The sequence below is a fragment of the Micromonospora sp. CMU55-4 genome, assembly GCF_011602315.1.
Classification (GTDB): domain Bacteria; phylum Actinomycetota; class Actinomycetes; order Mycobacteriales; family Micromonosporaceae; genus Micromonospora; species Micromonospora chalcea.
Genome location: NZ_JAAOLH010000005.1, coordinates 283,160 through 340,662 on the forward strand (window position 1 = coordinate 283,160; position 57,503 = coordinate 340,662).

The window sequence follows — 57,503 nt, forward strand, 5'->3', positions numbered from 1 at the left end:
GCTGGATCGCCGGTGACGACGTCGCCAACAACGCGGTGTCGTTCATCCGGATCGCGCCGGACGGGCAGACGCTGGTGTGCGTGGCGAACTTCTCCGCGCTGCCGCTGGACGACTACCGGATCGGCCTGCCGGCAGCAGGTACGTGGGCCGAGGCGCTGAACACCGACGCCCACCACTACGGCGGTTCCGGCGTGGGCAACCTGGGCGAGGTGCACGCGGAGAACATCCCCTGGCACGGCCTGCCCGCGTCGGTCTCCCTGCGGGTCCCGCCGCTGGGCGTTCTCTGGCTCCTACCCGCAACTGCCTGAGTGCGAGTACCGCCAGAACAGCCACGGCGGCCGGCACTGAGACAGCGTCTTCGGTTGGGCGGGTTGGTTCAGCGCTCGTTCTGTTCCTGGAAGTCGATGATCGCTTCGCCGTTGTCTCGAGCCCAGTCGGTCAGAACCTTGATCGGCTCGACCAGGGTCTGCCCGAGTGGAGTGAGGCTGTACTCGACGCGTGGGGGTGCCTCGGCGTAGGCGTGGCGTTCGACCAGGCCGTATGCCTGCAGGCGGCGCAGGGTCTGGGTGAGAACCTTGTGGGAGATGCCGCCGATGAGTTGGGCCAGCTCGCCGGGGCGCCGGGGTTGCAGGCTGAGTGCGAACAGCACGATCACCGCCCACTTCTCGGTGATGATCTCGACGGCCAGGCGGGTGGGGCAATCGGCGAGGAAGACCGGGCCCGGGGTGTCGTGCACAAAGTCGAAAGGTACCAGCGGGTTCCTATCGGCTCCGTAGCGTCTTGCGGCGAAGCCCTTCAGGAACGCAAGGAGCCATTCATGCCACGAGTAGTCGTGTTCGACGAGACCGGCGGTCCGGACGTTCTGCGCGTCGTCGACGAGCCGGTCGTCGAGCCCGCGGCCGGCGAGGTACGCGTACGGATCGAGGCCTTCGCGGTCAACCCGCTCGACCAGATGGTCCGGGCCGGGCAGTCCCCGCGGCCCGTGCCGTTGCCGCACGCGCGGCTGGGCGTCGAGGGGACCGGTGTGATCGACGCGCTCGGGTCCGGGGTGACCGGGCTGGCCGTCGGCGACCCGGTCATCCTCGGTGCGATACCCGACTTCGAGACGAGGGGCGCGTACGCCGAGTACACAGTGCTGCCGGCCGACCGGGTCGTGCCACGGCCCGCCGGGCTGGAGCCCGTCGCTGCGGCGGCGCTCTGGGTGTCGTACTTCACCGCCTACGGCGCGCTGGTGGACAGAGCCGGGATGCGGCCCGGGGACCAGGTCCTGATCACCGCGGCGTCGGGCGGTGTCGGGCGGGCCGCGATCCAGATCGCCAACCAGATCGGCGCCGTGCCGATCGCGGTCACCCGGCAGAGCGCCAAAGTGGAGAGCCTGTTGGCCGCCGGAGCCGCCGCGGTGATCGCCACCGACCGGGAGGACATCGGGGAGGCCACCCGGCGGCACACCGGTGGGGTGGGCGCCGACATCATCCTGGACGCTGTCATGGGCCCGGGCCTGGCCGAGCTGTCGCTGGCTGCGAAGCTCGGCGGCACCCTGGCCACGGTGGGCTGGCTGGACCCGCGCCCGGCGTCGTTCCCGGCGAATCCGTCACTGACCATCTATCGCTACATGAGTTTTGCGGACATGGTCGACCCGGTGACTGCCCGGCGCGTCGCCGCGTTCCTGGCCGCTGGTGTCCGCACCGGCGTGCTGCAACCGATGGTGGACCGGGTGTTCACGTTGAACGACATCGTCGAGGCGCACCGGTACCTGGAGAAGGGAACGGCGACGGGCAAGATCGTGGTGACGCCGTGACAGTCGGCCGCCGATCATGAGGTTGACGGCAGTTGTTGATCTCTACAAGGCGGTCAACCTCATGATCGACGCGAAGAGGAGGGGCCGGCGGTCAGACCAGGTCGGCTTCTCGGAGGAGCTTCCAGAGGCCGGCGCCGTCGGGGGCGCTCAGCCACTTCTGGCCGACCGGGCCGGACGACGGCCGTCCGGCGGGGGCGGGCAGGCTGCCGGCCAGCACCGACTGGGTCGGCGACAGCTGCCGGATCGCCACCCCTGCTACGTGGTCCGGGTGCGCGGCGGCGAACTCCCGGTAGATCTCCGGGTCGTGCTGCCCGTCGTCGCCGATCAGCAGCCACCGCACCTCGGGGAACTCCCGGGACAGCCGGGCCAGCGTGGCCCGCTTGTGCTCCCGGCCGCTGCGGAACCACCGGTCGGCGGTCGGCCCCCAGTCGGTGAGCAGCAGCGGCCCGGCCGGGTAGAGGTGGCGGGACAGGAACCGGGTGAGCGTCGGCGCGACGTTCCAGGCGCCGGTGGACAGGTAGAACACCGGCGCGCCCGGGTGGGCGGTGGCCAGCCGCTCGTACAGCACCGCCATGCCCGGCACCGCCGTGCGGGCGTGCTCGTCCAGCACGAACGTGTTCCACGCGGCCAGCAGCGGCCGGGGCAGCGCGGTCACCATGACGGTGTCGTCGATGTCGGAGAGGATGCCGAACCGGACGGCCGGGTCGAGCACGCGGACCAGCGCCTCCACCGGTTCGGCGTCGGCGACGCTGAGGCGTACGCAGCCCCAGCCGGGGGTGAAGTCGGCCTCGATCACGGTGTCGACGAACCCGCTGCGGTCGGCGGTCACCTCCTGGCGCACGCCGTCGGCCTCGATGGTCACCCGGATGTGCTTGGCGGGCAGCGTGGCGAAGCTGCGCCAGCCCCGCACCTTGTCCAGGCGGCCCCGCCGCCGGGTGTCCGGGCGGCCCAGAAGTACCCGGCAAAGCACCCGCGCCCAGCCCGGGGCGCCGTAGCCCGCGTACGCGATGATGTTGGGCTGCCACCCGGTGCGCCGCAACCGGCGCTCGACCAGGCCGTGCACGGCGTCCTCGAAGCGCGCGGCGCGGTGCAGTCGCGGTACGGCAAGCTGGTCCGGTGGTGTGGGTGGCACGCTGCAACACTGCCACACCCGGCCGGGCCCGGCCACGCGAGTGATCCACACCGATCGGCCCTCGGAGCCGCGTTCCGCCGTGACAGACTGCGGTCGGGGCGACGACGGGGGCGTTGGTCGTGTCGACGACGAAGCGGGACCGGGTGCGGCCGCGTCCGGACGCGCCGGCGCTGGTGGCGTTGCTGCTCGGTGTGGCCGGAGTCGGCTACCGCCTGGTGCTGACGCTGCTCACGGTGCCCGCGTCGAACAGCGACGAGGCCACGTTCGGGCTGGCCGCGCTGCACATCGCCGAGCGCGGTGAGCGGCCGGTCTTCCTCTACGGCCAGCGCTACATGGGCGTGCTGGAGTCCTACCTGGCCGCGCCGCTGGTCGGCTGGGCCGGACCGAGCTGGCCGGTGCTGCGGCTGCCGCTGCTCGCGCTCTTCGCGGTGTTCCTGTGGCTGGCGTACCGGCTGACCCGCCGCCTGTTCTCCCCCTGGCTGGCGGTCGTCGTGGTGGGCCTGCTGGCGCTCGGCTCGGAGCGGGTGGTCCGCGACCAGCTCACAGTGGTCGGCGGCCGTCCGGAGGTGAAGCCGGCGGTGCTGGCGATGCTGCTGCTCGCGGTCGCGCTCGGCGAGGAGCGGGTCCGGCACCGCTGGCTGGCCACCGGCGCGTTCGGGCTGCTCGCCGGGCTGGCGCTCTGGTCGGACTGGCTGATCGCGCCGTACCTGCTGGTGGCGGGCGTGGTGCTGGTCCTGGCCATGCCCCGGGAGCTGATCGGCTGGCCGGGCGTGCTGCTGGTGGCGGGCTTCGCCGCCGGGATCGCGCCGGTGGTGAAGGACAACATCGTCGCGCCGGCCGGGCAGGACTCGCTGTCGGTGTTCCGGGAGATCAGCACCAAGGAGGGCGTCGCGCCGTCGCTGGCCGAACGGCTGCGCGGCGGACTGCTGGAGGGGGTGCCGCTGGCGTCCGGCCTGTGCCCGATGGACGGCTGCGCGCGCTGGACGCAGTGGTTCGGCGTGCTCTACCCGGTGCTGCTGCTGGCCGCCGCGGCGCTCGGGCTGGTCGCGTACCGCCGGGCCGCCGACCACGCCGCGCGGGTCCGGGCCGCGGCGATCCTCGCGCTGGTAGTGGGCGCGGCGTTGACCCTGCTGGCGTACGTGCGCAGCCCGCTCGCCGCGACCGACCCGCTCGGCAACTCCCGGTACCTGTCGGTGCTGCAGATCTCGCTGCCGGCCGTGCTGTGGCCGCTCTGGCTGGCCGCCGCGCACGCGCTGCGCAGAACCGCCGGTCCGGCCGCCCGGCTCGGCGGCGCCACGGCGGCCGTGGTGCTGGCCGGGCTGACCGCCGCCACGGTCGCCGGGACCGTGGCGTTCCTGCCCGGCGTGCCGGGCGTACGGGACGAGGAGCGCACGGCCCACCGCCTGGCCGACACGGTGCGGGAGGCCGGTCTGCACGAGGTGTACGGGGACTACTGGACCTGCAACCGGCTGATCTTCAACACCGGGGAGACGGTCGCGTGCGGCGTGCTCGACGGGGCGCTCACGCCGGGGCAGAACCGCTATCCGGCGTACTGGCAGCGGGTGGCGCGCGCGCAACGGCCCGGGTACGTGCTGGACGTCGGCTCCCCCGCCGAGCGCACACTGCGGCGGCTGCTGGGCGCCAGCGCCGACGCGGCGGTGGTGGCCGAGGTGGGCGGCAGTCGCGTGTACCACCCCGACCGTGCCGTGCGGCCGTGGCGCTGAGCCCGGCCCGTACGCTGTGCCGGTGCTCATCCTGCTGCCCCCGTCGGAGGGGAAGGCCGAGGCCGGCACCGGCCGCCGGCTGGACCTGTCCCGGCTGTCCCTGACCGAGCTGAACCCGGCCCGGGAGGCGGTGCTGACCGCGCTCGTCGACCTGTGCGCCGGGCCGGACGAGGCGGCGGCCCGGGCCGCGCTGGGCCTCACCGAGGGGCAGCGCGGCGAGCTGCGCCGCAACGCCCGGCTGCGGGAGGCGGCGACCGCCCCGGCCGGGCGGCTCTACACCGGCGTGCTCTACGAGGCGCTGGGCCTGGACACTCTGCCCCCCGACGCGCAGCGGGCGGCCCGCCGCCAGGTGCTGATCAGCTCCGGGCTGTGGGGCGCGGTACGCCTCGCCGACCGGATCCCGCCGTACCGCTGCCCGATCGGGGCGCGGCTGCCCGGGCTCGGGGCGCTGTCGGCGTACTGGCGTGGCGCGCTCGGGCCGGTGCTGGAGCCCGCCGCCGGACGCGGCCCGGTGCTGGACCTGCGCTCCGGCGCGTACGCGGCCACCTGGACGCCGCGCGGCGCGCTCGCCGAGCGGACGGTGACGGTGCGGGTGCTGCACGAGCGGACCGTGGACGGCACGCCGACCCGGTCGGTGGTGAGCCACTTCAACAAGGCGACGAAGGGCCGGCTGGTACGGGATCTGCTGCTCGCCGACGCCCGGCCGCGTACCGCCGACGCGCTGGTGGGGGCGCTGCGGGAGCTGAAGTACACGGTCGAGGAGGCGCCCCGGGCGGCCGGGCGGCCCCGGCAGGTCGACCTGGTGGTCACCGAACTCTGACCGGCGGGCTTCCCGCAAATTTTGCTCAAGGCTCGGCCGCATCGGTTCCCGACCCGGCCGTTGGCGGCAACGGTAGAGGTACCCCGACTCTGACCGAGGAGCTGCGCCGATGCTCGCCGAGCCCACCTCGCTGCTCGACCGCCCCCGCCCGTCCCCGCCGCTGGACTGGCTGACCCTGACCGACGCCTTCGAGATCGCCTGCATGGTGCGCTGCACGCCGCCGCCGGCCGCCGACGTACGCCGCCTGGACCCCGGACCGCACCGGGGCGGGATCGCCGAGTTCAACCGCGAGGACGCGGCACACCGGATGCGGCAGCTGCTGGGTCGACTCGACGTGCCGGTGCAGCACGAACTGACCACCGGTGGCCTGCGCCGCCGCTACGAGCTGCACCGGCTGGCGGTGCCGCCGCAGCACCGGGCGGCGTACGCGAATCTGCTCACCACGGGCTGGCGGCAGGGCCGCCGGGAGCTGCTCGGCGGGCCGTTCCCGGGCGCCTCGGCGGCGCGGCGGCTCTGGCGGCCCCGGCTGGCGGCGGCGGCCTGGCGGGCGGCGCTGCTCGCCGGCGGCCGGCACGTACGCCGGCACTGCCTCGGCATCCGGCTGGCCGACCGTGACCTGGCCGCGGTGCTGGTCCGCAGCGCGGCGCTGCTGGAGGTGCCGGCGGCGTTGCGGCCGGGGGCGGGCTGCTTCCTGGTGATCGTGCCCAACGGAGAGCACCGGACCCGGATCACCGAGAGCGCGGAGCTGGCCGCCGCCGGCTGACCGGCCCGGCGGCGGGCTTGCGCGGCGGCGGGTGCACGGCGCAGAGTGCAGCCCGTGAGCCGACACTGGCCTGTGCGCGCCGCCGCCCCGCTCGTGCTGGTGCTGCTGCTCGTCTCCGGCCTGGCCGGATGCCGGGACGAGCCGGCCGAGCCGACCCGGATCCGCATCGCCACCGGCAGCCCGACCGCCGTCTACCACGCCTTCGGCCAGTCGCTCGCCGCCGTGCTCAACCGGGAGCTGCCCGGGGTACGGGCCGAGGTGGTGGTCACCGCCGCCTCGGCGCAGAACGTCCGGCTGGTCGGGTCCGGCGCGGCGGAACTGGGCTTCACCCAGGCCGACGTGCTCCCGGCACGTGAACCCGAGCATCCGTCGGTGCTCGCCGTGGCCCGCGTCTACGACGACCTGCTGCACCTGGTCACCCGCGCCGGCGGCCCGATCCGCACGCTCGCCGACCTGCGCGGCCGGCGGGTCTCGGTGGGCGCCGACGGGTCCGGCACCGAGATCACCGCCACCCGCCTGCTGGAGGTGGCCCAGCTCGACGGCGACCGGATCCGCCAGGAGCACCTCGGGCTGGACGACTCGATGACCGCGCTGCGGGAGGACCGGATCGACGCGTTCTTCTTCTCCGGCGGACTGCCCGTACGCGGCGTCGCCGACCTGGCGGAGCGGACCTCGCTGCGGATCGTGGACCTGGGCGAGTGGACCGAGGCGCTGCGCCGCGGGTACGGGCAGGTCTACGTGACCCGGGACATCCCCCGCTCCATGTACCAGGCGGAACCGGTCAGCACGGTGGCGAACCCGAACTACCTGATCGTCCGCGCCGACCTGCCCGCCGCGCTGGTGCGCGACGTGACCCGCCTGCTGATGGAACGCCGGGCGGAACTGGCCGCCGCGCACCCGGCGGCGGGCCGGATGAGCCAGCGGTCGGCGATCGTCACCACCCCGCTGCCGCTGCACCCGGGCGCGGCGCAGTGGTACCGCGCCGCGAAGCCCTGAGCCCGCGCGCGGTCAGCGGGTGGCCGGCTCGCCGTCGTGTCGCGGGCCCACCGGCTCGGCGGTCTCGGCCTCCCCGCCGGCCTCACCCGGATCGTCGGCGGGCGCCGGGAACCACAACTCGGCGACCAGGCCCCGGGGCTCGCCCCGGCGCATGGTGAGCCGGCCGTCCGAGGCGTCCACGAGCACCGCCGCGATGGTCAGTCCGAGGCCCGCGCCGTCCACGTTCTGCACGTCCGGCGCCCGCCAGAACCGTTCGGTGGCCTGGTCGAGCTGGCTGGCCGTCATGCCCGGGCCGGTGTCCCGGACGGTGAGCGTCGTACCGCCCTCGGCGGCGCGGACCGTCACCGTCACCTCTCCCCCGGCCCCGCTGAACTTCACCGCGTTGTCGATCAGGGCGTCCAGCGCCTGGTCGATCGCGGTGGGTACGGTGCGGGCGTACACCGGCTCGCCGTCCGCGTCCAGGCGCAGCGCGACGTCGCAGTGCCGGGCCAGCGGCAGCCAGGCGGACACCCGGGACGCGGCGGTGGCGGCGGCGTCCACGGTGACCCGCTGGTTCTCCTCCCGCTCGGCGCGGGCCAGGGTCAGCAGCGCGTCGAGCACGGTGGCCAGCCGGTCGGTCTCCTCCAGCGCCAGCCGGTGCTCGGCCCGCCCGTCCGCGTCGCTGAGGCTGGGACCCAGTTCCTCGACCCGCAGCCGCAGCGCGGTCAGCGGGTTGCGGAGCTGGTGGCTGGCGTGCGCGACGAAGGCGCGCTGCCGGTCCATCACGTCGGAGACCGCGTCGGCCATGTCGTTGAAGCTCGTCGCGAGCCGGCGCAGCTCGGGTGGGCCGAGCCGGGGGCGCACCCGCGCGGTCCGGCGGCCCTCGGCGATCTCGTGGGTCACCGCGTCCAGCTCGGTGACCGGGCGCAGCACCCAGCCGGCCAGCCCGAACGCGGTCGAGACGCAGGCCAGCACCGCGAGCAGGCCGATGCCGGCCAGCAGCAGCCACCACGCGCTGACGGTGCGGCGCACCCCGTCCGCCGGGCTGGTGGTCACCACCGCGCCGAGCACCTCGCCGCCGTCGTTGATCGGCACGGCCGTCACCACCGGCCCGCCGTCCCACGGCCAGACCGACTCGGGGCCGCTGAACTGCTGCCCGGACAGCGCGGTGTCGAGCGCCGCGCCGGTGCCCGCGCCCGGCTCCCAGGCCGACGAGGCGGCCACGGTACGGCGCTCCCGGTCCACCACCGCGGCACCGATGCCGTAGAGGGCGTCGTAGGCGGCCAGTTCCCCGTCGAGCGGACCGGGGCTGCCGCCGCGCAGCGCCGGGCCGGCGAGCGAGGCGAACCGGGTGGCGTCGGCGAGGCGGTCGGCGCGTACCCGGTCGGTCTCCCGGGAGGCCAGCGTGAACGCCAGCGGCGTCTCCAGGGCGATCAGGACGAGCACCATCAGCAGCAGGTAGCTGATCACCAGTCGGCGCCGCACGGGCCCCTCCTCACGCGCCGCGGAGCCGGTAACCGACCCCGCGCACGGTCTCCACCAGCGTCGCGTCGCCGAGCTTGCCGCGCAGCGACCCGACGTGCACCTCCACGGTGTGCCGGTCGGCCCAGGTGGTGCCCCACACGTCGAGCAGGATCCGCTCGCGCGGCACCGCCACCCCCGGCTGGCGGGCCAGCGAGAGCAGGATGTCGAACTCCTTGCGGGTGAGCGACACGTCCCGGCCGTCCACGCTCACCGTCCGGCCGCCGACGTCGATGCGCACCGGCCCGGCCTCGATGAGGTGACGCTCCGGGACGGTGTGCGCGGCGCGGCGCAGCACCGCCTCGATGCGCGCCTGCAACTCCACCATCGAGAACGGCTTGACCACGTAGTCGTCGGCGCCCAGCCGCAGGCCCAGCACCCGGTCGCGTTCCTCGCCACGGGCGGTCACCGCGATGATGCCGAGCTGGCTGCTGCGGCGGCGCAGCTCGCGGCACACCTCGGTGCCGTCGCCGTCGGGCAGCGTCAGGTCGAGCAGCACCAGGTCGCAGGGGGCGGCGGAGAGCGCCGCGGCGACTGTGGCGGCGTGTTCCACCTGGTAGCCGCGCCGGGTCAGCGCGGACGACAGCGCGGCGGCGACCCGACGGTCGTCCTCGACCAGGAGGATCCGCACCCGTTCCTCCCTCCGCTCGACGTGTGCCCTGCGAATGGTGGCAGACGCGCCGCCGGGACGCGAGGCCGCTCTAGGCTGCTGGCGTGATCTACAAGATTCTCTCCGACGACGAGTGGGCGCGGGCACGGGCGGACGGGCGGTTCGCCGGCACCGCGATGGACCGGCAGGACGGCTACGTCCACCTGTCCGCCGCCGACCAGGTGGTGGAGACCGCGCGGAGGTTCTTCGCCGGGGTCACCGGCCTGACCGTGCTCGCGGTGGACGAGTCCCGGCTCGGCGACGCGCTGCGCTGGGAGGCCTCCCGCGGCGGCGCGCTGTTCCCGCACCTGTACGCCGCGCTGCCGGTGGACGCTGTCGTCGCCGCGCATCCGCTGCCGGCCGACCGGCCCGCCGCCGACGCGGTGGCCGAACTGCTCGGGTGAGCGCTCGTTATGCTGCGTCGAGCCCGCCCGACGGCGCGACGCGCCCTGCCACGATGCGAGTTGAGATGACTGACAGCAACGACCGGTCCGCCTCCGTCTTCGTCCACCCGACGGCCGACGTGGAGGACGGCGCCAAGGTCGGCGACGGCACCAAGGTCTGGCACCTGGCGCACATCCGGTCGAGCGCGCAGGTCGGCGCCGGCTGCGTGATCGGCCGCAACGTCTACGTCGACGCGGGCGTCACGGTGGGCGACCTGGTGAAAATCCAGAACAACGTCTCGGTCTACCAGGGCGTGACCATCGAGGACGAGGTGTTCGTGGGTCCCTGCGCCGTGTTCACCAACGACTTCCGCCCGCGCGCACAGAATCCGGACTGGACGATCACGCCGACGCTGATCCGGCGTGGCGCCTCGATCGGCGCGAACGCCACGCTCGTCTGCGGCATCGAGGTGGGCGAGTACGCGATGATCGCCGCCGGTTCGGTGGTGACCCGCGACGTCAAGCCGTACCAGCTGGTGGCCGGCAACCCGGCCCGGCCGAAGGGCTGGGTCGACGCCAAGGGCGAGGTCGTCTCCCGCGACGTCGACAACCCGCCGCACCAGGGCTGAATCGACGAGAAAGGGGCGACGACCGCGCCGGTCGTCGCCCCTTTCCCGGTACGCCTCAGCCGCAGAGCCGGCCGATCTCGTCCCGGAAACGGTCCATCGGGTTCGACCCGGCCGGACCGAGCAGGTACTCCTTCAGCTCCCGTCGCGCCCCGGTCATCGGGTCGTCGCCGGACCGCGTCACGTCGAGGATCTTCGCCAGCTCGCCGCAGTCCGCCGAGAGCAGGTACGCCGCGCGCGCGGTCGGGAACTGCCGGCGGAACTCGTCCTCGGACAGACCGGCCGGGTTCGCCACCACGTACGGCCGCTCGCTCTGCACGAAGTCGGAGACCACGCTGGACACGTCGCTGACCAGCAGGTCGGTGACGTTGAAGCAGTCGAACAGCCCCGGCGTGCGGCCGGTGACCACCAGGTGCGCGGCCCCGTCCAGCGAGGACGGATCGGTGTCGCCGCCGGCCGCCTTGATCCGGCCCACGATCCGCTCGTGCACAGCCCGCGCCTTCGCCGACCGGCTGCCGGTCAGCGGGTGCGGCTTGTAGATCACCCGCACGTCACCGGCGGCGAGCAGCCCGGAGACGATCCGCTCCCCCATCAGCACCAGCGAGGTGTGGTACGGGTCGTCGTCGAGCCAGCCCTCCCAGGTGGGCGCGTAGAGCACGGTGAAGCGGTGGTCGGCGGCGCCGGAGCCGAACGTGTGCACCCCGGCGAGCTGCGGCCGGCCGACCTCCACGATGTCGCGGTCCAGCACGCCGACGTCGGCGCGCGCGTACCGCTCCCGCCCGGCCGGCCCGGCCACCCAGACCTCGTCGTACACCTTGCTGTACGGATTCACGCTCGCCTGCTTGTCGCTGTCGCCGTGGCCGACGAAGACGTGCTTGACGCCCGGTTCCCGCAGCAGGTGGATGTTGGCGCCGACGTTCGCGGCGTACAGCGCCACGCGCAGCGAGCTGAGGTCGAGGTTCATGAAGTCGACGCCGGCCGGCACGCAGATGACCGGCAGCCGGGTGTCGGCGAGCTGCTCGAACGCGTCAGCGGCGCGCAGCAGCACCACCGCGCGGCGACCGGTCGCCTCCACCGGCGCGAGCCACATGTTGGCCTGGTAGACGTCCTTGGCCGGGCCGGCGAAGTAGAGCGCGACCTCGGGCCGTTCCCGGGCCATCCAGTCGTGCACGGCCGGCAGCACGCCCGGCTGGCTGCCCCGGCCGCGCAGCGCGGTCAGCGCCAGCACCGCGGCGGTGACCAGGCCGGCGGCGAGCGTCACCAGGCCGGTGACCACCACCGGGGCGACCTGGTCGCGCGCGGCGGCCACCACCGCCGCCGGCACCAGAAGCACGTTGAGCAGCGGCATGTTCAGCCCGGCCAGCCACCGCGCCCAGGCCGGCGGCACCGGGACGCGCCGCAGCGCGCCGAGGTCGATGTTGCGGGTGTACGCCGGGGGGTCGACCCGCCCGTCGATCACCTTCGTCACCGCGTTCGTGGCTACCGCAACGGTCCAGAGCGCGGCGGGCAGCAGCAGCACCGCGATCGTGCCGGCCACGCCGGGGCGGGCCGAGACGACCACCAGCAGGACCACCGACAGGTCCCGCACCAGCCGCCGGAAGGTCTCGCCGAGCCCGGCCTTGTCGAGCAGTTCGGCGGTCGGAGTGTGCCGCCCGGCCAGGGCCAGTTCACCGGCGAAGGCGACCACGGCGGCCACCGCGAACGGCACCACCAGGCCGAGTACTCCGGAGAGGACCATGACCGCGTAGCCGAGGAGCGTCGCGCCCACCGCGGCGAGACCCTGCTGGCTGCGAATTCTGCTCAACAACGACACGCTCCCTGTCTGCCCCGACGTCGGCCAGGTTCGATTCGGACCGCTGCGACCCTAAACGGGTCACATGACACAAGTATTGCCGGGGTGTCCGGCAGGTGAACGGCGGACGCCGATCGGCTGGTGGCGACACGCGACGGGCCCCGGCCGTGATCACGGCCGGGGCCCGGTACGCGCGTGTGCGGTCAGCCTCCGATGACCACCCGGCGCACGCCGGTCCAGCGCTCCGGGTCGGTGACCCGCCGGCCGTCCACGAGCACCGTCACGCCGGGCAGGTCGGCCGGGGACAGCGTGCGGTACTCCGCGTGGTCGGCCTGGATCACCGCGGCGCCGAGCGGCTCGCCGTCGTAGCCGGGCAGGCCGTGCGCGGCCAGCTCCTCGTTGCTGTACATCGGGTCCGACACGTACGGCACCGCGCCCCGGCGGCGCAGCGCCTCGACGGTCGGGAAGACGCCGGAGAAGGCGGTCTCCTTGACGCCACCCCGGTAGGCGGCGCCGAGCACCAGCACGCCGACCCCGGTCAGGTCGCCGTACGCGGCGGCGAGCAGGTCGACCGCGTACTCCGGCATGGCCGCGTTGGCCTCGCGGGCCGAGCGCACCACGGTGGCGGCCGGGTCGTTCCACAGGTACATCCGCGGGTAGATCGGGATGCAGTGGCCGCCGACCGCGATGCCCGGCGAGTGGATGTGGCTGTACGGCTGCGTGTTGCACGCCTCGATGACCTTGGTGACGTCCACGCCCACGGTGTCGGCGAAGCGGGCGAACTGGTTCGCCAGGCCGATGTTCACGTCCCGGTAGGTCGTCTCGGCGAGCTTGGCCAGCTCGGACGCCTCGGCCGAGCCGAGGTCCCACACGCCGTTGGGGCGGTCCAGGTCGGGCCGCTCGTCGAAGTCGAGCACCGCCTCGTAGAACCGGACGCCGTGCGCGGCCGACGTCTCGTCGATGCCGCCGACCAGCTTCGGGTAGCGGCGCAGGTCGGCGAAGACCCGGCCGGTGAGCACCCGCTCGGGGCTGAACACGAGGTGGAAGTCGGTGCCGGCGGTGAGGCCGGAACCCTCGGCGAGCATCGGCGCCCAGCGGTCGCGGGTGGTGCCGACCGGCAGCGTGGTCTCGTAGCTGACCAGCGTGCCCGGCTTCAGCCCACGGGCGATGGCCCGGGTGGCGTCGTCCATCCAGCCGAAGTCCGGCACGCCCTCGGCGTCCACGAACAGCGGCACGACCACGACGACCGCCTCCGACTCGGCGACCGCGGCGGCGGTGTCGGTGGTGGCCGACAGCAGGCCGGCGGCGACCGTCTCCTTCAGCTTGACGTCCAGGTCGGCCTCGCCCGGGAAGGGCACCGCACCGTCGTTCACCAGCTGGACGACCCGCTCGGAGACGTCGGCGCCGATCACCCGGTGCCCCTTGGACGCGAACTGCACGGCCAGCGGCAGACCGATCTTGCCGAGCGCGACGACGCAGATGTTCATGAACTACTTTCCTCCTCGGGGGAGCCGGCGCCGAAGACGGGCCGCGACCCGGCGAAGCGTCACCGGCCAGACGGTGAACGCCAAGTGACCTTTGTGGTTGTTGTTGATCGTGACCAGATGCAGTCGGGTGCCGTCGCGGTACACCACCCGGTGGATCAGCGGCGGCCGGAACCCCCGCACCGGGACGGCGGCGCTGTCCGCCACCCGGACCCGGACCGCCCGGGTCGTTCCCGCCGGACCGAGGTCGGCGGCCAGATCCGGGAGCCGGAACGTGGCCTCCACAGTCGTGCCCATCGGGTCGGCCGGCAGCAGCCGCACGGCGGCCTCCGCCTCACCCACCCGCACGGACATGTCCCCGCCGACCAGGTCGGCGAGATCCGGCCGGGGACTGCGGGCGAGGATCTGCACCCGCCGGTCACCGTCGGGCCCGGTCACCGAGCGTACCGAAACCGCGGTCAGCGCGGCGAGCCACCGGCTCGCCGCCGGCTCCAACTCGTACCATTCGTCACTCAGGCCACCCGCCTCACCGAAGCCCGGGAACGCGGCGAACCAGCGCTGGTCGCGGACCACCGTCGAGGGCAGGCCGTCGGCGGCGGTCAGCCGGATGATCGCCACCAGGTCCTCCGGCCGGCCGTACGCGGCCGTGCCGACGAGCACGCGGGTGGCCGCGTCGAGCCGGTCGCGGATGCCGTCGGTGAGGTACTCCCGGACCAGCTTGCCGACCCGCGACCGGACCTGCTCCCGGGTCTCGGCGTCGAGCTTGAGGTAGTCGGGGCGGAACAGCTTCGCGATCTCCCAGGCGAAGTGGCGCCGCAGCACCGCGTCGCGCCGCTGCCCCGGCTCCACCATGTCGGCCACGAACCGGACGATGCGCTCCACACACTCCAGCCGGGCGAGATGGTCGCTGCGGTAGGTGATGTTCGTGGAGTTGAGGCGCTTGACCGCGAAGTAGTAGTCGTAGTCGGCGAGCACCGAGATGCGGGCCGCCCGCAGGCACGCCTCCAACGTGAACGGCTGGTCGCTGCCGACCGCCATGTCCTCCGGGAAGCGCAGGTGGTGACGCTCGATCAGGTCCCGCCGGAACAGCTTCGTGTTCGACAGCGAGAACGGCAGCGGCGAGTCGAACAGGTCGATGTCGGACCGGGTCCGGTCGTAGATCTCCTGGTGCACGTAGCGCTTGTTCACGCCGACCATGCGGCCGAGCACCACGTCCGAGCCCCACCGGTCGGCCGCCGACACCAGCCGCTCCAGCGCCTCGCGGCCCAGGTGGTCGTCGGCCCCGATGAAGAACACGTACCGGCCGGTGGCCAGGTCCAGCGCCCGGTTGCTCGGGGCGGCCGGCCCGCCGGAGTTGGGCTGGTGCACCACCGTCAGGACCGAGGGGTACGCCGCCGCGAACCGCTCCAGCTCCGCGCCGCTGCCGTCGGTGGAGCCGTCGTCGACCGCGACGATCTGCAGCCGGTCGTGCCCGATCGTCTGGTTGACGAGCGACTCGAGGCAGGTGGTGAGGTCCGGCATGGTGTTGTACACCGCGACGACGACCGTTACGTCCGGCCGGCTCACCGCCCGGCCGCCGTCCGGGCCGAGTTGTCGATCGTGACGGCGCCCCGTGCCGCGGCTGCCGCCCTCAGGTCCGCCGCAGAGATCGCCCCGTCAGAACCCATGCCCGTCCGTCTCCGTGTCAACCGCTGTCGCACGTGCGACCCGAGCGAGTGTACGACAAGCGCCGCACGGGAGGCCGGTGCCCGGCCGCGCCGGGAAACCGGTGTCGCCGTTGCTACCCTGCACCCGGCTCCGGGCGAGCGCTCCCGCCGGTCGCCGACGCCCCGGACGCCGACGCCGGGGGCGAAGATCACTCGGACAGGACCACGCATGACCGCACCGACGCGCGGCCACCAGCCGCCCGCGGAGACGGTTTCCCAGCACCGGGCCTCCTTCGGGCACCGGCTGGCGACCGCCTTCCGCAACGCCCTGCCCGCGCTCGTCGGCTACGTCGCCGTCCGGGCCGTCGGGCTGGTCACGCTCTGGCTCTGGGCCCGCGCCACCGGGGCCCGGCCGGCCGTGCTGCTCACCGGGTCCGACGGCGTGTGGTACCTGCGGATCGCCCGCGACGGCTACGACGGCTACGCCCGGGTCCAGAGCGACATGGCCTTCTTCCCGCTCTATCCCCGCCTGGTCGGGGCGCTGGAGCCGTTGACCCCGCTCGGCGCGCGCGCCACCGCGCTGGCGGTCGCCGCCATCGCCGCGCTCGCCGCCGCCTGGGGCCTGTTCGCGGTCGGCGAGCGGCTGTACGACCGCCGCGTCGGCATCCTGCTCGCCGTGCTCTGGGGCGTGCTGCCGCACAGCATCGTGCAGAACATGAGCTACAGCGAGGGGATCTTCACCGCGTTCGCCGCCTGGTCCCTGTACGCCCTGCTGCGCCGCTCGTGGCTGCTCGCCGCCGTGCTCAGCCTGTGCGCCGGACTGACCCGGCCGACCGGCTCCGCGTTGCTCGCCGTGGTCTGCCTCGCGGCGCTGATCGCGGCGCTGCGCCGCCGCGACGGCTGGCGCCCGTGGGCCGCGCTGGTGATCGCCCCGGCCGGCTGGGTCGGGTACCTGGCCTGGGTGGGTTGGCAGACCGGGCGGCCGGACGGCTGGTTCCACATCCAGGACGCCGGCTGGGGCACCACCTTCGACTTCGGCGCCGACACGGTCCGGGTGGCGCAGCGCGTGCTGGCGCAGCCCACGGCGCTGACCATGTACGTGGTGACGCTCGTGGTGCTGATCGCGCTGGCGCTGTTCGTGCTCAGCGCCCTCGACCGGCAGCCCTGGCAGCTCCTGCTCTACAGCGGCCTGATCCTGCTCACCACGCTCGGCGCGGCCGGCTACTACCACGCGAAGGCGCGCTTCCTGCTGCCCGCGTTCCCGCTCCTGCTGCCGGTCGCCGTCGCGCTGGCCCGGGCCGGCTGGGCCCGGGCCGTCACCGTGCTGACCCCGCTGCTGATCGTCTCCGCCTACTTCGGCGGCTACGTCCTGATCATCTGGAACCGGTCGCCGTGAGGCGCGCCGCTCAGTTGCTGAACGGCCGCACGTCCCAGAGCCACACGTCGTCGACCTGGCGGCCCGGCCCGTACAGGGCGTCGAGCACCACGCGCAGGTCTTCCTGCCGGCGGTGCTTGGGCAGCGCCACCGCGTCCGCCCGCCAGTAGCGGGCGTCGGCGCGGGCCTGGGCGACCTCGGCCGGCGTCACGTCGGTGCCGCGCTTGCCCTCCGCGACCAGCGTGAGCAGCTTCGCCGTCGGCTGCGGCTCGACGCCCCACCGCCCGGTCGGGTCCTCCTTGGACGTGGGGGCGAGGAAGTAGCCCTGCGGCACCGCGAACTCGGCCAGCGCCGCCGAGCCCCAGTAGACCGAGGTCATGTTCGCCACCGGCACCGGCACCAGGGTGCGGCCGGGGGCCACGTGGTCACGCCAGGTGCCGGCGGTGACGAAGTCCGGCACCGCGGGACGGCCCTGGGCCGGCAGCGGGGTGGGCAGGATCGGCACCAGCGCGGCAGCCACCGCGACGACAGCGATCCGGGCCGGCAGCCGGTCCCCGTCACGCGCGAGACTCGCCACCCGGTCCAGGGCCAGCGCCAGCAGGACACCCACGGCCATGGTGGTGATGAACCCGAAGCGGGCCACCACCACGGCGTCGAAGACCGGAAGGTGCTGCAGCAACGCGAACGGCGCCGGGATCGTGGTCCGCTCGGTGCCCCAGGTCCAGGTGGTGCCCATCGACAGCAGCGCGCACACCACGGCGACCAGGGTCAGCACCCGGACGGTGACCTCCTTGCGCAGCCACCACGCGGCGGCGACCGCCACCACCACCAGCGACCAGCCGAAGAAGCTGACCTGCTCGGTGGTGTTCGGGCCCCACCCGCCGGCGCTGGTCGGGCTGCCGGCGATCGACTCGGTCGCGTAGCGCACGTAGGAGCCGAGCTTCAGGGCGTAGACGTCGGGGCCGCCGGGGTGCCCCATCCGGTGCTGCGGCCCGAAGAACTGCATCCACAGCGGGTACGCGGTGACGACAGCGACCAGCGCGCCGGCCACCCCCAGCCCGCCCAGCAGCCGGGGGGCGCGCCGCAACGCGACCTTCGGCGCCAGCGCGAGATGGGCCAGCGCGGCGAGCAGGCAGCCGAGCGCGAGCAGGAAGAGGATCTCCACGCTGATGAAGAACTGTGCCGCGATCAGCGCGCCGAGCACCAGCCCGTCCCGCAGCACCCGGCCGCCCCGGGCCAGCGCCAGCACCCGCCAGCCGATCAGCGGCACCAGCCACTGCGCGGTCATGTGCGGGTGCCCGTTGCTGTGCGACACCAACGCCGGCGCGAACGCGCAGAACAGGCCGCCGACGAACGCGGCGGCACGGGACCGCACCACGTGCCGGGACAGCACGTGGTACCAGGCGTAGCCGGTGCCGACCAGGTTGAGCGTCATCAGCAGCACGTACGCCGTCGGGGCGCCGAACAGCAGCGTCACCGGCGACAGCAGGATCCCGGGCAGCTGCATGCCGACGTTGGTCATCAGGTTCACGCCGTCGGGGGCGTTCTGCGCGGTGGTGAAGAACGGGTTCTCCAGGTGCCGGACCGCGTGCGCCGCGTACGCCAGCATCCACTCGTTGAATCCCTGGTCGTCCGGTCGGCTGCCGAGCAGGCGTCCGTCCGGGTTGCGCCACCCGCGGGCGGTCACCAGGAGCGCCCAGGCCAGGTAGACCGCCGCGACGACGCCGTCCCACCGGCTCCACCGCCGGACCGGCCGGTCGGCGGACCCGTCGCCGGCCTCGGCGCGGCCGCCGTCGTCCGTCGCGGTCTCCGCCGGCTCCGGGGCCCGGCGGACCTCCGTGTCGCCGGGCGAGCTGTCGCCGGGACCGGCCGCAGCGGGGTCGGTGGGACGGGTGTCCGGAACGGTCATGAGGCAGGAGTTTACGGCTGCGCGGCGTCGTCGCCCGGCACCCCCCGGGCCGCCCGCCCGGCGCGTCTCCACGGCCTGGTCAGCGCCGCGTCGAGCGCCGCCACGGCCAGCACCACCAGGCTGATCCGCAGGTAGATCGCCTCCTGGATGCCGAACCGGCTGTACTCCCCGGCGGACAGCATGAGGCTGGCGAGCACACTGACCAGGCTCACCACCACACCGAGCACGCCGGCCAGGACGAGCCACGGCCGCCGGCGGACCGCGCCGGTGAGCACGCACGCCAGCACCATCGCCACGACGGCGCCGGCGAGCAGCGGCAGCACCAGGCCACGGCGCGGGTACCAGACCTTCTCGACCGCTTCCGGCAGCATCGACACCGGGCGGCCGTACGTGTGCAACTCGGTGCTGCCCAGCGCCATCGGCAGGATCCGGCCGACCATGATCTCGCGGTAGTGATCCGGCTCGGCCACCGCGTACCGGAAGCCGATGGCCATCTCGTGCTCCTCGGCCCACCGCTGCAGCTCCGGGCAGTTCGCGTACGCCTCGGAGAACTTGCGGACGTTCCACCGCCGGACCAGGCTCGGGTCCTCGATCGCCACGCACCGCGGCATGCCGAGCTCACGGTGGTAGACCTGGCGCATCTCCGGGTCGCGCTGCACCTCGACCATCAGCCGGTAGAGGAACGTCTCGTCGGTCTGCGAGCGGCCCGAGGCGCTCCACTTGGCGAACGTCTCGTCGGTGGGGCCGAGCAGCGCCGCGTTCCAGCCCAGCCCGGCGCCGATCGCGACCACCGCCACCACCGCCGCCCAGCGGTGCGGGCGGCTGCGCCACGCCAGCACCGCCAGCACCGCCGGCACCAACGCGATGAACAGCAGCATGTCCTGCCGGACGAACATCCACCACACGGTGACCACTACCGTCGCGGCGAGCAGCGGCCACGACCGCCGGCGCACCCAGAGCACCAGCAGGCCGAACGCGAGCAGGCCGAGGCTGATGGAGAGCGACTCGGCGGTCAGCGTGTGGTCCCACACGTAGACCGCCCGGGTCAGCGCCAGCACGAACAGCGCGACCCCGGCGCAGACCCGGGCGGTCGTGCCGCGCAGCAGCGTCCACAGCGCCAGCACGAGCACCACCCACGCGGCGGTGCTGATCAGGGCCTGCGCCCACGCGCGGGCGGGATCGCTGCCGGCGAGCGTGTAGAGCAGCGGGGTGCCCCACAGGCGCGGCGCGTGCCCGGTGAAGGAGAGCGTCGCGGTCGGGTTCGGCCCGTCGAGCAGCCCGGCGTACGACCGGGTGTCGAAGGTGCGGAACGCCTCGGCCCGCGCGGCGATGCTCAGCCGGGCGGCGACGAACGCGACGACCAGGCCCGCGAGCACGAGCTGCGCGGGGCGCGGCCGGGAACGCGACCGCCGGGCAGCGGACGGCTCAGCCGGCTCCTGCGGGCGCTCTTGAACGACCGACGACTCGACCATGACGGGATTTCCTCGCGCTCGTGCCGGCCTTGTCGGCGTCCAGAAGCGGAATGCCCCGATGTTAGCCTGGATCGCCCGCGTGGGGGTTCCCCTCACCGGCCGGCTCAGCCGGTTCCGCGGGGCGCCCACGGACGCCGCCCCGGTCGGACGGACAGTCAATCGGAGGGATCACCCACATGAAGGTCGTCAGCATCGTTGGCGCCCGGCCCCAGCTGGTCAAACTCGCACCGATCGCCGCGGCGTTCGCCGCCACGGAGCACGAGCACGTCATCGTGCACACCGGGCAGCACTACGACGCCGACCTCTCCGACGTCTTCTTCTCCGGGCTCGGCATTCCCGACCCGGACGTGCACCTGGGTATCGGCTCCGGCAGCCACGGCGTGCAGACCGGCAAGACGCTGGCCGCCCTGGACCCGGTGCTCGCGGCCGAACGACCCGACTGGGTGCTGGTGTACGGCGACACCAACTCCACGCTGGCCGGCGCGCTGTCCGCGGTGAAGATGCACCTGCCGGTGGCCCACCTGGAGGCGGGGCTGCGTTCGTTCAACCGCCGGATGCCGGAGGAGCACAACCGCGTCCTCACCGACCACTGCGCCGACCTGCTGCTGGCGCCCACCGAGGAGGCGGTGCGCCACCTGTCCGCCGAGGGCCTGGCCGCCCGTTCCGTGCTGGTCGGCGACGTGATGGTCGACGTGTGCCTGCGGGTGCGTGACGCCGTGCTGGCCGGTGACCAGCCCCGCCCCGAGCTGCCGGCGGGCATCGACCCGGACGCGCCGTACCTGCTGGCCACGCTGCACCGGGCGGAGAACACCGACGACCCGGCGCGGCTGGCCTCGCTGGTGGGCGCGCTCGCCGAGCTGCCGGTGCCGGTCGCCCTGCTGGCGCACCCGCGCCTGCTGGCCCGGGCCGAGGAGCACGGCATCAAGCTGGGTGGCGGCGCGCTGCACGTGGGCCGGCCCCTGCCGTACGGCGGCATGGTGGCCGCGGTGCTCGGCTCCGTCGGTGTGGTGACCGACTCGGGCGGCCTGCAGAAGGAGGCGTACCTGCTGGACCGGCCCTGCACCACGCTGCGCCCGGAGACGGAGTGGGTGGAGACCCTCGCGGACGACTGGAACCGGCTGGTTCCGGACCCGTCCGCGCTGGGCGCCGACGGCTGGGTGCGGACCGCCACCCGGCCCCAGCCGGCCGCCGCGCGCGGCAACCCGTACGGTGACGGCCGCGCGGCCGAGAACGTGGTCCGGGTGCTCGCCGAGCACGCCCGCTGAAGTCGGACCGGCCCGCCGGGCGCCGTCGCGATCGACGGTGCCGGCGGGCCGCTTCACGTGGTGCGGCAGGCGGCGTCAGGCCGCCGCGGTGAGCTGCGCCAACGGGGGCGGGTCGAGCGAGGTGGTGGCGACCACGTTCGGGAAGCGGCGGGCCAGCCGCCAGCCGAGCGTGATGGACAGCGCGTCGGAGGCCACGATCAGGTCGACCGGGTCGCGCTCCAGGTCCAGTTCGGACAGCCGCTTGTCGGCCAGCCGGGACAGCACCAGCGGGCGCACGTTCGAGTACGCCTTCATGAACACTCGCTTGTGGAACGCCCGGCTCAGGCGCTCCTGCCGCCGGCTGAGCCCGCTCGCCGTGCCGCCGCCGGCCAGCCGGCTCAGCCCGCGGGCCACTCGCCGGGGCCCGCTGGTGACCACGATCCGTTCGGTACGCAGCAGCGGATGCCGCTTCTCGGCGGCGCCGAGGGTGAACAGCCGCACGTTGGGCCGGCCGGCCAGGTCCGCCCAGTTGGTGTCGCTGAGGACCACCACGTCCAGCCGGGCGCCCTCGTCGAGGAGCCGCTCGGCCAGCGCCACGACCTTCTCGTGCGGTTTGTGGTTGAACGCCAGCAGCAGCGCCCGCGGCGTGCGGGACGCGCCCGCGGTGGGCGGCTGGTTGCCGGCTGCGTCGTCGAACGTCACGATGCGATCCTTCCCGCCTCGATCTTGCGCCGCACCATCGAGCGCAGCCTGGCTTCCAGCGGCGCCGTGACCGCCTGCCGGGTGAACGTGTCGGCGTGCGCGCGCGCCTCGGCACGCTGCTTCGCCGACATGTCCCGGGCCGCCTTGCCGGCGGCGATCATCGACTCGGCGATGTCGTGCACGTCGAGGCTCTCCGGGTTGAACCAGAGGGGATAGCCGGCCAGCACGTCCTGCGCGGCGATGCCGGGCGCGTGCACCGAGACGATCGGGCTGCCGCTCGCCATGTACTCGAAGATCTTCCCGGAGGTGACGTACCGCGCGCCGCCGGCCAGGAAGACCAGCACGTCGCTGTCCTGGTAGACCTTGCCGACCTCGGTCTTGGAGACCGGGCCCCGGTAGTGGATGCCGTACTCGGGCAGCGCGTGCCCCTGCTCGCCCTCGACCAGGCCGAGCCGCGCGATGAGGTCGGTCTTGCCCTGCTTGAAGTAGCCGAGGTGACCGTGGATGTTCAGCTCCGCGTCGGCCAGGTCGGGATGCCGCCGGGCGATCTGGAACGCCTCGGCCATCTGCTCCACCGGCTGGGTGCTGTTCATGGTGCCGAGGAAGGAGAAGCGCAGCGGGCGGTCGCGGTCCGACTCGGACGGCGGCGTGGGCGCGTCGAGCTGGGTCAGCAGATCCGGGTCCCAGCCGTTGGGGACCACCATCATCCGGTCCGCGGCGTTCGGGTAGCGGTCGGCGTACCAGGCCAGCAGCGGCTGGTTGACGAAGATCGAGGCGGAGGCGTCGCGCAGGATCCGGCGCTCCCAGCGCCAGGCGGGGTGGCCCGGCTCGTACCCCGGCTCCTCGGTGAACATGTTGAGCGTCCAGGCGTCGCGGTAGTCGACGGCGAACGGCACGCCGGTGGCCTTGTGGATCATCCAGGCGGCGGCGAACGAGGCGAACGGGTTGCCGGTGGCGAGCACCACGTCGAAGCGCCGCCGGGCGTGCATCCGCAGCGCCTTGCGCACCGACGCCAGCGCCCAGGACAGGTAGTGCTCGGGGAAGAACTTCTTCAACCCGAAGTTGTAGAGGTTGCGGGCCAGGATCGGCGACATGCCCCGGAACCGGCCGTAGGCGTGCAGGTCACGTTCCCAGGCGAAGTGGCTGATGTTGGGCCGCTCCACCTGGACCGACGGGTGCACGGTCTCGGCCAGCTGCTCGTCGACCGAGCCGATCACGCGGTGCAGGAACGACAGCGGCGACGCGAAGGCGGTCACGTCCCAGCCGTGCTCGGCCAGGTAGTTCGCGGTGGCCCGGGCCCGGTACACGCCGCTGGCCCGCGACGGCGGAAAGTAGAAGGACAGGTACAGGATGCGCGGTCGGCGCGTCGGGCGCGTCATGGATTGTCCCCCTGGGCGGAATCCGGGTCGGGTCGGTTCTGGCCATCGGTCGCCACTCCAGAGTAGTCGTAACTGAAGCAGACTCTCGGGCTCGCGTGACCGCGTCGGCGCTCCAGCAGGCGCACCGCGTACGGCATCGCCACCGGATCGGTGACGACGAGCACATCCACCGTGGGACGCGCGCAGGCCCGGGCGAGAAGCCGGTCACGCTGGTCGCCGCGCATCCGCACGAACGCCCGGTGCGCCGGGTCGGCGAGGCGCCGCTGGAACGCGCGCTCGGCCCGCTTCGACACCTTCCGCAGCGGACCGCGGCCGATGGTCCGCAGCAGTTTGCGGGGCGCCTTGTACAGCGCCGCCTGTTCGACCCGGTCGGCCGGCAGCCGACGTTGCAGGGCGGCCAGGTCGATCACCCGCACGCCGGTGGCGAACGTCTCACGACTCCAGGGGCCCATCTTGTCGACCACCACGGTGGCGGCGCCCCCGTCGGCGATCACCTGGCGGGACTCCTCCACGACCGCGCGCCGCCGGACCGACCCGACGGACAGGAAAAGGACGTGCATCTCACTCCATCAGCTGCGGCGCCCGGCGTCAGACCGCCGGGTCGGCCTCGTCGGAGAACCACAGGCGGCGGTGCGTCTCGGCGACGGCGGCGTAGCCGTACCGGTCGGCGAGCGCCTTACGGGCGTGGGCCGGTTCGAGGTCGTCGGGGAACCGGGACCGCAGCCGCCGGTATCCGGAGACGATCGTCTCCGGGTCGTCTGTCACGTCGATCATCTGACCGGCGGCGTCCTCGATGCCGGCCAGCGTCCGCTCCGGACCGCCGCAGCGGGTGACCAGGACGGGCAGCCCGGCCGCGATCGCCTCGATGACCGCCACCCCGAACGTCTCGCGGCGGCTCGGGTGCACCAGCAGGTCGTGCTCCCGCATCAGCTCCAGCGCCCGCTCGGGCGGGACCGCCCCGGTGAACGTGACCGCGTCGGCCACCCCGAGCTCGGCCGCCCGGGCGGTCAGGCTCGCCAGCAGCGCGCCCTCCCCCACCAGCGTCAGCGTCAGTGCCGGGTCGTCCTGCCGGCACCGCGCGAACGCCTCCAGCAGCAGCGGTACGCCTTTGAGCTCGGAGAGCGCGCCGACGAACAGCCACCGGCGCAGCGCGGTGATCGGCGTCGGGCGGGGCCGGTCGAAGGAGATCGGGTTGGCGATCGCGCCGATCCGGTCCGCGTGGTGCGGGAACGCCTCGACCAGCGGGGCCCGGACGCCCTCACCCACGGCGAGGAAACCGGCGCACCGGTCGAGCACCTCGTCGTACATCTCCCGGCCGCGGGCGGTCTCGAGCACCTTGTCCAGGAAGCTGGCGTGCTCGGTCACGTAGACCCGGGTGTCCGGGCCGGCGTTGCGGATCGCCGCCCAGCCGCTGGGCAGCCCGACGTGGGCGTGCACGACCGGTGCGGTGAGCGGACGGCCGCCGAGGGCCGCGCGCAGCGCCTCGTCGTGCCGGTCGGCGATCTCCGCGTGCCCCAGCCCGCGGGGCACCGGCACCGGGACGTAGACCAGGTCGGCGCCGCCGACGGTCGGGGTGCGGTGCCGGGCGTGGCCGAGCAGGACGCGGTGGGCGTCCTTGACCCGGCGCTCAGCCGCCGGATCGAGGGCGGCCACCCAGGCGTCGCAGTGATAGACGGTCATCCGGTCGGAAACCGGTGCGGTCGCGTCGACCATCGCCTGGACGAACGAGCCGCGGAAGGGCAGTTCGCGGGTCGGGAACCAGGGCGTGAGGACGACGACGTCCCGTGCTGAAGTTGCCGGCACCCGAACCTTCCTCGCCGCAAGTAGGGACCGCGCCACGTTAACATGCACGAACCGCGCTCGCCGACCACGCGGGTCGGCGTTGCGGCGCCAGCCTCCGCGATCGGAAGGACCCAGCCCAGATGGGCAGCAAGCTCGCAGCCGGCGTGCTCCGTCGCGTCACCGCTCCCCGGGTGGTGCGTCACCGCGCGGCGGCCCGTCTGATCCACGGCCTGGCGGCCGCGCCGCTGCTGCCGGCCGGCGCGCGGTCGTCGCTGGCCCGCCGCCTGCGCGCCGGCATGGTCCGGGCCGGCTGGCCGGCGGCGGAGTCCCGGGCCGCGCTGGTCGCGGTGGCCGGTGGCGTGGGCCCGGCCGCCCGTGCCGACCTGCTCGCGCAGGAGGCCGCCGACGAGATCGCCGAGGGACGCACCCCGGCCCACCTGACTGCCGCCGTCGAGGCCGACCTGGCCGAGGCGGACCGGGCGTACGCCCGGGGTGACGGCGAGGCGGCGGCCCGGCGGCTGCACCGGGTGCTGCACACCCAGTTCCACCGGGTGATCCACTTCGACCAGCTCGACTCGCCGCTGGCGGACGATCCGGCGGCGTTCCTCGCGCCGCTGCACGGCAGCGCCGTGGGTCGGGCGCTGCTGACGCCGCGCGGCCGCCGGCAGCCGGCCGCGCCGCCGCCGACGGACCGGCCGCAACGGGTGCTGCTGCTGCTCAACGGAAGCGCGCACTTCGTGCAGGCGATCCGGGAGCGGTACGCCGCCCACCCCGATGTGGAGCTGCGTTACGTGCGGCTGGACGACGACCCGGTGGCCGGGCCGCTGATCCGGCAGTCCAGGCGCATGACCGCCGAGGCGCTGCTGCGCGACACCGAGTACGGCAGGCAGGTCGAGGCCTGGCTGCGCCCGCACCTGGACTGGGCCGACACGGTGTTCGTCGACTGGGCCGTGGCGACCGCTGTGATGGTCGGCCTGGTCGACCCCGGCGACACCCGGGTGGTGGTCCGGCTGCACAGCTACGAGGCGTTCGGCAGGTGGCCGAACCTGATCGACTTCAGCCGGGTGGACGACGTCGTCTTCGTCTCCGAGCACCTGCGTGACTTCACGCTCCGGGTGGCGCCCGGGCTCACCGGCGCGCACGCGCCGCGTACCCACGTGTTGTGCAACGCGATGGACCTGGCGCCGTTCGCGCGGCCGAAGGACTCCGCGGCCCGGTTCACGCTCGGCCTGGTGGGCACCAGCGCGGTCGCCAAGGACCCGCGGTGGGCGGTCGAGGTGCTGCGGCTGCTGCGCGCCGCCGACGAGCGGTACCGCCTGCTGCTGGTCGGCGGGAGCATCGACACCGGGATGAGCCGGGCGGCGCGCGACTACGCGGCGGCGCTGGAGACGGAGCTGGCCGAGCTGGCGCCCTCCGGCGCGGTGACCCGGCTCGGCCACACCGACGACGTGCCGGGTGTGCTGACCGGCATCGGCGTGGTGCTCAGCAGCTCGGTGCGGGAGAGCTTCCACTGTGCCGTGGTGGAGGGCGCCGCGAGCGGCGCGGTGCCGGTGGTGCGGGACTGGCCGTTCTTCGCCGATGGGGAACACGGCGCGCGTACCGTCTTCCCGGCCGACTGGGTGGTCGCGACGCCGGCCGAGGCCGCCGCCCGCGTCCGTGCGGTCACCGCGGACGAGCAGGTCTGGCGGGCCGCCGGGGAGGCCGCGGCCAAGCATGCCTCGGCCACCTGGGACTGGTCGGTGAACGCGGCGTCCTTCGACCGTCTGCTGGGGATCGACTGACCGGGCCGGCCGGGCGTCGGTGACGCCCGGCCGGGCCGGTGTCAGGCCGGGGTCGGCTGCAGGCCGCGCCCGTCCCGGTCGGCGGCGGCCGGGCCCACGGCCACGGTACGGCCGTCGGACGCGGACTCCAACAGGGCGGCGGCGACCTGGACGGTACGCAGGCCCTGCCGCAGGGTGACGATGTCGCTCTGCTTGCCCTCCACCGCGTCGCGGAACCGCTCGTGCTCGACCAGCAGCGGCTCCCGCTTCGGGATGGCGTAACGGACCATGTCGCCCTCGGCCACGCCGCGGAACGCGCGCAGCGCCTCCCACTCGGTGTCGATGGCGGCGTTGGCGTAGAAGGTGAGGTCGGCGGTGAGCGTGTCGGCCACGAAGCAGCCCTTGTCGCCGGTGACGACGGTGGACCGCTCCTTGAGCGGGCTCAGCCAGTTGACCAGGTGGTTGACCATGGTGCCGTCGGCGAGCTGGCCGACGACGGCGACCATGTCCTCGTGCAGCCGGCCGCTGCGCGAGACCGTGCGGGCGGAGACCGAGGTGTACTCCTGGCCGGTCACCCACGCGGTGAGGTCGATGTCGTGGGTGGCCAGGTCCATCACCACGCCGACGTCGGCGATCCGGTGCGGGAACGGGCCCTGGCGCCGGGTGACGACCTGGAACACCTCGCCCAGCTCACCGGCCTCCAGGCGGGTGCGCAGGCTCTGCAGCGCCGGGTTGTAGCGCTCGATGTGGCCGACGCCGGCGACCAGGCCGGCGGCCTCGAACGCCTCGACCAGCCGGGTCGCCGCGTCGACGGACTGCGCGAGGGGCTTCTCGATCAGCGCGCAGACGCCGTTGGCGGCCAGCTCCATGCCGATCGGCTCGTGCAGCGCCGTCGGGCAGGCCACCACCGCGTAGTCGACGCCGAGGGCGAGCAGGTCGCTCAGCTCGGGTACGACGGGCGCGCGCAGCGTCCCGGTCACGTCGCCGGCCGGGTCGACCACGCCGACCAGCTCGACGCCGTCGAGGTTGGACAGCACCCGGGCGTGGTTGCGCCCCATGGCGCCGAGGCCGATCAGACCGGCGCGCAGCTTGCGACCTTCACTCACTGAGCTGTCCTTCGTTCGCGACTGCGGGGCTCGCAAACCCGACTCACTCCTCGCGCTCACCGGGCACCACCGGCCAGGTTCGCGCCCTCGGCGATCCGCTCCAGGTCGGCCTGGCTCAGCGACGGGTGCACCGGCAGCGAGACGACCTCGGCGGCGGCCCGCTCGGTCTCCGGCAGGTCCCACGCGCCCGGCTTGCCGTCCACGAGGTACGGCTTGAGCCGGTGGATCGGGGTCGGGTAGTAGACCGCGTTGCCGATGCCCAGCTCGGTGAGGCGGGCCTGGGCGGCGTCCCGGTTGCCGGTGACGCGCACGGTGTACTGGTGGTAGACGTGCCGGGCGCCGTCGGCGACCGGCGGGGTGACCATGCCGGTGATCGCCGAGTCGAGGAACTTGGCGTTGGCGCGGCGCTGCTCGGTCCACTCGCCGAGCTGGGTGAGCTGCACCCGGCCGATGGCGGCGGCCACGTCCGTCATCCGCATGTTGGCGCCGACGATCTCGTTGGCGTACCGCTGCTCCATGCCCTGGTTGCGCAGCAGCCGCAGGGTACGGGCCAGCTCGGCGTCGGCGGTGCTGATCATGCCGCCCTCCAGGGCGTGCATGTTCTTCGTCGGGTAGAAGCTGAAGCAGCCGGCGGTGCCGAAGGCGCCGACCGGGGTGCCGTTCAGCTCGGCGCCGTGCGCCTGCGCGGCGTCCTCGACCACAGCGAGGCCGTGCTGCTGCGCGATCGTCATGATCCGGTCCATCGCGGCCGGGTGGCCGTAGAGGTGTACCGGCATGATCGCGACGGTCTTCGGCGTGACGGCGGCGGCGACCGCCTCCGGGTCGACGCAGAAGCTGCCCGGCTCGATGTCCACGAAGACCGGCTCGGCGCCGACCAGCCGCACCGCGTTGGCGCTCGCGGCGAAGGAGAACGAGGGCACGATGATCTCGTCGCCCGGGCCGAAGCCGAGCGCCATCAGCGTCAGCTGCAGCGCGGAGGTGCCGGAGTTGACGGCGACGCAGTGCCGGCCGCCGACCAGGTCGCCGAACTCCTCCTCGAACGCCGCGACCTCGGGGCCCTGCACGACCCGGCCGCTCCGCAGCACCCGGACGGCCGCCTCGATCTCGGCCTCGCCGATGATCGGCCGTGCGGGGGGAATGAACTCTGGATGCGGCCCGGCCATGGGGCTTCCTCCTGTCGACACGTGGTTCATGGGAGACATTTCGGGGGATGCTACCGCTCTGTCAGGAAAACAATCGGGTCGCGCTGATTGTCCGACTGAATGTGACGTTCTGTTCATGATCGACGACGGCCCTCCGGGGGCGACCCGGGTCAGACTTCCACCTCGTCGCGCACAGGCCCCACGCATGCTACCCGCAGGGCGGCGACGATCGCGGCCGCCATCCGGGGCACCTCGGCGGGCTCCAGCGGGGCCCGGGAGATCGCCATCCGCCAGTACACCGGCCCCACGATGAGATCGACGGCGGCGCGCCGGTCGGTGTCCGGGGACAGCTCGCCGCGCTCGACCGCCCGGCCGATCAGGATCCGCCCCACCGCCTGCTGGTAGTCGTCCAGGGCGGCCTGCAGCTTCTCCGCGATCTGCGGGTTGCGGGCCGCCTCGGCCAGCAGGTCCGGGATGATCTGCGCGGCCAGCCGGTGACGCAGCGCACGCGCCATCACGTGCAGCAGGATCTCCAGGTCACCGAGCAGGCTGCCGGTGTCCAGCAGCGGGATGTTGCGGCCCGCCACGGCGGAGACCATGTCCAGCACCAGGTCGAGCTTGGACCGCCAGCGGCGGTAGATGGCGGTCTTGCTCACACCGGCCCGGCGGGCCACCGCCTCGATGGAGAGGCGACCGTAGCCGACCTCGGCCAACTCCTGCATCACGGCGGTACGGATGGCGCTGGTGATCTCCCCGCGCAGCACCGCCGCGCCGGCCGGGGCACGCCTCTTCTCGGTCGTCACGTGGAACAATGTAGCGCAACGACGGTACGGTTGCGTCCCGACGTTCGGTGGACTACCTTCCATGCAGCAGCGAGGCGGCTCCTCCCCGCCGGGCCACGCTGGATCTGTTCACCGCACTGCTCCCCATCAGCACGAAAGATCGGAGCGCCTGATCATGGCCAACACCGCGGTGGCCGACCCCGAATCCGGACTGAGCCGGGCCGAACTGGCCCGGCGGTACGGGTTGCGGGTCGCCGGGGAACGACCACCACTGGGCGAGTACACCCGCCGGTTGTGGGCGTACCGGCACTTCATGACCGCGTACTCGCGGGCGAAGGTCGCGTCCTCGCTGAGCAACACCCAGCTCGGGCAGCTCTGGCAGGTGCTGACACCGCTCACCAACGCGGCGGTCTACTTCCTGATCTTCGGCGTGATCCTGTCGCAGAACCGGAACGTGTCGAACTTCATCGCGTACCTGTGCACCGGCGTGTTCATCTTCATGTTCACCCAGACCGCGGTATCGAACGGCACCAGCGCGATCACCGGCAACCTGGGCCTGATCCGGGCGCTCCAGTTCCCCCGGGCCGCGCTGCCGATCACGGTCACGCTGGTGCAGCTCCAGCAGCTGCTCATGTCGATGGTGGTGCTGGGCGCGATCGTGCTGTTCACCGGCGAGCCGGTGACCTGGCGCTGGCTGCTGCTCGCCCCGACGCTGCTGCTCCAGACCGTCTTCAACATCGGCCTCACCATGATCATGGCCCGGATCGGCTCCAAGATCACCGACCTCAAGCAGATCATGCCGTTCGTGATGCGCACCTGGCTGTACGCCTCCGGCGTGCTCTACCCGGTGGCGCTGTTCCGCGAGCACCTGCCGCACTGGGCCGCGAGCCTCCTGGAGTGGAACCCGCCGCTGGTCTTCATCGAGCTGGCCCGCTACTCGCTGCTCGACTCCCACCAGGCCCACCTGGTCAGCTCGCCGCCGAAGCTCTGGGCCCTCGGCCTGTTCTGGGCGGTCGTCATGGGCATCGGCGGGTTCGTCTACTTCTGGCGCGGAGAGAAGGAGTACGGCCGTGGCTGAGCAGACCCTGCCGCTGAACGCCGGTCCCGTGATCGACTCGGGTCGCGTGCCCACAGTCGTGGTGGACGACGTGCACGTGATCTACCGGATCCACAAGGGCGCGAGCGGCGGCACCACACCGGTCTCCGCGCTCAAGCGGATCGTCTCGCGCACCAAGGCGCCGAACATCCGCGAGGTGCACGCGGTCAAGGGCGTGAGCTTCACCGCGTACCAGGGTGAGGCGATCGGCCTGATCGGCAGCAACGGCTCCGGCAAGTCGACGCTGCTGCGGGCCATCGCCGGGCTGCTCCCGCCGGCCCGCGGCGCGGTCTACACCCAGGGCCAGCCGTCCCTGCTGGGCGTCAACGCCGCGCTGCTCAACGACCTGTCCGGCGAGCGCAACGTGGTGCTCGGCTGCCTCGCCATGGGCATGCAACCGGACCAGGTCAAGAAGATCGCCCCGGAGATCATCGAGTTCTCCGGCATCAACGAGCGCGGCGACTTCGCCTCGCTGCCGATGCGCACGTACTCCTCCGGCATGGGCGCCCGGCTGCGCTTCGCCATCTCGTCGGCGAAGAAGCACGACGTGCTGCTCATCGACGAGGCGCTGGCCACCGGTGACCGCAAGTTCCGGGTCCGCAGCGAACAGCGGGTCCGCGAGCTGCGCGACAGCGCCGGCACCGTGTTCCTGGTCAGCCACTCCATCGGCTCGATCCGGGACACCTGCGAGCGGACCATCTGGCTGGAGGGCGGCGTCCTGAGGATGGACGGCCCCACCAAGGAGGTCTGCGACGCGTACGAGGGCCAGAAGTAGCCCGCCGGAGCGCACCGGTCCCGGGATCGCCCGGATCGGTGCGCTCCGCCGTCCGCGTTAAGGTTTTCGGATCCATCCCCTTTCACCCAGAGTGAGGTACGGCAATGACGCAGGACCACACCACCGCACCGGACGCCGCGCCGGCGAGCCCGGCACCCTGGCGACCCGCGCGTACGGTGGCCGTGATCCTCGCCGGGGGGACCGGCACGCGCCTCGGGCTGGGCATCCCGAAGCAGCTCCTCAAGATCGCCGGTAAGCCGATCATCGAGCACACCCTGGCCGTCTTCGAGGCCGCGCCGGAGATCGACGAGATCATCGTGCTGATGGCCACCGGTCACGTCGACGACGCGCGGCGCATCGTCGCCGACGCCGGCTTCCGCAAGGTCACCAAGGTGATCGAGGGCGGCGAGACCCGCAACGACACCACCCGGATCGCGCTCGACGCGGTCGGCGACGGCGACGTCAACATCCTCTTCCACGACGCGGTACGCCCGCTGGTCAGCGCCCGGATCGTGCGCGAGTGCGTGAACGCGCTCTGGACGTACTCGGCCGTCGACGTGGCCATCCCGTCCGCCGACACGATCATCCAGGTCGACGCGGACGACTGCATCACCGACATCCCGGTCCGCTCCCGGCTGCGCCGCGGCCAGACCCCGCAGGCGTTCCGCTCCGGCACCATCCGCGAGGCGTACCGCCGTGCCGAGGGCGACCCCGACTTCGCCGCCACCGACGACTGCGGCGTGGTGCTGCGCTACCTGCCCGGCACGCCGATCAAGGTGATCGACGGCTCGGACGAGAACATCAAGGTCACCCACCCGGTCGACGTGCACCTGGCCGACAAGCTGTTCCAGCTCGCCGCCGCCCAGGCGCCCCGGCTGACCCACCGCGGCTACGCCGAGGAGCTGACCGGCCGGACCATCGTGGTCTTCGGCGGCAGCTACGGCATCGGCCACGACCTCGCCGAGCTGGCCCGCGGCTACGGCGCGCAGGTCTTCCCGTTCAGCCGCTCCACCACCGGCACCCACGTCGAGCGCGCCGAGGACGTCACCGCCGCGCTGAAGACCGCGTTCGAGGCCACCGGCCGGATCGACCACGTGGTGGTCACCGCCGGCATCCTGGAGAAGGGCGCGCTCGCCGAGATGGACTCCGAGACGATGGACCGTCTCCTGCACGTCAACTTCGTCGGCCCGGTCACCATCGCGCGCCAGTCGCTGCCGTACCTGCAGCAGACCAAGGGCCAGCTGCTGCTCTACACGTCCAGCTCGTACACCCGGGGCCGGGCCCGCTACGCGCTCTACTCGGCCACCAAGGCCGCGCTGGTCAACCTCACCCAGGCGCTCGCCGACGAGTGGGCCGAGTTCGGCGTACGGGTCAACTGCGTCAACCCGGAGCGCACCGCCACCCCGATGCGGACGCGGGCGTTCGGCGAGGAGCCGGAGCACACGCTGCTCTCCTCCGAGGCGGTCGCGCAGGCGTCCCTGGACGTGCTGATCTCCGAACTGACCGGCCAGGTGGTCGACGTGCGCCGGTCCCCCGGCGAGCAGGTCGCCGCCGTACCGGCGCAGCCCGGCGCCGACCGGTCCGAGCTGTCCACCGGCGCCTGAGACCGACGGGACGTGCCAGATGCGTGGTGACCTGGTCCGTAAGTTGCTCGCCCGAGTACTGACCACCGGGCTGGCGGTGCTGGCCTTCCTCGTCGTGGCGCTCACCGGCGCCACCGGCTGGGGCCTGGCCCTGGCCGTCGCGGCGCTCGCCGCCACCGCCTGGGAACGCCGGGTCCGGCCGTCCGCCGACGGTCTCGCCGAGACGGTGCTCGTCGCCGCCGGCATCCTCGTCGGCTACGCCCGGCGCCTCGACGACGGCTTCGACCCGGCCCTCGCGGCCACCGCGCTGGTCCTGCTCGGCCTGGTGCTGCTGGTCGGCCCGCTGCGGCAGGCCGGCGCGCTGGAGATCCGGGCGGCGAACCTTCCGGTACGCACGTGGACGCCGCTGGTAGCCGCCCGGCTCGGTGACGCGCTGCTGGTGCTGCTCGCCGTGGTGGCGTTCGCCGCCGCGCTGGCCCTGCCCGCCTTTACGGCGCTCGCCGCCGCGCTGCTCGTCGGCGCCGGCTGCGGGGCGGTCGCGCTCGACCTCGCCCGGCGCCGGTTCCGGCCGCCCGCCGGCGGGGGCCCGGTCGGCCGCGCGCTGCGCCGCCACCAGCCCGAGTTCGTGCTGCACTTCTCCGCGCCGCCCGGCTCCGAGTACCAGGTCACCATGTGGCTGCCGTACCTGGAACGGATCGGCCGCCCGTTCATGGTGGTGCTGCGCGAGCCGGAGCTCCTGCCGGCCGTCGCCGCCGCCACCCGCGCCCCGGTGGTCCTCTGCCCCACCCTGAAGGCGCTCGACGAGGCGCTGGTGCCCAGCCTGCGCGTCGCCTTCTACGTCAACCACGGCGCGAAGAACGCCCACCTGATCCGGTTCAACCAGCTCACCCACGTGCAGCTGCACCACGGCGACAGCGACAAGGCCCCGAGCGCCAACCCGGTCTCGGCCATCTTCGACAAGATCTTCGTGGCCGGGCAGGCCGCGATCGACAGGTACGCCCGCGCCGGCGTGGAGATCCCCGCCGACAAGTTCGTCGTGGTCGGCCGGCCCCAGGTCGAAGCCATCGAGGTACGCCGGGAGCCGGTCGCCGCGTCGGCGCACCCGACGGTCCTCTACACCCCGACGTGGACCGGGCACCACGCCGACGCCAACTACTGCTCGCTGCCGGTGGCCGAGACGCTGATCCGCCGGCTGATCGACCGCGGGGCGGCGGTGATCCTGCGCGCCCACCCGTACACCGACAAGAACCCGGCCTCGGCCCGCCAGCTCGCCCGGCTCACCGAGCTGCTCGCCGCCGACCGGGCCAAGACCGGCCGCCCGCACCTGTTCGGCGCCGCCGCGGCCCGCGAGCTGACGCTCACCGAGTGCGTCAACCGCGCCGACGCGCTGGTCTCCGACGTCTCCGGCGTCATCTCCGACTGGCTCTACTCCGGCAAGCCGTACGCGGTCACCGACACCGGCGCCGACGGCGAACACTTCGTCGAGCGGTTCCCGCTCGCGGCGTCCGGCTACGTGCTGCGGCGCGACATGTCCAACGTGGACCAGGTGATCACCGACCTGCTCGACGCCGACCCGAAGGCCGCGCAGCGCTGGGCGGCGCGCACCCGCTACCTGGGCGACTTCCCCGCCGACGCCTACGCCGAGGCGTTCCTCGCCGCCGCCCGCCGCGAGCTGGAGGCCGACTGGGCGGTCCCGGCGCAGCGCGCCGTCGTGTAGGCCCCGCTCTACAGGTACGCGTCGAGCAGGGCGAGCACGGCGGCCGGGTCCTCGACGTGCGCGTTGTGGCCCAGGCCGGGCAGGGTGGCCACCGGCACGCCCAGCTCCTTGAGCTGCGCGTCGCTCACCATCGGGTCCTGCTCGCCGCGGGCCAGCAGCACCGGCACGCCGGTCGCGGCCAGCAGGGCGGGCAGCCGAGGCTCGCCGACCGCGAACGCGGCCGGGTCCATCGCCAGCCGCCAGCGGCCGTCGACCCGCCGCAGCCCCGCCTCCACCACCGGGTGGTCCGGGGCGAACAGCCCGGCCAGCCCCGAGACGCGCAGGTAGCGGCGGGCCGCCTCGTCCCGGGTGGCGAACCAGGTGACCGGCCGGGCGGCCAGTTCGCTCGCCTTCGCCAGCTCGGCCGGGGACCAGACCGCCTTGATGCCGAGCCCCACCACCGCGTCCACCGGAAGAGCCCGCTGCCGGGCCGCGAGCGCCAGCGCCACCACCCCGCCGAGCGAGTGCCCGAGCAGCACCAGCCGGTCGTGCGGGCCCAGCCGGAGCGGACCGAGCCCGTCCGCGACGCGCTGGGCCAGGGCGTCGAACGAGTAGCCGTCGAGCGGCGGCGACCAGCCGTGGCCGGCCAGGTCGGGGGCGAGCCAGCGCCCGGGCCAGCGGCGCTCCAGCAGCGGCGCCCAGGGCAGCCACACCTCGCCGGTGGCGCCCATGCCGTGCAGGAGAATCAGGTGCCGGTTCCCCGTCGCATCGCCCATTGGCGCAGTCTGCCACCGCCCGCCCCGGACACGCGAGACCGAACCCGCCCCGCCCAAACCGCCCGCCCTCGCCCTCGCCGCCGATCTTGGAGTTGTGGTGCCTCCCATAGCGGGGTGAGCCGGGCATACCAGGCGCCACAAGTCCAAGATCGGCGCGCCGAGAGGGCGGCGGGCGAGGGGCGGGCGGGGACGGGGAAGGCCGGCGCCCCGGGACGGGGTGCCGGCCTTCGCAGGGTGCGGGGCGGTCAGGCGGAGTAGCCGCGGCTGGCGATCCAGTGCGCCAGGTCGATCGTGGTGAGCCAGTACGACGGCAGCGACGGGTCGGCCGAGTCGGCGATCCGGACGGTCCGGCCGTCGTCCTTGTAGCCGATCACCGCGACGTAGTGGCCGCCGGGGAACGAGTGCCAGCCGCCGTTGGTGTCGGTGGCGGTGCCGGCGACGTTCGCGACGACCCCCCGGCCGTTGCTGATCGCCTCGACCACGTCGGCCTGGAGCCGGTCCATCTGGGCCGGGCTGGCCGAGCCGGGAATCATCCGGGTCCGGTACGGGTTGCCCTTGACCTGCTGGTTGAGCACGCGCGTGGTGTCCTCGGCCGAGTTGGTGCCCATCTCGGTGGTGCCGAGCGGGCCGGCGAGTGCGTCCTGGCTGCGCTCGATGCCGGTGGCGCTGAGCGCGTTGCGCACGGCGGCCGGGCCGCAGTAGTAGTAGTTGATCTGCGCCTGGTAGTCGTAGTCCAGCGTCTTGCTCGACGGCGGCTTCGGCGCGGCCTTGGTGACGTCCGGGTCCGCCGCGGCCTTCTTCGCCGACGGGGAGGCGCTGGGCGACTTGCTGGGCTCGGCGCTCGGCGACGCCGGCGGGACGACGATGCGCGCCTCGCCGCGGCTGGCGGGCTCGCCGAGCCGTGCGCCGAGTTCGGCGACCGAGGCGGTGTTCTCCTGCCGGACCGGGGCGTCCTCACCCGCGGCGAGGGCGGTGCCGGCGCCGGCGGCCAGCACGAGCGCCGCGGCCGATCCGGCGATGATCTGGTACGGGCGTTCGGTGGCGATCCGCCGCAGCTGACGCTTCAGGTGGTGCTTCACGAAATCCTCCACGGGGGGCGTGATCGGCACACGCCGGCCCGGCACGTGGAGGGGTTCACACGTGCTGGCAGGCCGGATGGGCCGGGGAACGGGTACGCCCGCGATGCCGGGCGCCCAGGGGCGGTTTGCCGGTCGCGTCAGGCGAGCGCGGGTACCGCGGAGCCGTGGAGGCGGGGGGACGATCGAGGGGTGGGCACGAGGATGGGACTCCTTCCGTGGCCGCCGACCGGGTTAGCTGACGGATTCGGGCGGGAAGTACGCCCTACCGCGGCAGTGGCCGCGGATTCACCCCGATGGTGCTCATGGTTCCCCGGTTCGTGATGACACGATTAGGCGGGTCGGCGCGGCGTCGCCTTCTGCGATCGGTTACCGCACCGGACGCGCCGACACTACCGGCGGGTACTGCCCCTGCCAAGCGCTCCCACCTGCGTAAACATGATCCCCGGTAACGGATTTCGGAACAGCCGGTTACTCACTTCACTCAATGGGACAAGCGGTGGTGACGGCGCCCGGGAGGCGAAAAGGGGACAGACGGCGAGCGCCTGACCGGCAATGGCGCGGCTCATTGGCCTGTTCTGCGCTCCACGCCCGTTTCGGCGCCGGGGGTGAGCCGGCTCACCACATTCCGGGTAACAATTCGGTCGCCTCAGCCGACCCGGGCCGGACGCCAGCGGGCGTTGCGGACGGACGCGCCGACCGGCAGGGGGATCGTCGCCACGCCGCGGGACACCGGGGCGGGCCGCACCGCCAGGGTGGCCGCGTACGCCTCGGCGGCGAGCGTACGGGCGGCCTCGGCGGCCAGTTCGGCGTCCCGCCACGCCTGCCGCTCCCGCTCGGCGGCGCTCTCCCAGCCGGCCCGGCGCCGGTCCCGTACGGCCCGGGCCAGCACGATCTCCTGCTCGGCCGGGTGCCGGCGCGGGTCCCACCCGTTGCGGCGCGCCAGCACGTCGGCGAGTTGCCGGGCGGACAGGTCGCCGCGCCAGTGCGCCGTCATGGCGGCGTGGTGCAGCCAGCGCTCCCGGGCCGCGTACTCCGCCGGGGTGCGCGGGGTGCGCGGGGCGGCCAGCGGGGCGGCCCCGGCCAGCCGGCGGGCGGCGCTGTCCGCCTCGTCGTACGCGGTCCAGGCGCGTTCCGCCTCGTCCTGCGCGGCCAGCCACCGTTCCCGGCGGCGACGGGCCGTCTGGGCGGCCCCGGCGGCGGCCACCGCCACCTCCTCGGCGTACCGGACGAGGTCGTCGCGGCGCGCGGCGTCCTGGTCCACCGGATCGGCGGCAGCCTCGGCGACGTCGTCGCGCTCGGGCCGGGCCACCAGCGCGGCGAGCAGGCCGAACGTGAGCAGCATCAGGAAGGACCAGATGGCGGCGGCCTCGGGGACCGCGGTGAGGAAGTGGTAGAGAGCGGTCTGCGACATGGTCGGCACCTCACGGGAAGAACCTGGCGGGAGACTCCGCACGGCCGGTCGGGGCGCGGCGCGAGGGCGCCGGGCCGGCGAGGGGCGGGTGCGGGATGACGTTCGGTGGGTGCGGTGACGGGCGCGGCCCGTGGGCGGATCAGCGGGCGGGCGGGGCCCGCAGGCCGACCGGCGCGGTGATCCGGCCGGCCGGGACCGGCTGCGGGTCGTTCGGGAGCGTGTCGGTGGCCCGTGCGGCGGGCGCGGGTGCGCCGTCGGGACGGGCCTGCCGCTCGGCGGCGCGGTCGGATTCCGGTCGCGGGGCGGCCGGCGTGCTCACGTACGCCGGGCCGGCTGGCGCGGCGGCGGCGGCCGGCAGCGTGGCCGCGCCGAACGAACAGGCGACGACCACGGCGAGACTGGCGAGCATCCGGGCGGTCCAGCGCGCCACCCACCACACGGGGCAGGTGAGCGCGATCGGAAGCACGGGTACAAATTACCGCCGAACCCCCACTGACGCACCGCCGCACGGCGTGTCGCGGACCGACCGGCCGGCGTGTGCGCGTGTCAGTCCGGGCGACGCCGCCCGGCGTACTCGATGTCCTCGGCCGGACCGGAGACGGACCGCGCGCCGCCGTCGGCGGCCGCGCCCTCGGCGGGCCCGCGCGGAGCCGGCACGGCCGGTGCGCGCGACGCCGCGCGGGACCGGCGGGTCGGGCCGAGCAGGCGCATCATCGGCACCTCCACCCAGCGGTGCAGCGCGGCGGCCAGCGCGAGCGTGAGCACCAGGAAGCCCAGCACCGCGAGCGGCCCCCGCCAGCCGGGCAGGCCGGTCCCCCAGTCCCCGGTCAGCCGCAGCACGGTGACCATGACCAGCACGTGCACCAGGTAGAAGGCGAACGAGACCTCACCGAGCCAGATCATCGGCCGGGACCGCCAGGGGGTGGGCCGGCCGCGCACGTCGGCGTCCGCCGCCGCGGCGATGATCAGCAGGTACGCCACGGCGAGCAGCGCCGCCCAGAACTCGGCCGGGATCCACAGCGCGGCGACCACCCAGGTGGTGACGAACAGGCCGGTGGCGACCGCGAGGTTCGGTCCGCGCCAGCGGTGGCGGCGCATCAGCTCGGCGGCGGCCACCCCCATCCAGAACTCCAGCGACCGGGTCACCGGGAAGATCTGGGTGAACCACCACCGCTGCTCCTCCGGCACGAGCTGCTGGCCCGGCCACAGCGCCAGGATGAGCAGCGGCGCCGCGACCAGCACGGTCCGCAGCACCCCGGTACGGGCCCGGCGCAGCCACGGCACCACCAGCGGCAGGCACAGGTAGAACGCCAGCTCGCAGGAGAGCGACCAGCTCACGTTGTTGACGCTGTAGAAGTAGCCGTTCAGCGGGATCCACGCCTGGACCAGGAAGAAGTTGCCGATCGCCGCCCACGGCAGGACCGGGTCGGCGAACCAGGCCGCGACCGCCAGCGCCGCCACGAACGTCACCACGTGGTTCGGGTAGATCTTGGCGAGCCGGCGGCGCAGGAACGTCCACGCCCGCTCCCCGTCCCGGTACGACCAGACCAGGACGAACCCGCTGAGGATGAAGAAGAACTCGACGCCGGACAGGCCGAGGCTGAACGCCTTGTCCACCACCGCCTTCAGGTGCGGCTCGGCGACGATCCCCATGGTCCCGGCGTGGAAACCGAAGACCAGCAGCGCGGCGATCCACCGCAATCCGGTCAGCGACGGCAGGCGCGGGGCACGGGTGACAGTCGGCGCGCTGGTCATTCCGGGCACCCTACCCCGGAGTACCGGGACGTTCCCGGCGAGCCGACGGCCGCCGGGTCACCCAGGGACGGCGGATAGGATTTCCGTTCCTGCACGCGCGGGCGACGCCCGCCGGCACGCCGTGCCGTACGGAAGGTGAGCGAACCGGATGCACCAGCGGATCCTGCTCCGCGCCCGCAAGGGCCCGTTCGACGTCCTCACGCCGGAGGAGACGTTCGCCGGCAACTGGATCGGGGACAACAGCGGAAACCTGGTCTTCAGCCACGCCGCGCACAAGCTGCTGGCCACCTCCGCGGCGGAGATCACCGCGACCCGCACCCCGGCCGACCCGCGCCTCGCCGACGAGATCAACGAGCGGTACGACGTGTTCGTCGTACCGCTGGCGAACGCCTTCCGTCGCAGCTTCGTGCACCGCCTCGCCCCGCTGACCCGGCTGATCGAACGGCTGAAGATCCCGGTGGTGGTGCTCGGTGTCGGCGTGCAGACAAACGTCGACGGCGACCGCGAGTACCTGCGCCCGATCGACGAGCCGGTGCGCGCGTTCTGCAAGGCCGTGCTGGACCGGTCGCACAGCATCGGCGTACGCGGCGAGGTGACCGCGAGCTACCTGAACACGCTCGGCTTCTCCGACGTGGAGCAGATCGGCTGCCCGTCGATGTTCCTGCACGGCGACACGTTCCAGCTGGCGAAGAAGCAGCCGGAGCTGACCGCCGAGTCGAAGGTCGCGCTCACCATCTCGCCGTACGTCCGCTCGATGGCCTCGGTGGTCCGCCACCACCACGAGCGCTACCCGAACCTGTGCTACGTGCCCCAGGACCTGCGGACGCTCGGCACCCTGCTCTACGGCGACGCGCCCGAGCACCGCGGCCAGAGCAGCGACATCCCGCTGCACACCTCGCACCCACTGTTCGTCGAGGACAAGGTGCGCATGTTCGTCGACCCGTGGACCTGGATGGACCACCTCTCCGGGTACGACTTCGCGTTCGGCACCCGTATCCACGGCACCATCACCGCGCTCGTCGCCGGCACGCCCGGCTACCTGTTCGCGCACGATTCGCGCACGCTGGAACTGGCCCGCTACTTCGACATCCCGCACCGGATCATGCGCGACGTGCCGGCCGACGTGGACGCCGCCGACCTCTACGCCGAGGCCGACTACACCGCGCTCACCGAGGGCCACAAGGCCCGCTTCGAGACCATCACCGCGTTCCTGCGCAAGCACGACCTCGGCATCTCGTTCGACGACGACGACAGCGCCGCCCGCTTCGACCAGCGGGTCCGCGAGACGGTGTTCCCGCCGGCCGTCCGGCCCGCTGCCACCACCCCGCCGGCCGAGCTGCTGACCCGCATCGAGCGGCTGCGCGACGAGAACGCCAAGCTCACCGGGACCATCGACGCGCTGCGCTCGCAGCAGCTCCGGGAGCGGATCAAGCAGGCCGTCCCGGGCAAGGTCCGCCGGATGCTGCGGCGCTGATCGTCGTACGCCTGTTCTAAACAGGGTACGATCGGCGGCGTGCCCGACGTCGCGTACCAGCCCTCGATGCTCGACCTGGCCGAGCAGGGCCCGACCCTGGGCCCGCTCGCCGGGGCAGTGCGCCGCCACGAGCTGAGCCGGGGCGCCTGGGTCGACCACCTGCCCGGCTGGGTCCGGGGCTCCGACGCGGTGCTCGACACGCTGCGCCACGACGTGCCCTGGCGGGCCGAGCGCCGCACCATGTACGACACCGCTGTCGACGTGCCCCGGCTGCTCTGCTGGTACGCCGCCGGCCGGCCGCTGCCGCACCCGGTGCTCACCGCGGCCCGCGACGCGCTCACCCGGCACTACGCGCCCGAGCTGGGCGAGCCGTTCGTCACCGCCGGCATGTGCCTCTACCGCGACGGGCGCGACAGCGTGGCCTGGCACGGCGACACGCTGGGCCGCTCCGCGCACACCGACACCATGGTGGCGATCGTCTCGTTCGGCTCCCCGCGCGCGCTGCTGCTCCGCCCTCGCGGCGGAGGCGGCGGCAGCCTGCGGTTCCCGCTCGGCCACGGCGACCTCGTGGTGATGGGCGGCTCCTGCCAGCGCACCTGGGAACACGCGGTACCGAAGACCACCCGCCCGGTCGGCCCCCGCGTCAGCGTCCAGTTCCGTCCCACCGGCGTCGCCTGAGCCCGGGGCGGGCCCACATCCGTGCTGGGCACGTGCTAGAAACAACTCCCAGGGTCGATCACGCCCCCGTCACCCGATGACGCGAAGGGCGACCGATGACCCAGTCCCCCACCTCCCGCTGGTCCCCGTGGACGCTGCACGGCGACGGCCGCCAGGTACGCCCCGGCGACGTGGTCGCGCCCGACGAACGGCTCTCCTGGCCGCGCACCGTCGGCGTGGGCGTGCAGCACGTGGTCGCCATGTTCGGCGCCACCTTCACCGTCCCGCTGATCACCGGCTTCCCGCCCGCCACCACGCTGCTCTTCTCCGGGCTCGGGACGCTGCTGTTCCTGCTGATCACCGGCAACCGGCTGCCCTCGTACCTCGGCTCGTCGTTCGCGTTCATCGCACCGGTGCTCGCCGCGAAGACCGACGGCGGCATCGGCGCGGCCCTCGGCGGCATCGTCGTCGCGGGCGTCGCGCTCGCGCTCGTCGGCGTGGTGGTGCAGGTGGCCGGCTCCCGCTGGATCGACGCGCTGATGCCGCCCGTGGTCACCGGCGCGATCGTCATGCTGATCGGCCTCAACCTCGCGCCGGTGGCCTGGGACGGCGGCGGCGCCGGCACCGGCGTGAAGGCGCAGCCGCTGATCGCCGTGGTCACGCTCGTCGCGATCCTGCTCACCACTGTGCTGTTCCGCGGCTTCGTGGCGCGGCTGTCGATCCTCGCCGGCGTGGTGGTCGGCTGGGTGCTCGCCGCGCTGACCGGCAACCTCGACCAGCAGGCCGTACGCGGGCTGCGGCAGGCCGCCTGGGTCGGCTTCCCCGAGTTCCACACGCCGAGCTTCGACGCGCGCGCCGTCGTGCTGGTCATCCCGGTGATCCTGGTGCTGATCGCGGAGAACGCCGGGCACGTCAAGGCGGTCGCCGCGATGACCGGCCGCAACCTCGACCGCGACATGGGCCGGGCGCTGCTCGGTGACGGCGTCGCCACGGTGCTGGCCGGCTCCGGGGGCGGTTCCGGCACCACCACGTACGCGGAGAACATCGGCGTGATGGCGGCGACCCGCGTCTACTCCACCGCCGCGTACTGGATCGCCGGCGGCACGGCGATCCTGCTCGGGCTGTGCCCGAAGTTCGGCGCGCTGATCCTGACCGTCCCGGCCGGCGTGCTCGGCGGCGCCACCACCGCGCTGTACGGCCTGATCGCCATCCTGGGCGCCCGGATCTGGATCGAGAGCCGGGTCGACTTCCACGACCCGATCAACCTGTTCACCGCGGCGGTGGCGGTGATCATCGGCGCCGCCAACTACACGCTGACCGCCGGTGACCTGTCGTTCAACGGCATCGCGCTGGGCACGGCGGCCGCCCTGATCATCTACCACGGGATGCGCCTGATCGCGCGGCTGCGCGGCACCACGCCCGAGTCCCGCCAGTCCCCCGACCCCGAACTCTGACCCCTCCCCTCTCCTCCCCTTCCGCCCGGCCCGGCCCGGCCTCGTTGATCATGAAGTTAGCGGCGCAAATTGTCCGACTCACACCCGCCAACTTCATGATCAACGGACCATTTGGCGCGCGATTGAGGCCGGCCCACGCGAGCGGGACACCCAGAGGGCCCGAAGTGCAAGATCGCGCGGGTGCCCCAGCGGCCCGACGCCCTCGCAGCCAGGGCCAGCCAGCCCTCAACCACGTCGATCATGAGGTTAGCGGCGCTCGGTGTCCGTTTTGTCGCCGCTAACCTCATGATCGACCGTGCAGGGCCGAGGTCTTCCGCCAAAACACCCGGAATGTGCCCCATTACCCTAGGGCAGCCCTGCCCCCGGAGTGCCCGGGCGCGTTGATCAAGGAGTTTAGGGACTGCGGAGAGCGCGAAAAGGCCGCTAACTCCTTGATCAACGCGCGATGGGGGTGCAGCCGGGCACACGAGCGCACGGATCCCGTCAGCAGCTCCGGGTGCCCGGCCCGCTGACGCGCTCACCTCGGTGATCAAGGAGTTTAGGGACTGCAGAGGACACGAAGAGTCCGCAAACTCCTTGATCAACGCGTCGGGGCGGGAGGGGGCGGTCTCCCGCCGCCCTCCCCCAGCTGGCTCGTCAGTCGCGATCGATGTGGTGACCCACCACCGTCGGGCCCAGCATCACGGCGAAACCGGAGCCGTCCCGGCGCGGGTCGGCCGGCGGCAGGTCCACCGGGTCGCCGGTCGCGGTCGCGCCCACCGGCCGCGGGCCGATCCAGGCCACCGACAGGTCCACCTCACCCTTGAGGAACCGCTGCGCGCGTACGCCGCCGGTCGCCCTGCCCTTCGCCGGGTACGCCTTGAACGGCGTCACCTTCACCGTGGCGCCGGTCGAGGTGACCACCATCGGCTCACCGTGCGCCGTGTCGTCGGTGCGGATCGCGCCGAAGAACACCGCCCGCGCCCCGGCGGGCAGGTTGATGCCGGCCATGCCGCCACCCTTGAGCCCCTGCGGGCGCACCACCGAGGCGGCGAAGCGCAGCAGCGACGCCTCCGAGGAGACGAACGCCAGTGTCTCGGCGCCGTCGGTCAGCCAGGTCGCGCCGATCACCTCGTCGCCGTCCCGCAACGAGATCACCTCGAACTCGTCGGAGCGGACCGGCCAGTCCGGCGCGCACACCTTGACCACGCCGGCCCGGGTGCCGAGCGCCAGCCCGGGTGAGCCCTGCGCGGACGGCCCCAGCGGGGCCAGCCCGACGACTGTCTCGCCCGGCTCCAGCGGCACCAGTTCCGCAGCCGACATGCCGCCACGCAGCGACACCGTGCCGGACTGCTCCGGCAGCACCGGCAACGGCAGCACGTCGATCTTGAAGGCGCGACCGGCGCTGGTCACCAGCAGCACCCGGCCCCGCGCGGTGGAGTGCACGATCGCGCGTACCGCGTCGTGCTTGACCCGGCCGCTGCGCCGGCGCGCCTCGGCGGCCTCCTCCGACTCGGCCGCGGTCCGCGCCACCAGCCCGGTGGCGGAGAGGATCACCTGGCACGGGTCGTCGGCCACCTCCAGCGGGCCGGCCGGCACCGAGGCGGCGAGCACCTCCTTGAGGTCGCCGTCGACGAGCGTGGTGCGCCGCGGCGCGCCGAACTGCTTGACCACCGCGGCCAGCTCGTCGGAGACCACCTTCCGAAGCACCTTGTCATCGTCCAGGATCTTCGACAGCTCCGCGATCTCGCCGCGCAGCTTCTCCTGCTCGGCCTCCAACTCCAGCCGGTCGTACTTGGTCAGGCGGCGCAGCGGAGTGTCCAGGATGTAGCTCGCCTGGATCTCGGAGAGCTTGAACTTCTGCATCAGGCCGTCCTTGGCGGCCTGGGCGTCCTCGCTGGCGCGGATCAGCTTGACCACCCGGTCGATGTCGAGCAGGGCGATCAGCAGGCCGTCGACCAGGTGCAGGCGTTCCCCCCGCTTGCGCTTGCGGTACGCGCTGCGCCGGGTCACCACCTCGTAGCGGTGCGCCAGGAACACGTCGAGCAGTTCCTTGAGCCCGAGCGTGCGCGGCTGCCCGTCCACGAGCACCAGGTTGTTCACGCCGAAGGACTGCTCCAACGGGGTGAGCCGGTAGAGGTCGGCCAGCAGCGCCTGCGGGTTCACGCCGACCTTGCACTCCACCACCAGCCGGGTGCCGTTCTCCCGGTCGGTGAGGTCCTTGACATCGGCGATGCCGGTCAGCCGCTTGGTCTTGTTCACCTCGTTGGTGATGGCCGCGATGACCTTCTCGGCGCCGACGCCGTACGGCAGCTCGGTGACGGTGATGGCCTGCCGGCCGCGGCTGCCCTCCAGCGGGCCGATCTCCACCCGCCCGCGCATGCGCACCACGCCGCGCCCGGTCTCGTACGCGCGGCGCACCTCGTCCAGGCCGAGCAGCAGCCCGCCGGTGGGCAGGTCGGGGCCGGGCACGAACTCCATGAGCTTGTCGAGCGTGGCGTCCGGGTGGTTGATCAGCCAGCGGGCGGCCTGGACGACCTCGCCGAGGTTGTGCGGGATCATGTTGGTGGCCATGCCGACCGCGATGCCGGATGCGCCGTTGACGAGCAGGTTCGGGAACGCCGCCGGCAGCACCGTGGGCTGGGTCAGCGAGCCGTCGTAGTTCGGCTCGACGTCGACGGTGTCCTCACCCAGCTCGCCGGTGAGCAGCATCGCCTCCCGGGACATCCGGGCCTCGGTGTAGCGCGCCGCTGCCGGGCCGTCGTCTGGCGAGCCGAAGTTGCCGTGCCCGTCGATGAGCGGGACGTTGAGCGAGAAGTCCTGTGCCAGCCGCACCATCGCGTCGTAGATCGCGGTGTCGCCGTGCGGATGGTACTTTCCCATCACGTCCCCGACAATTCGGGCACTCTTGACGTGGCCGCGGTCCGGCCGGTGGCCCTGCTCGTACATCGACCACAGAATCCGCCGGTGCACCGGCTTGAGCCCGTCGCGCGCGTCGGGCAGCGCGCGGGAGTGGATGACCGAGAACGCGTACTCCAGGTAGGAGTCCGAGACCTCGGTGACCAGCGGGTTGTCGAAGACGCGAGCGCCGGCCTGGTCGAAGGCGGCCAGATCCGCCTTCGCGCGGTCGTCCTTGCGGCGTGCCATGGTGCGGTTTCCTTCCGAGACGAACCCGTTGGTCAGGCGTCGATGGCGTCGCGGTCGACCCGGTCGGCGGAGTCGATCAGCCAGTTGCGGCGGGGCTCGACCTTCTCCCCCATGAGCAGTTCGAGGATCCGCTCGGCGGCGTCGACGTCGTCGAGCGTGATGCGGCGGACCGCCCGGGTGGCCGGGTTCATGGTGGTCTCCCACAGCTCGTCGGCGTCCATCTCACCGAGGCCCTTGAAGCGCGGGATCGGCGTGACGATCTGCTTGCCGGCCTTCTCCAGCTTGCGGACCGTCGCCTCCATCTCCGCCTGGGTGTAGGTGTAGACGGTCTGCGGGTTGCGCCCCTTCGTGGTGATCTTGTGCAGGGGCGGCATCGCCGCGAAGAGCCGCCCGGCCTCGATCAGCGGCCGCATGTAGCGGGCGAACAGCGTGATCAGCAGGGTACGGATGTGCGCGCCGTCGACGTCCGCGTCGGCCATGATGAGGACCCGGCCGTAGCGCAGGGAGGACAGATCGAACGTGCGGCCGGAGCCGGCGCCGAGCACCTGCACGATCGCGGCGCACTCGGCGTTGTCCAGCACCTGCTGGAGGTTGGCCTTCTGCACGTTGAGGATCTTGCCGCGGATCGGCAGCAGCGCCTGGTATTCGGAGGACCGCGCGAGGCGCCCTGTCCCGAGGGCGCTGTCCCCCTCCACGATGAACAGTTCGCTTCTCTCGATGCCCGCGGCCCGGCAGTCGACGAGCTTGGCCGGCATGGCCGCGCCCTCCAGCGCGGTCTTGCGGCGGGCGGCGTCCTTCTGCTGCTTCTGGGTGAGCCGTACCCGGGCCGCGTCGACGATCTTCTGGAGCACCGTCCGGGCCTCGGCCTTGGTGCGCCGGTCGTCCAGCCAGCTCTTGAGGTGCGCCTCGATCAGGCCCTGGAGCACCTTGGTGATGCCGGCGGTGGACAGTTCGTCCTTGGTCTGCGAGGTGAACTGCGGCTCCGGGATGCGCACGTGCACCACGGCGGTCATGCCCTCCAGGACGTCGTCCAGGGTGGGCGCGTCCTCCTTGGGCTTGAGCAGGCCGCGGGCGTTGCGGGCGGCGTCGGCGAGGGTACGCGCCAGCGCCCGCTCGAAGCCCTTGCGGTGGGTGCCGCCGTGGGCGTTGCGGATGGTGTTGGTGAAGCACTCGACGGTGCGCTCGTAGCCGGTGCCCCAGCGGAACGCCACCTCGACCTCGGCGCGGCGCTGCACGTTGGACTGCATGACGCCGTTGGCGTCGGCGGCGTTCTCCCGGTAGGTGCCCTCGCCGGTGACCAGCAGCGTGCCGGAGACCGGACGGTCGCCGGCCGGGGCGAGGTATTCCACCATGTCGGTCAGGCCGTTGGGGAAGTGGAAGCGTTCCTCGACCGGCTCCTCGCCGGTCTCGTCGCGCAGCCGGTAGGCCACGCCGGGGACGAGGAAGGCGGTGTTGCGCAGCTTGAGCCGAACCGCCTCGGTGTCGAGCGCGGCGCCGGTCTCGAAGTAGCGGGGGTCGTGCCACCAGCGGATCGAGGTGCCGGTGCGCTGGCCGCGCTTCATCGCGCCGACGATCTGCAGGCCGGGACCGGGGGTGAACGGCGCGTCGGGGCCGGCTCCGTCGAAGACGCCCGGCACGCCGTGGCGGAACGACATCGCGTGGATCTTGCCGCCGCGCCGGACGGTGACGTCGAAGCGGCGGGACAGGGCGTTGACCGCGGAGGCGCCGACGCCGTGCAGGCCGCCGGAGGTCTTGTAGCCGGAGCCACCGAACTTGCCGCCCGCGTGCAGGCGGGTGAGCACCAGCTCGACGCCGGAGATGCCGGACTTGGCGTGCACGTCGGTGGGGATGCCGCGGCCGTCGTCGTCGACCTGGACCGAGCCGTCGGCGTGCAGGATCACGTCGACAGTGGTGGCGTGACCCGCGACACCCTCGTCGGTCGAGTTGTCGAGGATCTCGTTGACGAGGTGACCCACGCCACGGCTGTCGGTCGAGCCGATGTACATGCCGGGGCGCTTGCGGACGGCGTCGAGGCCCTCCAGGTGCGTCAGGTCGTCGGCCCCGTAGAGCGTCTCAGGCTGTGCGGTCAACTGGTCGTACTCCCAGGTCTCGGCGGTGTGGTGCCGTTCACCGTGTGACTCCCCCACGATGATCGCCGGGCGCGGCGCGCCGGAGCGAGCCTAGCCGGATGCCCTGACAGGTCGGCGGTACCGGGGCGGTGCGTTGCGCGATCGGCCTCGCGGCCGGGTCCGCGCCGCCGCCGCGTACGGCGGTCCGGCGGGCGGACGGGGCGTCCAGGCGGCACAACGATCCGCACGCCCGATGTCTTCCCCGGCGACCCGTCGCAGGTGTCAGGGCATTGACGCCCGTCACACGCGCGTGATCTGATCGCCATCCCAAAGAATCTTTCACGTTTCGATGTCTGGGAGGTCGGGCATGTCCGTGTTCCGTCGTTCCGCGCTCGCGGCGGCGCTGGCGCTCGCCGCGGTGGCGTTACCCGCCGCCGCGGCGCCCGCCCAGCCGGCTGCCGCCGCGCTGCCCACCGCCGCGGTGGCGCTGGGAGACAGCTTCATCAGCGGCGAGGGCGCCGGGGCGTACGCGCCGGTGGTGGACGTCAACGGGGTGGCCCAGGGCTTCCCCGGCTGGTCCGCCGCCAACGCCAACGCCTACTTCTGCCACCGATCGCCGAACGCCTCGCTGTTCCAGGCGAACCTGCCCGGCATCTCCGCGCGGTTCAACCTGGCCTGCTCGGGCGGCCAGCCGTACGACATCGCGAACGCCTCGTCGACGCGGGCCAAGGGGCGGCAGGTGGCCGCCCAGCTCGACCAGCTCCGGTCGGTGGCCCGGACCCACGACATCGACCTGGTGCTCGTCGGCCTCGGCTCGAACAACAGCTCGTTCACCTTCGGCAGCGTGGCGGAGAAGTGCGCCAACCGGTTCATCGCCGACGCCTGGACCGGCTGGTGGGAGTTCTGGGCGTACCTGGGCGGGCCGGTGGAGCAGAAGCCGTGCACCGACGCCGACCTGGGCACCGCCGCGCAGTTCGCCGCCGCCACCGCGGAGACCACCACGGCGCTGCGGCAACTGCTCACCACGCTGGACGAGATCGACGCCGACGGCCAGCACCGGGTGGTGTTCCAGGACTACACCAACCCGCTGCCGTTCGAGCTGGAGCAGAGCTACTGGACCGAGGACAGCCGGGACGACACCCGGGACAAGTTCCGCGCGCTGGGCGCCGAGCGGTACGCGGCCGGGTGCCCGATCCACCGGGCCAGCCTGGCGCCCGGGCACCGTTTCTCGCAGGGGCTCGGCACGCTGGTCAGCTCGGTGCGCGGCACGCTCGCCAACGAGTTCCCGCAGGACGACCTGGTCTACCTGAACGTGCAGCGCGCGTTCGACGGGGCCCGGCTCTGCGAGTCGACCGGTAGCCCGGGCAACGCCCTGGCCACGCCGATCCGGCTGATGGACGGCCCGACCGGCACGTTCGTCACCAGTCTCTCCGGGTTCGACAAGCTCGACATCCAGCGGATCGCCAACGCCTGCGGCACGTACTTCCAGACCTGCCAGGAGTCGTGGCACCCGAACGCCGCCGGGCACAAGGTGCTCGGCCGGTGCCTGGCCGGGGCGGCGGCCACCGGCGCCCGTACCGTCTCCTGCGTCCGTGCCCCGGACGGCACGGTGAATGTGAGCTGAGCACGCCGGACCGGGCCGGGACGAACCGGCCCGGTCCGGCGTCAGGCCCGGATCGCGGCGCCGAGCACGTGCGGCGAGGCCGGGGCCGGCAGCCCGGTCGGCGGGAAGCGGAAGCGGTCCAGCGCGGTCACCTCGAAACCGGCGGCGCGGATCGCGGCCACCGTGTCCCGGGCGGTGTGGCAGCCGGCGCAGAACAGCGGCCAGAGCGTGGCGTCGGCCAGGCGCTGGGCCCGGCGCAGGCCGGGCGTGGCGGCCACCACGTGTTCGTAGAAGCGCAGCTCGCCGCCGGGCCGCAGCACCCGCCGCGCCTCGCGCAGCGCGACCGCCTGGTCCGGCACCGAGCAGAGCACCAGCGACACCACCACCGCGTCGGCGGCGCCGTCGGCGACCGGCAGTTCCTCGGCCAGCCCGGCGGCGACGGTGACCGGGACCGGGGCGCCCGGCGCGGCGGCGTGGGCCAGCGCGCGCAGGTGGGGTTCCGGCTCGACGGCGAGCACGCCGGTCACGCTCGCCGGGTAGTGCGCGAGGTTGCGGCCGTTGCCGGCGCCGACCTCGACCACCCGGCCGCGCAGCCCGGCGACCAGGCGGGCCCGGTGCCCGGCCACGCCGGCCTGGTCCATCGCGACGCTGGCGCGGGCGAAGAGCCGGGCGAAGATCGGATGGGAGACGGCCATCAGCGACCGGCCGGTGGCGCGCCGAGGCTGAGCAGGAGCGGGCCGGCGGATCCGTCGACCAGGTCGCCGAGGCGTACGCCGTCGAGCACGGCGAGGAAGGCGGCCTGGGCGCGGCGCAGCTCGCCGCGCAGCCGGCACTCCGCGATGAGCGGGCAGACCGGCTGCGCGCAGTTGACCACCTCGCCGTCGCCCTCGAAGGCGCGGACCACCTGGCCGACGGTGAGGTCACCGGCGTGTTCGGCGAAGGCGACGCCGCCGGAGCGGCCTCTGATGGTGACCAGGACGCCGATGCGTTGCAGCCGCTGCACCACCTTGGCGACGTGGCTGCGGGGCAGCGCGAGCCGGGTGGCGAGTTCGTCGACTGTGGCCCGGACCGGGGACGCGGCGGTGAGCATGGCGATCCGCAGCGCCATGTCTGTCGACCGGTTGAGCCTCACGCACCGACCCTAGCCATTCGGTGCCCTCGGCGACACAGGCAGATTCACGGTGACCCATGCCACCGCACTCCCGGGACCTTCGACCCTAAAAGAGGAATCCAGAAATCCTGTTTCGTGAGGATCGACCTGTTCGAGCCCCGGAAGGAGATTCGGTAGTGCTCACGGAATCCTCAGCAGCGATCGTGACCGCCACCCTGCCCGTCGTGCGGGCACACGGCGAGGCCATCACCGGCCGCTTCTACCAGCGGATGTTCGACGCCCACCCGGACCTGCTGGATCTGTTCAACCGGGGCAACCAGGCCACCGGCGCGCAGAAGGCCGCGCTCGCCTCGGCGGTGGTCGCGTACGCGGCGCACCTGACCGGCGACGGCGGCATGCCGTGGGGGCCGGTCCTGGACCGGATCGCGCACAAGCACGCCTCCCTCGGCATCACCGCCACCCAGTACCCGATCGTCGGCCGGCACCTGCTCGCCGCCGTCGCCGAGGTGCTCGGCGACGGCGTCACCCCGGAGGTGGCCGCCGCCTGGGACGAGGTCTACTGGCTGCTGGCCTGCGAGCTGATCGCCCGCGAGGCGCGGCTCTACGCGGGCGCCGGCGTACCGGAGGGCGGTCCGGTGTGGCGGGACTGGCGGGTCACCGGCCGGACCCGGGAGAGCGCCGACGTCGTCTCGCTCACCCTCGCGCCGGCCGGCGGCGGCGCCGCGCCCGGCTTCACCCCCGGCCGGTACGTCTCGGTCGCCGTCGACCTGGACGGCGGCCGGGGACAGCAGATCCGCCAGTACAGCCTCTCCGGCCGTCCCGGCGCCGACCAGTGGCGGATCACCGTGAAGCGGGTACGCGGCGAGGGCGGCGCGCCCGACGGAATGGTCTCCGGTCACCTGCACGACCGGGTCGCGGTCGGCGACACGCTGCGACTGAGCCCGGCGTTCGGCGAGGTTGACGCGGCCGGCGGCGACGGGCCGCTGCTGCTGGTCAGCGCCGGGATCGGGCTCACCCCGGCGATGGCGGCGCTGGCCCACCTGGCCGACCGGGATCCGGGACGCCGGGTGACGCTGGCGCACGCCGACCGCGCCGCCGAGGCGCACGCGCTGCGCCACGAACTGCCCGCGCTGCAGCAGCGGCTGCCGAACCTGGCCCTCCACCTCTGGTATCTGGACGCCGCCGGGGCCGACCTGCCCGGACTGAAGGCCGAGGTGTCCGCCGGACTGATCGACCCGGACCGGCTCGCGCTGCCCGCCGGGGTGACCGCGCACCTGTGCGGCCCGGTGGCGTTCATGAACCTGGTCCGGGCCAACCTGCTGCGCCGGGGCGTGCCGGGCGAGCGGATCGCCTACGAGGTGTTCGGCCCGGGGATGCTGCCGGGCTGACGCCCGGCGGCGAAACAGGACCTCCGTGGACCCGTTCTTCGGTACGGGGCACGCGTCGATGCCCTGGCCAGGGCCGCGAGCCTCCGCAGCGGAGCGGGCGGCGCGCGGAGAAGTCGACGATCTCCTGGTTAGGGGCGCAGGCCGAGGGTACGGGTCCCTCCATGCGCGTCCCCGGCATCAACGCGATCTTCCGGCCCCCACGGAAGCGGTGGACGCCGTCCCACCGGAAGCCGGGGCGCCGGCCACCCGCGTCGACACGCTCGTGGAGGCGGCGCGCCGGCTGACCGAGGGCGCCGACGCCGCGTACCGACTCGGCGCACGGGCACGCGAGGTGGCGAGTAAGCGGTCCGGTCCGGACCGATTCCTCGCCGACTGGGACCGGATCCTGGAGGACGAGAACATGCGCATCGCGATGATTTCCCAGCACGCCAGCCCGCTCGCCGCGCCCGGCGCGGAGGACGCGGGCGGCCAGAACACGCATGTGGCGGAACTCGCGTCCGCGCTCACCGTCGCCGGCCACGACGTCCGCGTCTACACCCGTCGTGACTCCCCCGCGCTGCCCGAGGCGGTCGACGCGCCCGACGGCTATCAGGTGTGCCACGTGCCGGCCGGTCCCGCGCGGCGGGTGCCGAAGGCCGACCTGCTGCCGTACACGGGCGAGTTCGGGGGCCGGCTGGCCGACACCTGGCGGCGCGGCGGCTGGACCCCGGACGTGGCGCACGCGCACTTCTGGACGAGCGGGCTGGCCACCGTGCACGCGAGCCGTCGCACCGGCGTGCCGACCGTGTTGACGTACCACTCGCTCGGCACGGTCAAGCGTCGCCACCAGGGCGTGCCGGACACCGGTCCACCGGGGCGCGCCGGTTACGAGCGGGCGCTCGGCCGGGCCGTGGACCGGGTCGTCGTGCAGTGCTCCGACGAGGTCGCCGAACTGGTCCGGATGGGCGTACCCCGGTCCCGGATGGCCCTCGTGCCGTCCGGCGTCAACGAGGCGGTGTTCCGCCCGGACGGCCCGGTCGCGCCCCGCGACCCGGCCCGCCCGCGCATCCTCACCGTCGGGCGGATGGTCGAACGCAAGGGCTTCCTGGACGTGGTCCGGGCGCTACCAGCGGTGCCGGACGCGGAGTGCGTGGTGGTCGGCGGCCCGCCGGCCCACCTGCTGCCCGCCGACACGTTCGCCCGCCGGCTGTCCGCGCTCGCCGACTCGTGCGGCGTGGCCGACCGGGTACGGCTGCTCGGCGGCGTGCCGCGCGAGGAGATGGCCGCCTGGTACCGGTCGGCGGACGTGCTCGTGGCCGCACCCTGGTACGAGCCGTTCGGACTCACCCCGCTGGAGGGCATGGCCTGCGGTGTGCCGGTGATCGGCACGAACGTGGGCGGCATCGCCGACAGCGTGGTGGACGGGCTCACCGGCGACCTGGTGCCGCCGCGTGACCCCCGCGCGCTGGGCACCGCGCTGCGGCGGCTGCTCGGCGACAACGTGCGCCGGTTCGCGTACGCCACCGCCGCGCTCGACCGCGTCCGCAGCCGGTACTCCTGGAGGCGCTGCGCGGAGCAGCTCGTCGCCGTCTACGGCGCGCTGACCACCGCGGCCCGGCCCGCACCGGCGGTGGCGTGAGGCGACCCCTTGCTACCCACCGGTAGGATTCGGGCCGTACCCTGATCCGGGTGAGCGGGGACTACATCCAGGAGTTCGTGGACGTCGACGGCGCGCGCATCGGCGTGCAGGTCTACCCGGAGCCGGCCGGTCCGCCCGGCGCGCCGGTGGTGCTGATCTGGCCCGCGATGGGTGTGCGCGCCCGCTACTACCGGCCGTTCGCCGCCGCGCTGCGCGAGGCCGGGCTCGCGGTGATCGTGGCCGACCTGCGCGGCACCGGCGAGAGCACCCCCGCGCCGTCGCGCGCCTGCCGGTACGGCTACCAGGAGATGGCCGCCGACGTCGGCGCCGTGCTCGACGCGCTCAAGCCCCGGCTGGACGGCCGCACCCGGCTGCTGCTCGGGCACTCCCTGGGCGGTCAGGTGGCGGTGCTGCACCAGGCGCTGGACGACGACGACCGGGTGGACGGGCTGGCCCTGGTGGCGGTGGGGCTGCCGTGGTGGCGGACGTACCCGGGTCTGCGCGGGTGGGGCGTGCTGCCGTACACCCAGGGGATCGCCGCGACGGCGCGGCTGCTCGGCGTCTGGCCCGGCTGGGGTTTCGGCGGCCGGCAGGCCGCCGGCGTGATCCGGGACTGGGCGCACACCGCCCGCACCGGCCGGTTCCCGGCGCTGGACGGGGTGGACACGGAGGCCGCCGTGCGGCGGATCCGCACGCCGGTGCTCGCGGTCAGCGTCGACGACGACCAGTACACGCCGCACGAGACGCTCGACCACCTCTGCGGGAAGCTGGCCGGCGCGCCGGTGACGCGGCACCGCTACACGGTCGCCGAGGCGGGCGCGCCGCTCGACCACTTCACCTGGGTACGCGCGGCGGCGCCGCTGGCCGCCCGGATCGCCGCGTTCGCGGGCACGCTCCCCCGCCGCTGAGCCGAGCCGGCACGCTCCCCCGCCGGTGAGCCACGCCCGGGCGTGAGTCGCCCGATCGTGGGTATGCCGCACCGCCCGAACACGGCGGAGGGGGATCTGATGTCAGAACGGCACACCACGCTGCGCTCGATGCACGACCTGGGCCTGGCGGCCTGGTTCGGCGGTTCCCTGATGGGGGCGCTGGGCGTGAACGGCGCGGCGGCGCGGATCAACGACACGACCGAACGGCTGCCGGTGGCCTCGGCCGGGTGGGCGCGGTGGACGCCGGTCAACGCGGCGGCGATCGGGGCGCACCTGGCCGGCGCGGTCGGTGAGCTGGTCACCGAGAGCCCGCGGATGGCCCGCCAGGCGGGCGTGGGGAAGATGAGCGCGGTGAAGACCGCGCTGACGGTCGGCGCGCTGGCGGTGACCGGTTACAGCCGGTTGGTCGGCAGGCGGCTGGAGCGGGCCGGCGGGCCGCCGGTCGAGGGGACCACCGAGCCGAACCACCACACCCCGGCGAACGTCGCCGCCAGCCAGCGGCAGATGAAGCTGCTCCAGTGGGCGGTCCCGGCGATGACCGGCGCGCTGGTCGTGGTGTCGGCGTACATGGGTGAGCAGCAGAAGCCGGGGCAGGTGTTCCGGGGCATGCTCGACCGCGCGGGCGGGCTGATGGCCGCGCCGAAGAACATCGGCAAGGTCGCCGCCGTGGGCGCGGCCGGCCGTCACCTGGTCGGGGCGACCCGCTGACCACCGCGCGGCCGACGACCCACATCGGGGTGGGTCGCCGGCCGCGCGGTGCACCGGGACCGGACCGGCCACGCCGGTGGCCAGCAGCCAAGGTGAGGTGACCATGACCAGCAGGGACCGCCCGGGTACGGGCGACGGGCGCGGGCCGGAGTCGGCCGCGCCGTGGGGCAGCACCGGCGGCTTCGACGCCGACCCGCCGTGGGGCGCGGGCGACGACGACCCGATGGACGAGGGCAGCGAGGAGACGGCGGTGCCCGAGGGACGGCTCGGTGAGCGCCGGGCGGCCGGCGCAGGACGGGGCGGGCCGAAGACGGGCCGGCACGGGTTCGGGACCATGGAACCCACCCGGACGCCGGAGGCCGGGCCGGGCGCGCCGCCGGACCCGGCCCCGTCGGCGCGGACGTTCCCGGACGACCGCGCGGACGGCGACCTCGGCGACAACGCGCTGGAGGAGGCGACCGGGATGCGTCCGGAGACGCGTCAGTGAGAGCTCAGGAGCCGGTACCGTCCTCGTCCGGGCTGCCGAGCGCGGACGGCTCGTTGTCCGGCACCGGTGACTCGGCCACCGGGTGCCCGGTGTCGTCGACCAGGCCCGGCGCCATGCTGCCGCCGTGCGCCTCCTCGGCCTCCCGGGTCGCCCGCGGGTCCCGCTCGTCCTCGTCGCGCCGCTGCTCCACCGATCCCCCTTCGCGGTCGTCCACGAACCCGGCGGTACCCGCAAGGAAGCCGGGAAAACCTCAGGCGCGCGCGGCGGCGGGCGCGACGCCGAGCAGGTCGGCCAGGCTCGCGGCGTCGCGCTGGGCCTGGTCGCCGCAGCAGTTGTTCATCAGCACGTGCAGTTCGGCGCACTGGTCGGCCAGCTCGCGCAGCAGCACCGACCAGTGCCGCAGCTCCCGCTCGCCGTAGGCGTAGCGGAACCGCTCCTGCTTGTCGCCGCTCTCCCAGGCCGTGCTGTGCCCGTGGAACCGGATCACGGCCAGATCGGTGGTGGCGACCAGGACCGGCGGCACCGAGGAGACGTGCCCCTGCGGCATGTCCACGCAGGCGTACCCGAGGTCGTGCTCGCGCAGGAACGTCACCGTCTCGGCCATCGCGTCCCCGTCGAACCAGGAGGAGTGCCGCAGCTCGACGGTGACCGGCCAGGGGCGGCAGCGGCGCGCGGCGTCCAGGATCCGCCGCCGGGCCGCGTCGCCGCGGGCCAGCCACGGCGGGAACTGCAACAGCACGGC

Annotated in this window: 51 protein-coding genes and 1 riboswitch (2 of these 52 running past the window's edge); of the genes, 24 read left to right on the top strand and 27 right to left on the bottom strand. The window is 73.6% G+C overall.

From position 1 onward, the window contains the following. On the top strand, positions 1-308 hold the 3' portion of the coding sequence (gene glgB / locus HA073_RS12175; protein WP_166456401.1) for a 1,4-alpha-glucan branching protein GlgB. 1,801 nt of this gene lie to the left of the window's left edge; only the last 308 of its 2,109 coding nucleotides appear in the window; its start codon lies off the left edge, out of view; its stop codon occupies positions 306-308. A gap of 68 nt (positions 309-376) precedes the next feature. Here glgB and HA073_RS12180 read toward each other — a convergent pair whose 3' ends face one another. Then, entirely contained in the window at positions 377-736 is a 360-nt protein-coding gene (locus HA073_RS12180) for a helix-turn-helix domain-containing protein (protein ID WP_069089950.1), read from the bottom strand. Between the two features lie 81 nt (positions 737-817). On the opposite strand from HA073_RS12180, the gene HA073_RS12185 reads away from it, so the two are divergent. Continuing rightward, positions 818-1,798 carry a zinc-dependent alcohol dehydrogenase family protein gene (locus HA073_RS12185; RefSeq protein ID WP_064447484.1) on the top strand — a complete coding sequence of 327 codons (981 nt, stop codon included), beginning with the start codon at positions 818-820 and terminating at the stop codon, positions 1,796-1,798. 91 nt (positions 1,799-1,889) lie between these two features. Here the strand turns inward: HA073_RS12185 and HA073_RS12190 are convergent, their stop codons facing one another. Further along, positions 1,890-2,930, bottom strand: coding sequence for an App1 family protein (locus HA073_RS12190; protein WP_043330371.1), 1,041 nt, complete (start codon positions 2,928-2,930; stop codon positions 1,890-1,892). A gap of 119 nt (positions 2,931-3,049) precedes the next feature. Here HA073_RS12190 and HA073_RS12195 point away from each other — a divergent pair, with 119 nt between their 5' ends. The 4 genes from HA073_RS12195 (at position 3,050) to HA073_RS12210 (ending at position 7,233) form a co-directional block, all read left to right on the top strand. Continuing rightward, positions 3,050-4,654: a hypothetical protein gene (locus HA073_RS12195; protein ID WP_166456402.1), complete on the top strand. Its 1,605-nt coding sequence runs from the start codon at positions 3,050-3,052 to the stop codon at positions 4,652-4,654. A 16-nt stretch (positions 4,655-4,670) separates the two neighbouring features. Next, a complete protein-coding gene (gene yaaA, locus HA073_RS12200; RefSeq protein WP_166456433.1) occupies positions 4,671-5,474 on the top strand; it encodes a peroxide stress protein YaaA in 804 nt (267 codons plus the stop codon). Positions 5,475-5,583: 109 nt separating this feature from the next. Next, positions 5,584-6,237, top strand: coding sequence for a hypothetical protein (locus HA073_RS12205; protein ID WP_030499746.1), 654 nt, complete (start codon positions 5,584-5,586; stop codon positions 6,235-6,237). 54 nt (positions 6,238-6,291) lie between these two features. Beyond that, entirely contained in the window at positions 6,292-7,233 is a 942-nt protein-coding gene (locus tag HA073_RS12210; protein ID WP_083297126.1) for a TAXI family TRAP transporter solute-binding subunit, read from the top strand. Between the two features lie 12 nt (positions 7,234-7,245). Here HA073_RS12210 and HA073_RS12215 read toward each other — a convergent pair whose 3' ends face one another. After that, on the bottom strand, positions 7,246-8,697 hold the full coding sequence (locus HA073_RS12215) for a HAMP domain-containing sensor histidine kinase (RefSeq protein WP_064447481.1): 1,452 nt from the start codon (positions 8,695-8,697) through the stop codon (positions 7,246-7,248). 10 nt (positions 8,698-8,707) lie between these two features. Continuing rightward, complete coding sequence (locus HA073_RS12220) at positions 8,708-9,364, bottom strand: response regulator transcription factor (protein ID WP_043325105.1); 657 nt, start codon at positions 9,362-9,364, stop codon at positions 8,708-8,710. 83 nt (positions 9,365-9,447) lie between these two features. On the opposite strand from HA073_RS12220, the gene HA073_RS12225 reads away from it, so the two are divergent. Together HA073_RS12225 and HA073_RS12230 are read left to right on the top strand one after the other, a co-directional pair. Then, on the top strand, positions 9,448-9,786 hold the full coding sequence (locus HA073_RS12225) for a DUF952 domain-containing protein (protein ID WP_043325106.1): 339 nt from the start codon (positions 9,448-9,450) through the stop codon (positions 9,784-9,786). A gap of 65 nt (positions 9,787-9,851) precedes the next feature. Then, positions 9,852-10,394 carry an acyltransferase gene (locus tag HA073_RS12230; protein WP_030499741.1) on the top strand — a complete coding sequence of 181 codons (543 nt, stop codon included), beginning with the start codon at positions 9,852-9,854 and terminating at the stop codon, positions 10,392-10,394. Positions 10,395-10,449: 55 nt separating this feature from the next. Here HA073_RS12230 and HA073_RS12235 read toward each other — a convergent pair whose 3' ends face one another. The 3 genes from HA073_RS12235 to HA073_RS12245 all read right to left on the bottom strand — a co-directional run bounded on the left by HA073_RS12235 (position 10,450) and on the right by HA073_RS12245 (position 15,233). After that, positions 10,450-12,198, bottom strand: coding sequence for a CDP-glycerol glycerophosphotransferase family protein (locus HA073_RS12235; RefSeq protein ID WP_166456403.1), 1,749 nt, complete (start codon positions 12,196-12,198; stop codon positions 10,450-10,452). 188 nt (positions 12,199-12,386) lie between these two features. After that, on the bottom strand, positions 12,387-13,670 hold the full coding sequence (locus tag HA073_RS12240) for a nucleotide sugar dehydrogenase (protein ID WP_166456404.1): 1,284 nt from the start codon (positions 13,668-13,670) through the stop codon (positions 12,387-12,389). A gap of 3 nt (positions 13,671-13,673) precedes the next feature. Beyond that, a complete protein-coding gene (locus HA073_RS12245; RefSeq protein WP_043325108.1) occupies positions 13,674-15,233 on the bottom strand; it encodes a glycosyltransferase in 1,560 nt (519 codons plus the stop codon). Positions 15,234-15,542: 309 nt separating this feature from the next. Here HA073_RS12245 and HA073_RS12250 point away from each other — a divergent pair, with 309 nt between their 5' ends. Further along, positions 15,543-16,709: a hypothetical protein gene (locus HA073_RS12250; RefSeq protein WP_240925690.1), complete on the top strand. Its 1,167-nt coding sequence runs from the start codon at positions 15,543-15,545 to the stop codon at positions 16,707-16,709. Positions 16,710-16,719: 10 nt separating this feature from the next. On the opposite strand, the gene HA073_RS12255 is transcribed toward HA073_RS12250, so the two are convergent. Next, on the bottom strand, positions 16,720-18,597 hold the full coding sequence (locus HA073_RS12255; RefSeq protein ID WP_166456405.1) for a hypothetical protein: 1,878 nt from the start codon (positions 18,595-18,597) through the stop codon (positions 16,720-16,722). Positions 18,598-18,608: 11 nt separating this feature from the next. Beyond that, a complete protein-coding gene (locus HA073_RS12260) occupies positions 18,609-20,069 on the bottom strand; it encodes a hypothetical protein (RefSeq protein ID WP_166456406.1) in 1,461 nt (486 codons plus the stop codon). 176 nt (positions 20,070-20,245) lie between these two features. On the opposite strand from HA073_RS12260, the gene wecB reads away from it, so the two are divergent. Continuing rightward, complete coding sequence (wecB, locus tag HA073_RS12265; protein WP_166456407.1) at positions 20,246-21,334, top strand: non-hydrolyzing UDP-N-acetylglucosamine 2-epimerase; 1,089 nt, start codon at positions 20,246-20,248, stop codon at positions 21,332-21,334. A 75-nt stretch (positions 21,335-21,409) separates the two neighbouring features. On the opposite strand, the gene HA073_RS12270 is transcribed toward wecB, so the two are convergent. From HA073_RS12270 to HA073_RS12285, 4 genes are read right to left on the bottom strand one after another with little or no spacing between them, the layout of a single operon-like run. Next, positions 21,410-22,015: a hypothetical protein gene (locus HA073_RS12270; protein ID WP_064447476.1), complete on the bottom strand. Its 606-nt coding sequence runs from the start codon at positions 22,013-22,015 to the stop codon at positions 21,410-21,412. Further along, positions 22,012-23,394, bottom strand: a complete 1,383-nt coding sequence (locus HA073_RS12275) for a glycosyltransferase (RefSeq protein ID WP_030499733.1) — start codon at positions 23,392-23,394, stop codon at positions 22,012-22,014. Before HA073_RS12275 ends, HA073_RS12270 begins: the two co-directional genes overlap by 4 nt. Further along, positions 23,391-23,954: a hypothetical protein gene (locus HA073_RS12280; protein ID WP_051611092.1), complete on the bottom strand. Its 564-nt coding sequence runs from the start codon at positions 23,952-23,954 to the stop codon at positions 23,391-23,393. The genes HA073_RS12275 and HA073_RS12280 overlap by 4 nt, the downstream gene beginning before the upstream one ends. Positions 23,955-23,982: 28 nt before the next feature. Further along, positions 23,983-25,197 (bottom strand): glycosyltransferase, encoded by a 1,215-nt coding sequence (locus HA073_RS12285; protein ID WP_309228010.1) that lies wholly within the window; start codon positions 25,195-25,197, stop codon positions 23,983-23,985. 119 nt (positions 25,198-25,316) lie between these two features. Between HA073_RS12285 and HA073_RS12290 the strand changes: the two genes are divergently transcribed. Continuing rightward, the gene (locus HA073_RS12290; RefSeq protein WP_069089957.1) at positions 25,317-26,957 is read left to right on the top strand and encodes a glycosyltransferase; all 1,641 of its coding nucleotides are present in this window, start codon (positions 25,317-25,319) and stop codon (positions 26,955-26,957) included. Positions 26,958-26,998: 41 nt separating this feature from the next. On the opposite strand, the gene HA073_RS12295 is transcribed toward HA073_RS12290, so the two are convergent. The 3 genes from HA073_RS12295 to HA073_RS12305 form a co-directional block, all read right to left on the bottom strand. Next, positions 26,999-28,042, bottom strand: a complete 1,044-nt coding sequence (locus tag HA073_RS12295; RefSeq protein ID WP_043325113.1) for a Gfo/Idh/MocA family protein — start codon at positions 28,040-28,042, stop codon at positions 26,999-27,001. A gap of 56 nt (positions 28,043-28,098) precedes the next feature. Further along, on the bottom strand, positions 28,099-29,205 hold the full coding sequence (locus HA073_RS12300; RefSeq protein WP_043325114.1) for a DegT/DnrJ/EryC1/StrS aminotransferase family protein: 1,107 nt from the start codon (positions 29,203-29,205) through the stop codon (positions 28,099-28,101). A gap of 149 nt (positions 29,206-29,354) precedes the next feature. Further along, positions 29,355-29,987, bottom strand: a complete 633-nt coding sequence (locus HA073_RS12305) for a TetR/AcrR family transcriptional regulator (RefSeq protein ID WP_043325115.1) — start codon at positions 29,985-29,987, stop codon at positions 29,355-29,357. 154 nt (positions 29,988-30,141) lie between these two features. On the opposite strand from HA073_RS12305, the gene HA073_RS12310 reads away from it, so the two are divergent. From HA073_RS12310 to HA073_RS12325, 4 genes are all read left to right on the top strand, one after another. After that, positions 30,142-31,044: an ABC transporter permease gene (locus HA073_RS12310; protein WP_166456408.1), complete on the top strand. Its 903-nt coding sequence runs from the start codon at positions 30,142-30,144 to the stop codon at positions 31,042-31,044. Continuing rightward, positions 31,037-31,837, top strand: a complete 801-nt coding sequence (locus tag HA073_RS12315; protein ID WP_030499725.1) for an ABC transporter ATP-binding protein — start codon at positions 31,037-31,039, stop codon at positions 31,835-31,837. The genes HA073_RS12310 and HA073_RS12315 overlap by 8 nt, the downstream gene beginning before the upstream one ends. 104 nt (positions 31,838-31,941) lie before the next feature. Continuing rightward, positions 31,942-33,441 carry a bifunctional cytidylyltransferase/SDR family oxidoreductase gene (locus HA073_RS12320; protein WP_113973216.1) on the top strand — a complete coding sequence of 500 codons (1,500 nt, stop codon included), beginning with the start codon at positions 31,942-31,944 and terminating at the stop codon, positions 33,439-33,441. A 19-nt stretch (positions 33,442-33,460) separates the two neighbouring features. After that, positions 33,461-35,137 carry a CDP-glycerol glycerophosphotransferase family protein gene (locus HA073_RS12325; protein ID WP_166456409.1) on the top strand — a complete coding sequence of 559 codons (1,677 nt, stop codon included), beginning with the start codon at positions 33,461-33,463 and terminating at the stop codon, positions 35,135-35,137. Between the two features lie 8 nt (positions 35,138-35,145). Here the strand turns inward: HA073_RS12325 and HA073_RS12330 are convergent, their stop codons facing one another. The 5 genes from HA073_RS12330 to HA073_RS12350 all read right to left on the bottom strand — a co-directional run bounded on the left by HA073_RS12330 (position 35,146) and on the right by HA073_RS12350 (position 40,137). Continuing rightward, a complete protein-coding gene (locus HA073_RS12330; protein ID WP_166456410.1) occupies positions 35,146-35,892 on the bottom strand; it encodes an alpha/beta fold hydrolase in 747 nt (248 codons plus the stop codon). Between the two features lie 245 nt (positions 35,893-36,137). After that, complete coding sequence (locus tag HA073_RS12335) at positions 36,138-36,971, bottom strand: C39 family peptidase (protein ID WP_166456411.1); 834 nt, start codon at positions 36,969-36,971, stop codon at positions 36,138-36,140. 205 nt (positions 36,972-37,176) lie between these two features. Further along, positions 37,177-37,317, bottom strand: a riboswitch (cyclic di-AMP (ydaO/yuaA leader). A 300-nt stretch (positions 37,318-37,617) separates the two neighbouring features. Next, positions 37,618-38,382, bottom strand: a complete 765-nt coding sequence (locus HA073_RS12340; protein ID WP_166456412.1) for a hypothetical protein — start codon at positions 38,380-38,382, stop codon at positions 37,618-37,620. Between the two features lie 139 nt (positions 38,383-38,521). After that, positions 38,522-38,848 (bottom strand): hypothetical protein, encoded by a 327-nt coding sequence (locus HA073_RS12345; RefSeq protein ID WP_166456413.1) that lies wholly within the window; start codon positions 38,846-38,848, stop codon positions 38,522-38,524. Between the two features lie 80 nt (positions 38,849-38,928). After that, positions 38,929-40,137, bottom strand: a complete 1,209-nt coding sequence (locus HA073_RS12350; protein ID WP_166456414.1) for an acyltransferase — start codon at positions 40,135-40,137, stop codon at positions 38,929-38,931. Positions 40,138-40,285: 148 nt separating this feature from the next. Here HA073_RS12350 and HA073_RS12355 point away from each other — a divergent pair, with 148 nt between their 5' ends. The 3 genes from HA073_RS12355 to HA073_RS12365 all read left to right on the top strand — a co-directional run bounded on the left by HA073_RS12355 (position 40,286) and on the right by HA073_RS12365 (position 43,722). After that, positions 40,286-41,611, top strand: a complete 1,326-nt coding sequence (locus HA073_RS12355) for a polysaccharide pyruvyl transferase family protein (RefSeq protein WP_166456415.1) — start codon at positions 40,286-40,288, stop codon at positions 41,609-41,611. A gap of 66 nt (positions 41,612-41,677) precedes the next feature. Beyond that, positions 41,678-42,289, top strand: a complete 612-nt coding sequence (locus tag HA073_RS12360) for an alpha-ketoglutarate-dependent dioxygenase AlkB (protein WP_064447542.1) — start codon at positions 41,678-41,680, stop codon at positions 42,287-42,289. A gap of 95 nt (positions 42,290-42,384) precedes the next feature. After that, a complete protein-coding gene (locus HA073_RS12365) occupies positions 42,385-43,722 on the top strand; it encodes a uracil-xanthine permease family protein (protein ID WP_166456416.1) in 1,338 nt (445 codons plus the stop codon). Between the two features lie 636 nt (positions 43,723-44,358). Here HA073_RS12365 and HA073_RS12370 read toward each other — a convergent pair. Both HA073_RS12370 and HA073_RS12375 read right to left on the bottom strand, forming a co-directional pair. Then, positions 44,359-46,848, bottom strand: coding sequence for a DNA topoisomerase (ATP-hydrolyzing) subunit A (locus tag HA073_RS12370; RefSeq protein ID WP_166456417.1), 2,490 nt, complete (start codon positions 46,846-46,848; stop codon positions 44,359-44,361). Positions 46,849-46,880: 32 nt separating this feature from the next. Further along, entirely contained in the window at positions 46,881-48,995 is a 2,115-nt protein-coding gene (locus HA073_RS12375) for a type IIA DNA topoisomerase subunit B (protein WP_176722910.1), read from the bottom strand. A 289-nt stretch (positions 48,996-49,284) separates the two neighbouring features. On the opposite strand from HA073_RS12375, the gene HA073_RS12380 reads away from it, so the two are divergent. Next, the gene (locus HA073_RS12380) at positions 49,285-50,541 is read left to right on the top strand and encodes a hypothetical protein (protein ID WP_043325125.1); all 1,257 of its coding nucleotides are present in this window, start codon (positions 49,285-49,287) and stop codon (positions 50,539-50,541) included. 41 nt (positions 50,542-50,582) lie between these two features. On the opposite strand, the gene HA073_RS12385 is transcribed toward HA073_RS12380, so the two are convergent. Further along, positions 50,583-51,215, bottom strand: a complete 633-nt coding sequence (locus HA073_RS12385) for a class I SAM-dependent methyltransferase (RefSeq protein ID WP_043325126.1) — start codon at positions 51,213-51,215, stop codon at positions 50,583-50,585. Continuing rightward, positions 51,215-51,652: an Rrf2 family transcriptional regulator gene (locus HA073_RS12390; RefSeq protein ID WP_064447467.1), complete on the bottom strand. Its 438-nt coding sequence runs from the start codon at positions 51,650-51,652 to the stop codon at positions 51,215-51,217. The genes HA073_RS12385 and HA073_RS12390 overlap by 1 nt, the downstream gene beginning before the upstream one ends. 155 nt (positions 51,653-51,807) lie before the next feature. Here HA073_RS12390 and HA073_RS12395 point away from each other — a divergent pair, with 155 nt between their 5' ends. The 5 genes from HA073_RS12395 (at position 51,808) to HA073_RS12415 (ending at position 56,761) form a co-directional block, all read left to right on the top strand. Further along, positions 51,808-53,019: a globin domain-containing protein gene (locus tag HA073_RS12395; RefSeq protein ID WP_104115110.1), complete on the top strand. Its 1,212-nt coding sequence runs from the start codon at positions 51,808-51,810 to the stop codon at positions 53,017-53,019. 400 nt (positions 53,020-53,419) lie between these two features. Beyond that, a complete protein-coding gene (locus HA073_RS12400; protein ID WP_113973412.1) occupies positions 53,420-54,637 on the top strand; it encodes a glycosyltransferase in 1,218 nt (405 codons plus the stop codon). A gap of 50 nt (positions 54,638-54,687) precedes the next feature. Continuing rightward, a complete protein-coding gene (locus HA073_RS12405; protein ID WP_166456418.1) occupies positions 54,688-55,545 on the top strand; it encodes an alpha/beta fold hydrolase in 858 nt (285 codons plus the stop codon). A gap of 99 nt (positions 55,546-55,644) precedes the next feature. Then, the gene (locus HA073_RS12410) at positions 55,645-56,274 is read left to right on the top strand and encodes a hypothetical protein (protein WP_043330386.1); all 630 of its coding nucleotides are present in this window, start codon (positions 55,645-55,647) and stop codon (positions 56,272-56,274) included. A 103-nt stretch (positions 56,275-56,377) separates the two neighbouring features. Next, positions 56,378-56,761 carry a hypothetical protein gene (locus HA073_RS12415; protein WP_069090037.1) on the top strand — a complete coding sequence of 128 codons (384 nt, stop codon included), beginning with the start codon at positions 56,378-56,380 and terminating at the stop codon, positions 56,759-56,761. A 4-nt stretch (positions 56,762-56,765) separates the two neighbouring features. Here the strand turns inward: HA073_RS12415 and HA073_RS12420 are convergent, their stop codons facing one another. Continuing rightward, complete coding sequence (locus HA073_RS12420) at positions 56,766-56,975, bottom strand: hypothetical protein (RefSeq protein ID WP_043325129.1); 210 nt, start codon at positions 56,973-56,975, stop codon at positions 56,766-56,768. A gap of 36 nt (positions 56,976-57,011) precedes the next feature. After that, positions 57,012-57,503 carry the 3' portion of a DUF72 domain-containing protein gene (locus HA073_RS12425; RefSeq protein ID WP_043325130.1) on the bottom strand. It continues 399 nt past the right edge of the window, so the window shows 492 of its 891 coding nt (coding positions 400-891); the start codon falls outside the window, past its right edge — the gene reads right to left on this strand; the stop codon is at positions 57,012-57,014.

Coding starts and splice junctions, on each gene's coding strand:
- HA073_RS12205 (WP_030499746.1), top strand. CDS start 5,584: ATGCTCGCCGAGCCCACCTCGCTGCTCGACCGCCCCCGCCCGTCCCCG.
- HA073_RS12310 (WP_166456408.1), top strand. CDS start 30,142: ATGGCCAACACCGCGGTGGCCGACCCCGAATCCGGACTGAGCCGGGCC.
- HA073_RS12380 (WP_043325125.1), top strand. CDS start 49,285: ATGTCCGTGTTCCGTCGTTCCGCGCTCGCGGCGGCGCTGGCGCTCGCC.
- HA073_RS12360 (WP_064447542.1), top strand. CDS start 41,678: ATGCTCGACCTGGCCGAGCAGGGCCCGACCCTGGGCCCGCTCGCCGGG.
- HA073_RS12340 (WP_166456412.1), bottom strand. CDS start 38,382: ATGTCGCAGACCGCTCTCTACCACTTCCTCACCGCGGTCCCCGAGGCC.
- HA073_RS12330 (WP_166456410.1), bottom strand. CDS start 35,892: ATGGGCGATGCGACGGGGAACCGGCACCTGATTCTCCTGCACGGCATG.
- HA073_RS12185 (WP_064447484.1), top strand. CDS start 818: ATGCCACGAGTAGTCGTGTTCGACGAGACCGGCGGTCCGGACGTTCTG.
- HA073_RS12240 (WP_166456404.1), bottom strand. CDS start 13,670: ATGAACATCTGCGTCGTCGCGCTCGGCAAGATCGGTCTGCCGCTGGCC.
- HA073_RS12385 (WP_043325126.1), bottom strand. CDS start 51,215: ATGGCCGTCTCCCATCCGATCTTCGCCCGGCTCTTCGCCCGCGCCAGC.
- HA073_RS12290 (WP_069089957.1), top strand. CDS start 25,317: ATGGGCAGCAAGCTCGCAGCCGGCGTGCTCCGTCGCGTCACCGCTCCC.
- HA073_RS12325 (WP_166456409.1), top strand. CDS start 33,461: ATGCGTGGTGACCTGGTCCGTAAGTTGCTCGCCCGAGTACTGACCACC.
- wecB (WP_166456407.1), top strand. CDS start 20,246: ATGAAGGTCGTCAGCATCGTTGGCGCCCGGCCCCAGCTGGTCAAACTC.
- HA073_RS12300 (WP_043325114.1), bottom strand. CDS start 29,205: ATGGCCGGGCCGCATCCAGAGTTCATTCCCCCCGCACGGCCGATCATC.
- HA073_RS12230 (WP_030499741.1), top strand. CDS start 9,852: ATGACTGACAGCAACGACCGGTCCGCCTCCGTCTTCGTCCACCCGACG.
- HA073_RS12350 (WP_166456414.1), bottom strand. CDS start 40,137: ATGACCAGCGCGCCGACTGTCACCCGTGCCCCGCGCCTGCCGTCGCTG.
- HA073_RS12250 (WP_240925690.1), top strand. CDS start 15,543: ATGACCGCACCGACGCGCGGCCACCAGCCGCCCGCGGAGACGGTTTCC.
- HA073_RS12255 (WP_166456405.1), bottom strand. CDS start 18,597: ATGACCGTTCCGGACACCCGTCCCACCGACCCCGCTGCGGCCGGTCCC.
- HA073_RS12415 (WP_069090037.1), top strand. CDS start 56,378: ATGACCAGCAGGGACCGCCCGGGTACGGGCGACGGGCGCGGGCCGGAG.
- HA073_RS12260 (WP_166456406.1), bottom strand. CDS start 20,069: ATGGTCGAGTCGTCGGTCGTTCAAGAGCGCCCGCAGGAGCCGGCTGAG.
- HA073_RS12365 (WP_166456416.1), top strand. CDS start 42,385: ATGACCCAGTCCCCCACCTCCCGCTGGTCCCCGTGGACGCTGCACGGC.
- HA073_RS12400 (WP_113973412.1), top strand. CDS start 53,420: ATGCGCATCGCGATGATTTCCCAGCACGCCAGCCCGCTCGCCGCGCCC.
- HA073_RS12355 (WP_166456415.1), top strand. CDS start 40,286: ATGCACCAGCGGATCCTGCTCCGCGCCCGCAAGGGCCCGTTCGACGTC.
- HA073_RS12280 (WP_051611092.1), bottom strand. CDS start 23,954: ATGCACGTCCTTTTCCTGTCCGTCGGGTCGGTCCGGCGGCGCGCGGTC.
- HA073_RS12320 (WP_113973216.1), top strand. CDS start 31,942: ATGACGCAGGACCACACCACCGCACCGGACGCCGCGCCGGCGAGCCCG.
- HA073_RS12370 (WP_166456417.1), bottom strand. CDS start 46,848: ATGGCACGCCGCAAGGACGACCGCGCGAAGGCGGATCTGGCCGCCTTC.
- HA073_RS12410 (WP_043330386.1), top strand. CDS start 55,645: ATGTCAGAACGGCACACCACGCTGCGCTCGATGCACGACCTGGGCCTG.
- HA073_RS12275 (WP_030499733.1), bottom strand. CDS start 23,394: ATGACGCGCCCGACGCGCCGACCGCGCATCCTGTACCTGTCCTTCTAC.